Annotated in this window: 53 protein-coding genes and 1 other annotated feature (1 of these 54 only partly in view); of the genes, 47 read left to right on the top strand and 6 right to left on the bottom strand. The window is 38.6% G+C overall.

The window, feature by feature from the left end:
• Positions 1 to 428, top strand: partial view of a pantetheine-phosphate adenylyltransferase gene (gene coaD / locus AMS59_RS09070; protein WP_053483410.1) — the 3' portion only. The gene continues 64 nt to the left of window position 1, outside the view; only the last 428 of its 492 coding nucleotides appear in the window; the start codon falls outside the window, past its left edge; it ends in the stop codon at positions 426 to 428.
• 237 nt (positions 429 to 665) lie between these two features.
• Here the strand turns inward: coaD and AMS59_RS09065 are convergent, their stop codons facing one another.
• Complete coding sequence (locus AMS59_RS09065) at positions 666 to 1,565, bottom strand: hypothetical protein (RefSeq protein WP_234007717.1); 900 nt, start codon at positions 1,563 to 1,565, stop codon at positions 666 to 668.
• A 118-nt stretch (positions 1,566 to 1,683) separates the two neighbouring features.
• Between AMS59_RS09065 and AMS59_RS09060 the strand changes: the two genes are divergently transcribed.
• On the top strand, positions 1,684 to 2,730 hold the full coding sequence (locus AMS59_RS09060; protein ID WP_053483408.1) for a SepM family pheromone-processing serine protease: 1,047 nt from the start codon (positions 1,684 to 1,686) through the stop codon (positions 2,728 to 2,730).
• A gap of 758 nt (positions 2,731 to 3,488) precedes the next feature.
• Here AMS59_RS09060 and AMS59_RS09055 read toward each other — a convergent pair.
• Positions 3,489 to 4,700, bottom strand: coding sequence for a nucleotidyltransferase (locus tag AMS59_RS09055; RefSeq protein ID WP_053483407.1), 1,212 nt, complete (start codon positions 4,698 to 4,700; stop codon positions 3,489 to 3,491).
• A gap of 205 nt (positions 4,701 to 4,905) precedes the next feature.
• Between AMS59_RS09055 and AMS59_RS09050 the strand changes: the two genes are divergently transcribed.
• The 31 genes from AMS59_RS09050 (at position 4,906) to ileS (ending at position 37,502) form a co-directional block, all read left to right on the top strand.
• On the top strand, positions 4,906 to 5,439 hold the full coding sequence (locus tag AMS59_RS09050; protein WP_053483406.1) for a DUF177 domain-containing protein: 534 nt from the start codon (positions 4,906 to 4,908) through the stop codon (positions 5,437 to 5,439).
• Positions 5,440 to 5,463: 24 nt separating this feature from the next.
• Positions 5,464 to 5,637: a 50S ribosomal protein L32 gene (rpmF, locus tag AMS59_RS09045; protein ID WP_010858320.1), complete on the top strand. Its 174-nt coding sequence runs from the start codon at positions 5,464 to 5,466 to the stop codon at positions 5,635 to 5,637.
• 163 nt (positions 5,638 to 5,800) lie between these two features.
• Positions 5,801 to 6,568, top strand: a complete 768-nt coding sequence (locus AMS59_RS09040) for an enoyl-CoA hydratase/isomerase family protein (RefSeq protein ID WP_053483405.1) — start codon at positions 5,801 to 5,803, stop codon at positions 6,566 to 6,568.
• 110 nt (positions 6,569 to 6,678) lie between these two features.
• Entirely contained in the window at positions 6,679 to 7,056 is a 378-nt protein-coding gene (locus AMS59_RS09035; protein ID WP_053483404.1) for a transcriptional regulator, read from the top strand.
• Between the two features lie 426 nt (positions 7,057 to 7,482).
• Complete coding sequence (locus AMS59_RS09030; RefSeq protein WP_053483403.1) at positions 7,483 to 8,385, top strand: ketopantoate reductase family protein; 903 nt, start codon at positions 7,483 to 7,485, stop codon at positions 8,383 to 8,385.
• Positions 8,382 to 8,777: a DUF3397 domain-containing protein gene (locus AMS59_RS09025; protein WP_053483402.1), complete on the top strand. Its 396-nt coding sequence runs from the start codon at positions 8,382 to 8,384 to the stop codon at positions 8,775 to 8,777. The genes AMS59_RS09030 and AMS59_RS09025 overlap by 4 nt, the downstream gene beginning before the upstream one ends.
• A gap of 278 nt (positions 8,778 to 9,055) precedes the next feature.
• Positions 9,056 to 10,672, top strand: a complete 1,617-nt coding sequence (bshC, locus tag AMS59_RS09020) for a bacillithiol biosynthesis cysteine-adding enzyme BshC (protein ID WP_053483401.1) — start codon at positions 9,056 to 9,058, stop codon at positions 10,670 to 10,672.
• A 254-nt stretch (positions 10,673 to 10,926) separates the two neighbouring features.
• On the top strand, positions 10,927 to 11,358 hold the full coding sequence (gene mraZ / locus AMS59_RS09015; RefSeq protein WP_053483400.1) for a division/cell wall cluster transcriptional repressor MraZ: 432 nt from the start codon (positions 10,927 to 10,929) through the stop codon (positions 11,356 to 11,358).
• A 33-nt stretch (positions 11,359 to 11,391) separates the two neighbouring features.
• Complete coding sequence (gene rsmH, locus AMS59_RS09010) at positions 11,392 to 12,342, top strand: 16S rRNA (cytosine(1402)-N(4))-methyltransferase RsmH (RefSeq protein WP_053483399.1); 951 nt, start codon at positions 11,392 to 11,394, stop codon at positions 12,340 to 12,342.
• The gene (locus AMS59_RS09005) at positions 12,343 to 12,711 is read left to right on the top strand and encodes a cell division protein FtsL (RefSeq protein ID WP_053483398.1); all 369 of its coding nucleotides are present in this window, start codon (positions 12,343 to 12,345) and stop codon (positions 12,709 to 12,711) included. It begins immediately after the preceding gene.
• Positions 12,708 to 14,915, top strand: coding sequence for a penicillin-binding protein (locus AMS59_RS09000; protein WP_053483397.1), 2,208 nt, complete (start codon positions 12,708 to 12,710; stop codon positions 14,913 to 14,915). The genes AMS59_RS09005 and AMS59_RS09000 overlap by 4 nt, the downstream gene beginning before the upstream one ends.
• A gap of 57 nt (positions 14,916 to 14,972) precedes the next feature.
• Positions 14,973 to 16,889, top strand: a complete 1,917-nt coding sequence (locus AMS59_RS08995) for a stage V sporulation protein D (RefSeq protein ID WP_053483396.1) — start codon at positions 14,973 to 14,975, stop codon at positions 16,887 to 16,889.
• A 125-nt stretch (positions 16,890 to 17,014) separates the two neighbouring features.
• Positions 17,015 to 17,989 carry a phospho-N-acetylmuramoyl-pentapeptide-transferase gene (mraY, locus tag AMS59_RS08990; RefSeq protein ID WP_053483395.1) on the top strand — a complete coding sequence of 325 codons (975 nt, stop codon included), beginning with the start codon at positions 17,015 to 17,017 and terminating at the stop codon, positions 17,987 to 17,989.
• A complete protein-coding gene (gene murD / locus AMS59_RS08985; protein WP_053483394.1) occupies positions 17,986 to 19,335 on the top strand; it encodes a UDP-N-acetylmuramoyl-L-alanine--D-glutamate ligase in 1,350 nt (449 codons plus the stop codon). Before mraY ends, murD begins: the two co-directional genes overlap by 4 nt.
• A 40-nt stretch (positions 19,336 to 19,375) precedes the next feature.
• Entirely contained in the window at positions 19,376 to 20,455 is a 1,080-nt protein-coding gene (ftsW, locus tag AMS59_RS08980) for a putative lipid II flippase FtsW (RefSeq protein WP_053483393.1), read from the top strand.
• A gap of 21 nt (positions 20,456 to 20,476) precedes the next feature.
• Positions 20,477 to 21,298 carry a cell division protein FtsQ/DivIB gene (locus tag AMS59_RS08975; protein WP_053483392.1) on the top strand — a complete coding sequence of 274 codons (822 nt, stop codon included), beginning with the start codon at positions 20,477 to 20,479 and terminating at the stop codon, positions 21,296 to 21,298.
• Positions 21,276 to 22,007, top strand: coding sequence for a DUF881 domain-containing protein (locus tag AMS59_RS08970; RefSeq protein ID WP_053483391.1), 732 nt, complete (start codon positions 21,276 to 21,278; stop codon positions 22,005 to 22,007). Before AMS59_RS08975 ends, AMS59_RS08970 begins: the two co-directional genes overlap by 23 nt.
• 322 nt (positions 22,008 to 22,329) lie before the next feature.
• Positions 22,330 to 23,049: a DUF881 domain-containing protein gene (locus AMS59_RS08965; protein WP_053483390.1), complete on the top strand. Its 720-nt coding sequence runs from the start codon at positions 22,330 to 22,332 to the stop codon at positions 23,047 to 23,049.
• Between the two features lie 3 nt (positions 23,050 to 23,052).
• Positions 23,053 to 23,424, top strand: coding sequence for a small basic family protein (locus AMS59_RS08960; RefSeq protein WP_053483389.1), 372 nt, complete (start codon positions 23,053 to 23,055; stop codon positions 23,422 to 23,424).
• Positions 23,425 to 23,520: 96 nt separating this feature from the next.
• Positions 23,521 to 24,804 carry a cell division protein FtsA gene (gene ftsA / locus AMS59_RS08955; RefSeq protein WP_053483388.1) on the top strand — a complete coding sequence of 428 codons (1,284 nt, stop codon included), beginning with the start codon at positions 23,521 to 23,523 and terminating at the stop codon, positions 24,802 to 24,804.
• A 246-nt stretch (positions 24,805 to 25,050) separates the two neighbouring features.
• On the top strand, positions 25,051 to 26,208 hold the full coding sequence (gene ftsZ / locus AMS59_RS08950) for a cell division protein FtsZ (RefSeq protein ID WP_053483387.1): 1,158 nt from the start codon (positions 25,051 to 25,053) through the stop codon (positions 26,206 to 26,208).
• Between the two features lie 603 nt (positions 26,209 to 26,811).
• A complete protein-coding gene (locus AMS59_RS08945) occupies positions 26,812 to 27,645 on the top strand; it encodes a sigma-E processing peptidase SpoIIGA (RefSeq protein ID WP_053483386.1) in 834 nt (277 codons plus the stop codon).
• Between the two features lie 13 nt (positions 27,646 to 27,658).
• Entirely contained in the window at positions 27,659 to 28,366 is a 708-nt protein-coding gene (gene sigE, locus AMS59_RS08940) for an RNA polymerase sporulation sigma factor SigE (RefSeq protein WP_049668349.1), read from the top strand.
• A 114-nt stretch (positions 28,367 to 28,480) separates the two neighbouring features.
• Positions 28,481 to 29,254 (top strand): RNA polymerase sporulation sigma factor SigG, encoded by a 774-nt coding sequence (gene sigG, locus AMS59_RS08935; RefSeq protein ID WP_049668350.1) that lies wholly within the window; start codon positions 28,481 to 28,483, stop codon positions 29,252 to 29,254.
• Positions 29,255 to 29,926: 672 nt separating this feature from the next.
• Positions 29,927 to 30,163 (top strand): PRC-barrel domain-containing protein, encoded by a 237-nt coding sequence (locus tag AMS59_RS08925; protein ID WP_049668351.1) that lies wholly within the window; start codon positions 29,927 to 29,929, stop codon positions 30,161 to 30,163.
• Between the two features lie 151 nt (positions 30,164 to 30,314).
• Positions 30,315 to 31,019, top strand: coding sequence for a YggS family pyridoxal phosphate-dependent enzyme (locus tag AMS59_RS08920; RefSeq protein WP_304438249.1), 705 nt, complete (start codon positions 30,315 to 30,317; stop codon positions 31,017 to 31,019).
• On the top strand, positions 31,003 to 31,500 hold the full coding sequence (locus tag AMS59_RS08915; protein WP_053483384.1) for a cell division protein SepF: 498 nt from the start codon (positions 31,003 to 31,005) through the stop codon (positions 31,498 to 31,500). The genes AMS59_RS08920 and AMS59_RS08915 overlap by 17 nt, the downstream gene beginning before the upstream one ends.
• 20 nt (positions 31,501 to 31,520) lie before the next feature.
• On the top strand, positions 31,521 to 31,802 hold the full coding sequence (locus AMS59_RS08910; protein ID WP_053483383.1) for a YggT family protein: 282 nt from the start codon (positions 31,521 to 31,523) through the stop codon (positions 31,800 to 31,802).
• Positions 31,803 to 32,524: 722 nt separating this feature from the next.
• On the top strand, positions 32,525 to 33,313 hold the full coding sequence (locus AMS59_RS08905; RefSeq protein ID WP_053483382.1) for an RNA-binding protein: 789 nt from the start codon (positions 32,525 to 32,527) through the stop codon (positions 33,311 to 33,313).
• Positions 33,314 to 33,408: 95 nt separating this feature from the next.
• The gene (locus tag AMS59_RS08900) at positions 33,409 to 33,933 is read left to right on the top strand and encodes a DivIVA domain-containing protein (protein ID WP_053483381.1); all 525 of its coding nucleotides are present in this window, start codon (positions 33,409 to 33,411) and stop codon (positions 33,931 to 33,933) included.
• Positions 33,934 to 34,030: 97 nt separating this feature from the next.
• Positions 34,031 to 34,250 (top strand) — a binding site (T-box leader).
• A 483-nt stretch (positions 34,251 to 34,733) separates the two neighbouring features.
• Positions 34,734 to 37,502, top strand: a complete 2,769-nt coding sequence (ileS, locus tag AMS59_RS08895; RefSeq protein ID WP_053483380.1) for an isoleucine--tRNA ligase — start codon at positions 34,734 to 34,736, stop codon at positions 37,500 to 37,502.
• 285 nt (positions 37,503 to 37,787) lie between these two features.
• On the opposite strand, the gene AMS59_RS08890 is transcribed toward ileS, so the two are convergent.
• Positions 37,788 to 38,966: an AraC family transcriptional regulator gene (locus AMS59_RS08890; RefSeq protein ID WP_234007716.1), complete on the bottom strand. Its 1,179-nt coding sequence runs from the start codon at positions 38,964 to 38,966 to the stop codon at positions 37,788 to 37,790.
• A gap of 237 nt (positions 38,967 to 39,203) precedes the next feature.
• Between AMS59_RS08890 and AMS59_RS08885 the strand changes: the two genes are divergently transcribed.
• Both AMS59_RS08885 and AMS59_RS08880 read left to right on the top strand, forming a co-directional pair.
• The gene (locus tag AMS59_RS08885) at positions 39,204 to 39,539 is read left to right on the top strand and encodes a hypothetical protein (RefSeq protein WP_053483378.1); all 336 of its coding nucleotides are present in this window, start codon (positions 39,204 to 39,206) and stop codon (positions 39,537 to 39,539) included.
• Positions 39,540 to 39,563: 24 nt separating this feature from the next.
• On the top strand, positions 39,564 to 41,132 hold the full coding sequence (locus AMS59_RS08880) for a cation acetate symporter (protein WP_053483377.1): 1,569 nt from the start codon (positions 39,564 to 39,566) through the stop codon (positions 41,130 to 41,132).
• A gap of 48 nt (positions 41,133 to 41,180) precedes the next feature.
• Here AMS59_RS08880 and AMS59_RS24975 read toward each other — a convergent pair whose 3' ends face one another.
• Together AMS59_RS24975 and AMS59_RS24970 are read right to left on the bottom strand one after the other, a co-directional pair.
• Positions 41,181 to 41,492: a hypothetical protein gene (locus AMS59_RS24975; protein ID WP_156304591.1), complete on the bottom strand. Its 312-nt coding sequence runs from the start codon at positions 41,490 to 41,492 to the stop codon at positions 41,181 to 41,183.
• Positions 41,489 to 42,082, bottom strand: coding sequence for a hypothetical protein (locus AMS59_RS24970; protein WP_156304590.1), 594 nt, complete (start codon positions 42,080 to 42,082; stop codon positions 41,489 to 41,491). The genes AMS59_RS24975 and AMS59_RS24970 overlap by 4 nt, the downstream gene beginning before the upstream one ends.
• A 111-nt stretch (positions 42,083 to 42,193) precedes the next feature.
• Here AMS59_RS24970 and lspA point away from each other — a divergent pair, with 111 nt between their 5' ends.
• The 12 genes from lspA (at position 42,194) to pyrE (ending at position 55,397) form a co-directional block, all read left to right on the top strand.
• Positions 42,194 to 42,673, top strand: coding sequence for a signal peptidase II (gene lspA, locus AMS59_RS08870; protein ID WP_053483375.1), 480 nt, complete (start codon positions 42,194 to 42,196; stop codon positions 42,671 to 42,673).
• Positions 42,670 to 43,581, top strand: a complete 912-nt coding sequence (locus AMS59_RS08865) for an RluA family pseudouridine synthase (protein WP_053483374.1) — start codon at positions 42,670 to 42,672, stop codon at positions 43,579 to 43,581. Before lspA ends, AMS59_RS08865 begins: the two co-directional genes overlap by 4 nt.
• Positions 43,582 to 43,821: 240 nt before the next feature.
• Positions 43,822 to 44,364: a bifunctional pyr operon transcriptional regulator/uracil phosphoribosyltransferase PyrR gene (gene pyrR, locus AMS59_RS08860; protein WP_053483373.1), complete on the top strand. Its 543-nt coding sequence runs from the start codon at positions 43,822 to 43,824 to the stop codon at positions 44,362 to 44,364.
• 24 nt (positions 44,365 to 44,388) lie between these two features.
• Entirely contained in the window at positions 44,389 to 45,717 is a 1,329-nt protein-coding gene (locus AMS59_RS08855) for a solute carrier family 23 protein (RefSeq protein ID WP_053483372.1), read from the top strand.
• 213 nt (positions 45,718 to 45,930) lie between these two features.
• Positions 45,931 to 46,809, top strand: coding sequence for an aspartate carbamoyltransferase catalytic subunit (locus AMS59_RS08850; protein WP_053483371.1), 879 nt, complete (start codon positions 45,931 to 45,933; stop codon positions 46,807 to 46,809).
• Between the two features lies 1 nt (position 46,810).
• Positions 46,811 to 48,088 (top strand): dihydroorotase, encoded by a 1,278-nt coding sequence (locus tag AMS59_RS08845; RefSeq protein WP_053483370.1) that lies wholly within the window; start codon positions 46,811 to 46,813, stop codon positions 48,086 to 48,088.
• Positions 48,088 to 49,188 carry a carbamoyl phosphate synthase small subunit gene (locus tag AMS59_RS08840; RefSeq protein WP_053483369.1) on the top strand — a complete coding sequence of 367 codons (1,101 nt, stop codon included), beginning with the start codon at positions 48,088 to 48,090 and terminating at the stop codon, positions 49,186 to 49,188. The genes AMS59_RS08845 and AMS59_RS08840 overlap by 1 nt, the downstream gene beginning before the upstream one ends.
• Positions 49,181 to 52,378, top strand: coding sequence for a carbamoyl-phosphate synthase large subunit (gene carB, locus AMS59_RS08835; protein WP_053483368.1), 3,198 nt, complete (start codon positions 49,181 to 49,183; stop codon positions 52,376 to 52,378). The genes AMS59_RS08840 and carB overlap by 8 nt, the downstream gene beginning before the upstream one ends.
• Position 52,379: 1 nt before the next feature.
• Positions 52,380 to 53,153 carry a dihydroorotate dehydrogenase electron transfer subunit gene (locus AMS59_RS08830; RefSeq protein WP_053483367.1) on the top strand — a complete coding sequence of 258 codons (774 nt, stop codon included), beginning with the start codon at positions 52,380 to 52,382 and terminating at the stop codon, positions 53,151 to 53,153.
• On the top strand, positions 53,150 to 54,061 hold the full coding sequence (locus AMS59_RS08825) for a dihydroorotate dehydrogenase (protein WP_053483366.1): 912 nt from the start codon (positions 53,150 to 53,152) through the stop codon (positions 54,059 to 54,061). Before AMS59_RS08830 ends, AMS59_RS08825 begins: the two co-directional genes overlap by 4 nt.
• Positions 54,061 to 54,765, top strand: coding sequence for an orotidine-5'-phosphate decarboxylase (gene pyrF / locus AMS59_RS08820; protein ID WP_053483365.1), 705 nt, complete (start codon positions 54,061 to 54,063; stop codon positions 54,763 to 54,765). Before AMS59_RS08825 ends, pyrF begins: the two co-directional genes overlap by 1 nt.
• 2 nt (positions 54,766 to 54,767) lie before the next feature.
• Positions 54,768 to 55,397: an orotate phosphoribosyltransferase gene (gene pyrE / locus AMS59_RS08815; RefSeq protein WP_053483364.1), complete on the top strand. Its 630-nt coding sequence runs from the start codon at positions 54,768 to 54,770 to the stop codon at positions 55,395 to 55,397.
• Between the two features lie 431 nt (positions 55,398 to 55,828).
• On the opposite strand, the gene AMS59_RS08810 is transcribed toward pyrE, so the two are convergent.
• A complete protein-coding gene (locus tag AMS59_RS08810) occupies positions 55,829 to 57,358 on the bottom strand; it encodes a cardiolipin synthase (RefSeq protein WP_053483363.1) in 1,530 nt (509 codons plus the stop codon).
• Between the last annotated feature and the right edge of the window lie 313 nt (positions 57,359 to 57,671).

Here is a 57,671-nt window from a genome sequence, read left to right as displayed (position 1 = left end):
TTATTAAACGGGCGGCAGATGTATTTGACACAGTTTATGTTGCTGTTTTAAATAATTCATCCAAGCAACCGTTATTTTCAGTAGAAGAGCGCATGGCTTTAATGGCAGAAGTTACTAAAACGTTGCCTAATGTACGTATTGAAAGTTCATCGGGGCTATTAATAGACTATGCTAAGGAAAAAAAAGCAAAAGCGATTGTTCGTGGCTTACGTGCTGTTTCGGATTTTGAATACGAAATGCAAATTACTTCGATGAACCGTTTTCTTGATGAAACCATTGAAACGTTTTTCATCATGACAAAAAATCAATATTCATTCTTAAGCTCAAGCATTGTCAAAGAGGTTGCGAAATACGGTAGTGATGTTAACGAGCTTGTTCCTGCTTGTGTTGTAGAAGCTTTGAAAGAAAAGTATGGTTTTAATAAATAAATCAAAACAGGGGGATGTCTTATTTTTAAGACATCTCCTTTTTTTTTGATAAAAAGATGGATTTAGGAACTATCATAATATTTTATGCTGTTATTTACTGTTATAATTGATAAAATTTAGTATAGTAGAAAAATAATTGAATTCCTCTGTTGTCTTGCTCCTAAGTCCAGTCTTTACGCCAATCTAAAAAACACATCATCTCAACTTTACGCTAACAATGAGGAGGCAGATGATTATTTATTTTAAGAAAAAAAGAGCATAAATAGTGGGTACAATGATTATGCTAAGTAGGCGGAATTTTAGATATGGTCGAACGGAAAGCTTGGCTGATTTCGCAATAACAAAAATTTGTAAGTGAATGCTTATGCTTTGCATGGTTAACAACATTACAACTAGCAATGGTAAATAGGTGAGATTTGGAAAAGCTGAGACAGTCATTTTAAGACCATTTGTAACTTCAAGAATTGCAGCTATGGAAAGCTCAGCTGTATAGGGTAGTTTAGGTAGCAGTGAATCTAAGCCTTGCTGGACAATCGTCTGGATGGTAGTGAAAAAAATTATTGTAGTTCCAACTAATAGTATTGTCGGTGCTGTTTCTTTAATGCTTTCAGAAAATGGTGCTGTATGCAAAGGTGTATTGTGGATGGAGATGCTAGGAGGATCCGTTTTACGAAATAAGAAGTAACCAGTTATTAAACAACAAATATTAAAACTATGTAGTAAACATAAAAACTTCCATCCGAACGTATTACTGTGTAATAAATCAAGGCTTACAAAGCCTAGCACGAAAAGAGGACTTGGTGCGTGACATACGGCTAATAAAAAATTTGCTTCTTTAGGATGTAGTTGCCCACTGTTTTTTAAGTAAACAATGGTTGTTGCTCCAGATGGATATCCCCCGAGCGCACTGATAATGTAGGCTTGTACGTATAAAGAAGCTCTTTTTGTTTTCGTTCGCATAGGAGCCGTTAAACGGAGAAGCCATTGCGTTAAAATAAGGTAAGGTAATAAATACGGGAAAAGGGCCTCCATAAAAAGATTTAAACCTAAATCAGTACCGTTATGAGCAGTTTGTGGGAATAACAAGAGTAATAGAATAAGAACTATGCAAATCGCTATTTGAATTATCGCATACATGTTATCATCTCGTTTCAACTTTTTGTCATTCACATAGGCAAATGCTAAAATCAATATATGTAAAAAAGGCAAAAACATGAACGTATGGTTTTGCGAGCGTCCTAGGAGGTTTTTTCTAATGAAGAAAAAAATTAGTATTTATGCAGTGTTATTAGTCGTGATTTGTTTTTTAATGTTATACCGACTAGACGCTTATATCATGAAGCCAGGAAGTGCTTATGATGTCAGTAAATTTGTTAACGTGGACAATAACCACACCGATGATAAAGGTTCCATGAGTTTAATGACGGTGGCTATGCAGCAAGCTACGCCTTTTTCATATCTGTGGGCGAAAACTCAAAAATATCAAAAACTAATGGATATTGCCCAAGTTCGAAATCCATTGGAGGATGAAGAGGAATATAATGTCCGACAGCTTAAATTAATGTCTGATTCTCAATTTAATGCAAAGTATGTAGCTTTTCAGAGAGCTGGTATGCAAACAAAAATTCTTTTTAACGGTGTTTTTGTATTAAATGTCCTTGATGGCGGTGCTTCGGATAATTTATTAAAAGCTGGTGATAAAATTATTGAAGTTGACGGACAAAAAATTACAAACCAACAAATGCTTGTAGATCTTTTAAAGCCAAAGCAACTTGGAGATAAAGTGACAATTAAATTTATACGTAATAAAAAAGAACAAGAGGTAACGATTACATTAAAGGAAATCCCTAAATCAGAAGAGAAAAGAGCTGGTTTAGGTATTACTTATACTGAAAGTAAATCTATTGAAACAAATCCAAATGTGTCTATGAAAACCGAGGATATTGGAGGTCCGTCTGCTGGACTAATGTTTACTTTAGAAATTTTGGACCAACTTCTCGATGAAGATTTAACGAAAGGCTATGCTATTGCGGGGACAGGGGAAATGCTGGTTGATGGCTCTGTTGGAAGAATCGGTGGAATAGACTATAAAGTCATTGCTGCTGATCGTGATGGTATGGAAATCTTTTTTGCACCAGATGATGAAATTACTCCAGAAATGAAAGCTAAATATCCTGACCTGGAATCTAATTATGCTACAGCAGTAAAGACTGCTAAAGATATTGAAACAAAAATGAAAATAGTTCCGGTTAAAACGGTTGACGATGCAATCGCATATTTAAAACAGTTACAGCCGAAATAAAGTTTTTTCTGTAGCGTAGGGTTGATTTCCGTTCCGACTGGGCGCTTTGTTGCTGACGCTACGCTTTCGCACAGAGCAAAGCTTCCTGGGGGCGTCCGATGAGCCGCTTTTACGTTTTAACAAAATGACATCCAACTCTTTAGTTTGAGCGGGACCTTTTCAGGAATTATCGCCCAACTTTTAAATTTTATCTACCAACTTTCACGTTTTATCTACCAACTTTTAAATTTTATCTACCAACTTTCACGTTTTATCACCTAACTTTTAATTTTTATCGACATCCACCTTTAGAAGAACAAAAAGGATTCACACACAAAACTGTGAGTGAATCCTTTTACTTTATTATGTTGCCCAGTCTCGCCTCCAATCAATTTATTAGTAAGTGTCTTTTAGCATTTCACTCTTTAATTTATAGTGATAGTATGCAAAATGTTTGTGCAGCAGATGTACAATAACATTCTCTATTCTATTGATTATGGGTTCATTCTTAATTGTATAAATGAAAAGTACTGCGCTATCATTGATTGGAATGGAAGGCTACTCGACTCCCGTGGGAAAGCAAAGCGGCAGCAACGTAAGCGGCGGAGCGCTCGCTCACAGGAAGCTCTGCTCTGCGCGAAAGCGAAGCGTCAGCGACAAAGCAAGTAGCTTGGAATGGAAATCACCCTCATTTAAAGCGCCACGACATTTCTTGACCATTTTGTTTGTCAACAACATAAAAGGATGCTAGAAGAATTTCTGGCATCCTTTTTCATTACTTAAAACCGAATCGGCGGTGTTTGATAATCTTTAGGAAGACTTTGCTCTTTTGTTCCATGTTCTATACTTAAATTGTATACCTCTGCTGCATGAATATCTACAGCAAGCATTGCATCATCCATAGCTGCAACACGACTGATTAAAGGTAAAGGTATATCTTTTTTATGCATCCCTAAATAGGCTTGTCCCTTCTTACTCATACCTAGTAAGCGTATACTGGATGGGGCTTCAAAGCTTTGCAACTGTTCCTTTGTAAACCCGGTATAAATGTGTGTGAGCATACGTTGAAGTCTTGTCCAAGTATAGCGCTTAGATTTGATTTTCTCCATAAAACTACTGAATGAATGACTTGTTTTCGCTGCTTTAATAAGAGCGTTCTCAATGCCTTCTGTTACTTCAGCATAGCGCGTAAGTTCATTAGGTGTGTGACGAATAAGTGTAAACTGTAAAAACGGCCAAAAAGTTTCCCAACTTGCAAATTTACTATATTTTTCGTGCCAATCAGCTAAATAATCAAACGATGCTTTAGGGAGAAAATCTTCCACACTTTGTAGCGCGTTGGTTGTTGCTAGAGCCTTGCGTATTCCTGTGGCACTAGCAATGGATGCACCTTCTTGTAAAGCGTCATGGTAACCTGCAACAATGCGAGGGATCGTTAAAGGCTTAATGTTACTACCTAGCGCCTTGGCAGCCTCAATATAATGAAAACCAAGTATATTGTTTGGTTGTCCCAAATCAATGTATGTAGCAGGGAACTTTTGAGAAAGCTGTTCATAGGCGTAATGTAGACTTTTAGGATAGCTTGCACCCGTTTTAAGGCTTTCTTTAATAAGAACGTTATATTCAGTGCGATGACTATTAATGAGCTGAAACGTATTCATAAAGGGTTGAATGGAACCATCTTCGCTTCCAAAGGCAAAAGAATCGCAACCGATTGCAGATAGTAAGGAAATCGCTCCTTTTGCGAAATCAGTTGCAGGTGCGGTACTATAAATGTAGGGTAGCTCAATGACTATATCAACACCACCTGCTAGAGCCATTTTTGTACGTGTCCATTTATCGACCATGGCTGGTTCACCACGCTGCAAAAAATCCCCGCTCATGATGGCGATGACAATATCCGCTTGTGCTACTTTTTTTGCCTGTTCCAAATGATAGGCATGTCCGTTGTGAAAAGGATTGTATTCAACAACTATTCCGACTGCTTGCAAATTTAAGCCCCCCTTTATCAATATCATTTGCTTCTCGTTCTTGTAAATTTGGAGCATTTTGCTTATTTATAGAACGATTTGGAGCAAATTCACTTATTATAATATATAATTATAGGTGGGTTTTATTGTGGTGACAAGAAATTATCTTGACATCTATTTTTACACATTATATAATCAACATTGTTGTCTCGAGGTGATTAAACGAATGAAATGGTCAATTCATCAATTATCTAAATACCGCCAAAACGGGATGCCAATCGATGCCTATGTCCAGTTGGACGAGGTGATGGAGCGAAACCAGGATATTCGAGCAATTTCGCCCGTTCATGTAAAAGGGCTATGTACTTTCGGTGCATCGCAAATGACATGTCAGCTAACTGTGACAGCGACGTTAACACTACCATGTGCACGCACGTGGGAAGATGTTGAGTTTCCTATCGAAGTTGAGACAGTTGAAGTTTTCAGCTGGATTGACGAGGATAAACAAGGGGAAGATGACGGAGAAATTCACTATATTGATGGTGAAGTAATCGACATGAAGCCGGTTATCGAGGAGTTAGTGCTTCTTGAAATACCTTTGCAAGTGTTCAAGGAGAATACCGAAGGACAAGTGCAAGGTGGTAAAAACTGGTCTTACGCAACAGATGAAGACGTTGAACTACACAAAAAAGCTGACACACAAAAAGTGGATCCAAGACTAGCTAATTTAGCTAAGTATTTTGATCAAACAGACGAATAGACGATCTGTAAGGAGGTGCCATCAATGGCTGTACCATTTAGAAGAACTTCTAAAACTGCAAAAAGAAAGCGTCGTACGCATTTCAAACTATCTGTACCTGGTATGGTAGCTTGCCCAAACTGTGGGGAAGCAAAATTATCACACCGTGTTTGCAAAGCTTGCGGACAATACAAAGGTAAAGAAGTAGTAAGCAAATAATACAGTGTTTGCTCACTTAAAAGGCTAGTAGAGAGACCATGGCTCTTTACTAGCCTTTTTGTTGGCTTAAAAAGACGGAATCTTTCGCCAATAACAAAAAGATATATAGTACTATAATAATTGTATGATACAATTTATCCATCTGGACAAAGGGGGAATTAGTATGGCTTACATAATTGATAACAAAGAAGGTATTATGACGTTTACGATTAATCGAGAAGAAAAACGGAATGCGGTTAATGATGAGGTTATGAATGGGCTCCAAGAAGTCATTACATATATTCGAAATCATGATGATGTACGTTTTTTAGTCGTGACGGGTGCGGGGGATAAATCATTTTGCTCAGGAGGCGATTTATCTGAGTTTCATTCGCTCGAAACAGAGGATGAGGCGTTCGGGATGTTAGGTAAGATGGGTAAAATATTATATGACCTGGCAACATTGCCTGTACCAACGATTGCGTTGATTAACGGAACAGCGGTTGGGGGAGGCTGTGAAATTGCAACAGCTTGTGATTTTCGTCTAGTGGCAAGTCATGCGAAGTGTGGTTTTATACAGGGGACATTAGCAATTACGAGCGGATGGGGAGGCGGTACATACTTATTCGAACGAGGACTTCGTCATGATCGTGCGATGAAGATGCTAGTCGATGCGAAGCCTTATCCAGCGGAATTACTATATGAAATTGGCTGGGCGATGCGTGTTTTTGAAGGTTCAAAAGAAGCGGCGTTGAATGATTTTATCGAACATATGCGTAAAATTCATCCTTCTGTTCATAAGGCTTATAAAGAAATTGAGCTTCGTAAGTGGCGTGAGCGTAATATGTATGAACGTGTTATGGAGGAAGTTCGTACATGTGCGAAATTGTGGGAAAGTGAAGCTCACCACGAGGCAGTTGCTAATTTCCTAACAAAGAAAAACAATAAATAATGTATAACGGCAGTGATTATAGCAAAACATAATCACTGTCTTTTTGAATTCCATGATTCTATTTTGCTCGCTCATGCATATAGTAGTAAAAAATGCGAGGGTGATAGATTATGGAATTGAAAAAAAGAAAAGATCAATGGACGAAGGAAGACGATGAAAGATTAGCAGAAATTGTGTTGCATAATGTGCAAAATGGCAAAACGCAGTTAGAAGCTTTTGAAATGGCTGCTACTGAATTAGGTCGTACAAAACAAGCCTGTGGTTTCCGTTGGAATAAAACATTACGTAGTCAATATAGTCAGTCACTACTAGCTGTGCGGAATCAGCCACAACAATCTATGCGAAGCCATTTGAAATTGGCGTTAACGAGTTTTGATGAATTAACAGAGGCCTATCAAAGTCTCGAAGTAAGGCACCGTGAATTACAAAATGAGCACGATAAACTAGTGAAATGGTTGCAGCAAGGATATTCTTTAATGAAAGATTAAAATAAGGAAGCTGACGAAAGGTAAAAGTATTGAAGAGTAAGTTACTTAGAAAAAATGTAAACTTGAACGAAAACATAATGCTGCATGCTGCGCTAAGTGTTTCAACAGTTATTAACGGGCAGCCATTTATCTGTACCGAAAGCGAAGCGGCAAGTACAAACCTCACACCTAAACATACAGTAAAAACAAAGGGGGGAGGTGTGAGATTAACTGCCCGTAGAAGCTCGATTATTATCGTAAACGCTTAGTCAATCCTGTATAATAAAATTAACCTGCATAAGAGGTGCCTTAGAACGATTTCTAAGGCACCTCCTTCTGTAGAAAAGGCGTAAAAATGATTGACGGTTGAATTGGCGATAGAACTGTTTAGGAGGGCGTTCTCTTATGTTAGATCGTCCGTTGTGAATGAGGGAGGTGTGATGGATTGTGGATGTAGCGATTATTGGTGCAGGGGCTGTAGGTCAGTTGACGGCAAGTTTTTTGGCTGAGTCTGGTATGTCTGTAACGTTGGTTGCAAGAAGACAGGGACAAGTAGATGAACTTAATAAGAAATATTTAACACGCGTGAATGTTGATGGAACGAAAACTGTACAAAAAATTGCTTCAACTACGAAATTAGTGGAGCTGCCACAGCAAGATTTAGTTGTAATTGCTGTTAAATACGGTCAATTACAAGAACTTTACGAACAATTATCTGCGTTACCTAGTACAGTATCGTTGTTGTTTATGCAAAATGGTTTAGCGCATTTTGACGAAGCACTACGTTTGCCACAAAAAAATATTGCCTTTTGTTCTGTGTCATTCGGTGCTCAAATGATAAATCAGTCAACTGTGCAACATAGAGGTGTAGGAGTTTGCAAAATTGCGATAGAGCGAGGGAATAGTGCTGCGTTTAACGATTTGTTACAAGTAAGAAATTCCCTATACCCAGTTGAATTGGTTGCTAATGCTGAACAAATGTTATTTGAGAAAGCCGTATTCAACTGCTTGATTAATCCATTAACGGCTATATTGCAAGTGAAGAATGGAGAATTAGTAACGACTAAACAAGCGTTTTTGTTAATGCAAACTATCTATCAAGAATTAACGGATGCTTATGAAGGTATAGAACAAGCTATACCTTTTTTCAAGGTGATAGACTTATGTCAAAAAACAGCAAATAATACATCATCTATGCTAGCGGATCGGATACAGGGGAGAAAAAGTGAAATTGACACGATTGTAGGAGTAATACTAGAAAAAGCTCTAGCAAATGGTCATAATTTGCCTACTTTACGTACTTTATATCACCAAGTACTTGCGATAGAGGAGAGCGGTGAAAGACGTTGAAAGATTTTTTACATATTGTTATAAGTATCATTATTTTTTGTCCAATCGTCCTTTTTGTGATTGTCTATTTAATTAGTCGAAAGGTTAAAATTCGAGGCACTCATGCTTTTGGTATGGCATCGGACGTGACAACATTGTGTTTGTTTTTTTCAGTACCACTAGCAATTGGTGTACTATGGAATGTCAATGTTAGTGCACTATTAGTAACGTTGGCGATAATGATGGCAATGATTTTTACATATATTGATTGGCAAACAAAAAAAGAAATTGAAGTGAAATCGCTACTTAGGAAAATTTGGCGCTTTCAATTTTTAGTATTAAGTACGGCGTATATTGTTATTTGTATAGTAGGTGTTATTCAATCTGTTATAGAATATTTACAGGTAGTCTAAGCATTTTCTTTTCATGTTGAAGCCATAAGCGTTAAAATAATAGCATTAAATATTGTTTTTTAGTAATAACTCTATATGTGCAAAAAAATAAATAAAATTCCAATGTACGACAACGTTTGAGTATCTAACAAAAATCGTATTATTGTCTTTCCGAAACTTGTTAGGGAATGTCATTTTGAATATACGTTCTAAGGGTAACAGTAAAGGGATTTATTTTATTTCAAGTTTGCTTATGAAGAGTAAGAAGATGATTTAGTGAGTAGAGGAGTTTGTGTTAAATGAAACTGGAGTCAATCCAATCGCCCATAAAAAATCGTTTGCTAGCAGATTATTGGTCGCCGAATACTGCCATCCATGAGTTTTTTGAATACGAATATAACGATAAATCTTTTGAAAAACGAGCACAATATTTAGATCAGCATATGTATGATCAAAAAGAATTAACAGCTATCATAAGTCAATTTATGAAGCCGCTCGGTATATCAAAGAAAGCGAATGAACATTTGCAACAACTAGAACAAGGTGCTGTTGCAGTTGTCGGTGGACAACAAGCGGGTATCTTAACAGGCCCTCTTTACTCGGTGCATAAGGCGATTTCGGTCATTGCATTAGCGAAAGAGCAAAGTGTAAAACTTCAGCGACCGGTTGTTCCTGTTTTTTGGATAGCTGGTGAAGATCATGATTTAGAGGAAATTAACCATACGTATACAGTACGTGGTGAAGCTATTAAAAAACGAGTTTACGGTGAACGTTCAAGACGTAAAACAATGGCTTCAGAAACAAGTATAAACAAAGAAACAATGACACAATTAATAAATACGATTGCGAAAGATATGGGTGAAACAGAATTCACTGAGACGCTTATGAAACAATTAGTGGATACTCTTAATAAGTGTGACACATTTACGGACTTCTTTGCGCAACTTATGAACCAATTGTTTAAAGATGAAGGTTTATTGATGATTGATGCAGCGGACTTTAAATTCCGTCAATATGAGCGTGAGAATTTTACCCGTATCATTCATAAAAATGAAGAAATTGCTAAAGTGGTAACAGCAAAAGAAGTGGAGCTTGAACGTGCGGGCTATGGCAATCCTATTTTGGCAACAAACGAAGCGGCCAATTTATTCTATGTAGAAGATGGGGAGCGACATCTTTTAGAAAGAAAAAATCAGCAATTTGTCAATCTAGCTGCTAATATCAAGCTATCTCGTGAAGAAGTTTTAAAAATTGCTGAAAAACATCCTGAGCAGTTAAGTAATAACGTTGTGACGCGTCCGTTAATGCAGGAAATGACATTGCCTGTGCTAGCGTTTGTTGGTGGACCAGGAGAGCTTGCGTACTGGGCGACATTGAAGGATGCGTTTGCGGTATTAGGCTTACAAATGCCGATTTTTGCTCCGCGTCTTCATATCACGATTGTCACACGTCACGTAGAACAACTGTTACGTGAATATCGTTTAAATGTTGCTGAAGTTTGGGATGGGAAAGCGTTGCAGCTTAAAGAACAGTTTATTGCTGAAGTACAAGATACTGAGGCGACACGTCAAATTCAGACGATTCAACGTGAGCTTTTAGAAAAATATGATGCACTACAAGTTTATTTAGAGGAGCAACATCTATTACTAGATAAAATTCTTGTAAAAAATAAAGAGAATCATCTAAAGCAATTTGAGTATTTACAGCAAAAGGTTGAACAAACAGTTCTTAACAAGCATGAAACGACAATTCGAAAATTTATGACGCTACAAAATGAGTTATATCCAAATGAAGGATTCCAAGAAAGAACTTATAATCCTTATCAATATTTCAATGAGTTTGGACCTATGTTAATTACTGAAATGCTGAAACAAAATTATAGCATTGGCAATCACCACTATCTAATTTATTTATAATTCCAATGTTTGTAACTTTATACCCAATTAACAATTTAATACAATATTGATTTGATAAACAATGTTCGACTCAAATAGTAAATAGAGAGCTATCCTACTAAGGATAGCTCTTTTCTTATGTCATTTAGCATGGGTTCAATAATTTGTTAAAGGTCTATTCGCACTTTAAATGGTAAATTGTCAAGTTTTTTTTAAAAAAAGTGGAGGAAAGTGGGGGGATGTGGTACATTATTTAATAAAGTGGGGTGAATAGCATGTTCATGGGAGAATATCAACACTCTGTTGATGCAAAAGGACGATTAATCGTGCCCGCAAAATTTCGTGACGCCTTAGGTGAAACATTTGTTGTGACACGCGGACTTGATAATTGTTTATTTGGCTATCCTATGGATGAATGGCGAAAACTCGAAGAAAAATTAAAGGGCTTACCGATGACCAAAAAGGATACACGTGCTTTTGCAAGGTTTTTCTTTTCTGGAGCAACGGAAGTAGAAATAGACAAGCAGGGGCGCATTAATATTCCTTCAACTCTTATGCAATATGCACATCTTGTGAAAGAATGTATCGTATTAGGAGTTTCGAATCGAATTGAAATATGGGCGAAAGATGCTTGGGAGGCTTACTTTAGTGAGTCGGAACAATCCTTTAATGAAATTGCAGAAAATATGATTGGCTTTGATTTTTAATTTTTTAGTTAAGGCCTGGAGGGAGCGAGTGGTATGTTCGATCATACAACCGTGCTATTAAAAGAAACTGTTGATGGGTTGAACATCGATCCTGATGGTGTGTATGTGGACTGTACGTTAGGCGGAGCAGGACACAGTGAATATTTAGTACAACAATTATCTGAAAAAGGGCGTTTAATTTGCTTTGATCAAGATATGACAGCTATTAACAATGCAAAAATTCGATTGGCGCCATATATTGAGCGTGTGACATTTGTTCATTCGAATTTCCGCTATTTAAAAGAAGAGCTATTAGCGCTTGGTATTGAGCAAGTTGATGGTGTTTTATATGATTTAGGCGTATCTTCACCACAGCTAGATACACCAGAACGAGGTTTTAGTTACCACCATGATGCACCGCTAGATATGCGCATGGATCAAACGGCAACACTGACAGCTTTTCATGTCGTAAATGAATGGGCATATGAAGATTTAGTACGTATATTTTTCCGTTATGGAGAAGAGAAGTTTTCAAAGCAAGTTGCTCGTAAAATCGAAGAGGCACGTAAGGTGGCGCCAATCGAAACAACCGGCCAACTTGTAGAACTTATTAAAGAGGGTATTCCAGCAGCGGCTCGCCGTAAAGGTGGACATCCAGCGAAGCGCATATTCCAAGCAATACGAATTGCTGTTAACGATGAGCTAGGCGCGGCAGAGGATTCATTAGTCGATGCGATTGATATGATAAACGTAGGTGGACGCATTAGTGTCATTACGTTCCATTCATTGGAGGACCGCCTATGCAAAACTATTTTTAAGGAAGCGTCATCATTACCGGAATTACCACCGAATTTACCAGTGATTCCTGATGACATGAAGCCAACCTTAAAGCTTATCACGAGAAAGCCGACCGTTCCTTCTGATGAAGAATTGGCAGTAAACAATCGTTCTCGTTCAGCAAAGCTTAGAGTGGTTGAGAAAATTAACGACAAAGGGCGTGAGTAAATGGCAGCAGTTCGTGTAAGGCAGCACCAGCAACAACAAGTGCAACAACCGATAACACCCCCTAGCCCACAACCCACTATCATCCGTCGCAAAAAAACGAACCAGAAGTTTGAAAAGACAATGCTAATTGTTTTAGTTGGCATTATTGCTGTATTATCAGTACTAGCTTTAAATAAGCAAGCAGCAATTCAAACAACAAGCATAGACATTCAAAAAATCGAAAATGAAGCAGAAGAGATTGCTAAAAAGAATGTTGACTTGACAGTTCGTGTAAGTGAACTTTCTACATACGATAACATATGGAAAAAAGCTAAAGAACTCGGTTTAACTCAAAATGAGAAAAATGTAAAGGTAGTGCCGGGAGAATGAAAAAAAAGAGATTTCGATTCCAATGGGGAGCCTTTCTATTATTATTTTTTTATGGAGGGCTCTTTTTTCTATTGTTCTCAAGAATGTTTATGTTACAGGCGACAGGTGAAGTGGAAGGGCAAGAGCTTGCGGCAAAAGCAGCTGCGAAATATAGCAAAGAAAGTGTAATATCAGCAAGCCGTGGGAAAATTTACGATACAAATGGTCAAGTCATCGCTGAGGATACACTTAGTTATCGACTAATCGCAATCGTCAATGAAAAGGCCACGACGGATGCAAAAAACCCTCGACATGTAGTAAATCCAGAAAAAACTGCAAAAATATTAGCAGAATATATGCCTGACATGAGCGAAGAAAAAATCTATAAGCAGCTTACTAGAGTAAATGATAAAGGCGAAAAGCCTTATCAAGTTGAATTTGGAAGTGCGGGTCGTGGATTAAGTCATGAAACTATGAGTAAAATCAAAGCGGAGAAATTACCGGGGATTTTATTTATCAACGATTTAAAACGTTATTACCCAAATGGTATCTTTGCCTCGCACTTAATTGGTTTCGCGCTAAAAGAGGAAAATAAAGATGGTACGTTCACGACAAAAGGGAAAATGGGTCTTGAGCTTACTTATAACAAAGAGCTAACTGGAAAAGACGGTAAGGTTGAATATGAGACAGATGCTTTCCATTATTTATTACCGAATAGTGAAAAAATGGTGACACCTGCGAAAAATGGTGATGACATTTATTTAACACTTGATAAAACAGTTCAAAGCTTTTTAGAGGAAGCGATGACATCGGTTGCAAAGGAATATAATCCTGAAGCGATGACAGCTATTGTGGCAGATCCGAAAACTGGTAAAATCCTAGCGATGTCACAGCGACCGACGTTTAATCCTGATACACGTGAAGGTAATAATATGAAGTGGCTGAACGAGGCTATTGAAGAGACCATAGAACCAGGTTCGACAATGAAAACGTTCACGCTCGCTTCGGCTATTGATACAGGGGCGTGGAAACCTAATGCCAAGTATATGTCAGGTCAATACAGAGTTCTTGATCGTGTAATTAAAGATTACAATAAAGTTGGTTGGGGTCAGATTACTTATTTACAAGGCTTCCAACGATCATCTAATACTGCAATGGCACACTTATTAAAGCTTATTGGTGAGGATGTCTTTTTTGACTATCTAGATCGATTTGGGTTTGGTAAAAAAACAGGCATTGATTTACCGAATGAAGCGTCGGGTACACTTTTATCGAATTATCCAGTAGAACGAGTGACAACAACTTTTGGTCAAGGATCTACGGTAACTCCGATTCAGTTAATTCAAGCATTAACAGCGATTGCGAATAACGGGAAAATGATGCAACCGTATGTGATAGATCATATTGTTGACCCTTCAACAGGAAAAACGATTAAAAAGCATGAGCCGATTGTAAAGGGACAACCAGTTTCAGCCGATACAGCGAAGCAAGTAAAAGAAATTCTTGCATCTACGTTAACAGTTAAAGATGGTACGGCGAAGGACTTTATTCTTGATGAATATGAAGTTGCAGGGAAAACAGGTACTGCCCAAATTCCTTTAGGAAATGGTAGGTATTCATGGGGATCAAATGAATTTCTGTACTCTTTCTTAGGGATGGCTCCTGTGAATGACCCTCAGCTCATTATGTACGTCTCAGTAAAAAGGCCAAAATTAAAGGGTGATGCTGGTTCTATACCAGTTTCAAAAGTATTTAACCCAGTTATGTTGAATAGTTTAAAGTATTTAAATGTGAATCCTGAAGATGTAAAGCATGTTGACGATGCAAAAATACAAGATTACACAGGTAAAAGTGCTGAAGCTATACAAGTAGAGCTTCAAAATGATGGTCTGAAGCCAATTATTGTTGGTGGTGGCGGTAAAATTATTGACCAATATCCAAAAGGTCCTCAAAAACTTGTGAAAGGTAATTTTGTGTTTTTAAAGACAGCAGGCGATGTAACACTGCCAGACTTCACCAATTGGTCGTTACGTAATGTACTTGCCTTTAAGACGATGGCAAATTTAGAAATTGAAGTCGTTGGTGAGGGCTTTGTAGCTAGTCAGAGTGTCTCGGCAGGTACTGTAATCTCAGATCGTTCACCGATTGTCGTGAAGCTGAAAACGCCAGCTGAAAGCTTTAAGCAAGATGTAGAGACACCACCCGAGGGTGAAACAACAGAATAAACCTGAATAGAAGCCCACTTTATTTCATACGTTGTAAAAAACAAGGTGTGATGTCGAATGAAGTGGATTTCTATCCATTCCAAAAAGCGATTGCGTATTTTATACGTATTGTTTATGTTTGTAGCCGTTGCGATTATTGTTAGGCTTGTCTTCTTGCAAGTATTAGATCAAAAAGATCTGACAAAGAAAGCTGAAGAGAATTGGGACCGAGAAATTCCTTTTGCCAATGAGCGAGGGCACATTACTGACCGTAAGGGGAAAAATATTGTCACAAATAAGCTTGCACCAACTTTATATTTCATGCCTTCACAAAGTAAGGATATTGAAGGGGCAGCAGCGAAAATTGCACAAGTTTTGGGAGTAGATGAACAAAAGCTTTTGGAAAAAATGAAGAAAAAAGCATACTTAGTAAAGCTGGCACCTGAAGGAAAAAATATTCCCTATGAAAAAGCAGTGGAGTTGCAAGGTTTGCAGATTGAGGGATTATATAGTGGTGTCGATTATTCAAGGGATTATCCATACGGTACCCTATTATCTCGTTTTTTAGGTTTCACAGGCTATGATGCTCAAGGTTTAGCGGGAATTGAATATGAATACGATAAGTTGTTACAGGCTAATTCTTCGGCAATACGGATCTTTACAGATGCGAAAGGAAATAATTTACCAAACGTAAAGAGCGCCTGGAAGGCTGGTGAAGATGGCGCAACAATCGAGCTATCGATAGATGTAGATGTACAACAGGTCGTCGAGCGTGAATTGTCACAGGCAATGGAGCGTTATGATGCAGACCAAGCAATGGCGATTGCCATGAATCCAAACACTGGCGAGATTTTATCGTTAGCCTCATATCCAACCTTCAATCCAGCGGAATATCAAACGGTAGAGCCTGCTATCTACAATCGGAATTTACCAGTTTGGATGACATATGAGCCCGGGTCAACGTTCAAAATTATAACTCTTAGTGCTGCTTTAGAAGAAAATGTAGTGGATTTAGAGAAGGATACTTTTTATGATCCAGGCTATTCAATGGTTGCTGGAGCAAGATTACGTTGTTGGAAGCGTGAGGGTCATGGCTCTGAAACCTTCCTTGAAGTTGTAGAAAATTCTTGTAACCCAGGCTTTATTGAATTAGGTCAGCGAATAGGGAATGAAAAACTATTACAGTATATTAAAGATTTTGGTTTTGGTAAAAAAACAGGGTCTAATATCGCTGGCGAAGCTTCAGGGATTTTATTTTCCAAGGATTCTTTTGGACCTGTTGAGCAGGCCACAACTTCATTTGGCCAAGGTGTTGCCGTTACACCAATTCAGCAAGTGCAAGCAGTAGCCGCAGCAATAAATGGGGGCAAGCTTTATACGCCATATGTTGTGAAGAAAATTCTTAATCCTAATACTGGAGAAGTTATAGAAGAGACTAAACCGGAAGTTAAAAAACAGGTTATTCGTGAGGAGACGTCTGCAAAGGTTCGAGGTGCATTAGAATCTGTTGTAGCGAAGGGCTCAGGACGTCAAGCTTACCGAGATGGATTACGGATTGGCGGCAAAACAGGTACAGCACAAAAGGTAGAGAATGGCCGTTATAAAGACGGCGAATATATCGTATCGTTTATTGGTTTCGCACCTGCGGATAATCCGCAAATTGTCGTTTATGTAGCAGTAGATAACCCAAAAAAGGGAACACAGTTTGGCGGTGTGATAGCAGCTCCAATCGTTGGTCAAATTATTGAAGATGTTGCGCCTTTTGTTGGCATTGAAAAATCGAAGGAACAGCTTGAAAAGGATTATCGTTGGGGTGACCCAATCACTGTGAAGGTGCCAAGTTTTATTGGTCAAACGAAGGCTGAAATTGCCAAGCAACAATATCCATTCCGTATTGTATGGCATGGAGAAGGAACTAAAATTGGCAATCAACTGCCTGAAGTGGATAGTGTTATCAAACAAGATGGCACCATTCATCTTTATTTAGACAACTAATTTAACTTTACCTTTAAAAAATGAGAAAGAACCACTATTATTATGAAGGGTAGTAATAAATACATGAAAGTTTGTGCTTTTTTCTTTAAGAAGAAAGTGAAACAAGATTTAAAGGAGATTTTTCAATGAAACTCGCAACAACGCTTACCATTTTAGCTCTTGCTTTTATAGTAACAGTTATCCTTGCACCAATTAGTATTCCACTTCTTCGCCGATTAAAGTTCGGTCAAAGTATTCGTGAAGAGGGACCAAAATCCCATATGAAAAAAGCTGGTACACCAACAATGGGCGGCATTATTTTCTTACTTGCCATTATCCTTACTACTGTTGGTGTAGGTAGCTTTTTAGATTTATTTACAACACAAACCGTCGTACTGTTATTAGTATTAGTAGGGTTTGGGTTAATCGGCTTGTTAGATGATAGCTTAAAGGTTGTTTTTAAACGTAATTTAGGACTAACATCACTGCAAAAGCTTATCGGTCAAATTGTCATTGCGGTCTTGGCTTATTTCTTACTACATGTAGGATCTTTTGATACAACGCTTGCTATACCATTTACAGATTGGACGATCGAGCTTGGTAATTTCTATGTAGCCTTTTTAATTTTCTGGTTAGTTGGCTTCTCGAATGCAGTGAATTTAACAGATGGATTAGATGGGCTTGTGGCAGGTACTGCATCCATTGCCTTTGCAGCATTTGGTGTTATTGCTCTATTCCAAGATCAAGCTGATATTGCCTTATTTGCATTTGCGGTGACAGGTGCCTTATTAGGATTTTTACTTTTCAATGCAAACCCTGCAAAGGTATTTATGGGAGATACGGGTTCGTTAGCATTAGGTGGAGCATTAGCCATGGTCTCTGTTTTAGAAAAAGTAGAATTCTTACTGTTATTAATTGGATTGGTGTTTGTTATTGAAACATTATCTGTTATTTTACAGGTAGGTAGCTTCAAACTTCGTAAAAAACGTATTTTTAAAATGAGTCCTATTCATCATCATTTTGAATTATCAGGTTGGTCAGAATGGAAGGTAGTACTTGTCTTTTGGTCAACTGCTTTAGCAGTAGCATTGATTGCAGTTTTATCGGAGGCGTTCTTATGAGAAACTTTACAGATTTACAACATAAAAAAGTCCTTGTTTTAGGTTTAGCAAAAAGTGGTGTGGCTGCAGCTGAGATTTTACATGAGCTTGGCGCCTTTGTGACGGTCAATGATTCAAAACCATTTGACGACAGCCCAGATGCGCAAGGTCTATTGCAAAAGGGAATTACGGTTATTTGTGGACGTCACCCAGAGGATTTACTCGATGAAGGCTTTGAATTAGTGGTAAAAAATCCAGGGATTCCTTATAGCAACAAAATAGTAGCAGATGCAATAAGCCGTGGAATCCCCGTTTGGACAGAAATTGAGCTTGCCTATTTAATTAGTGAAGCGCCGTTTATCGGTATTACAGGGTCTAACGGGAAAACAACTACGACAACCTTAATTTTCGACATGTTGAATAACGGTGGTTTAGAACCGTTAATTGCAGGGAATATAGGAACAGTTGCATGTGGTGTTGCAAGAGAAGCACAAAAGGATAATGTAATTGTTACAGAGTTATCATCTTTCCAATTAATGGGGACTAAAACATTTAAGCCAAAAATTGCTATATTAACAAATCTTTATGATGCGCATCTTGATTATCATGGGACATTTGATAACTATGCAGAGGCGAAATTTGGTGTTACACGTCATCAAGATGAAAGCGATTATTTTATCTATAATGCTGATCAGCCGATTGTTGTTGGCTATGCAACAAAATCAAATGCTAAAAAGGTACCATTTAGTTCTAACGGACGTACGAATGAAGGAATTAGTGCGGATGACACAACAATTTACTGGCAAGGTGAGCCGTATCTAGATCGAGCAAATATCGCTTTGCCTGGTAAGCATAACTTAGAAAATATTTTAGCAGCTGTCGCAGCTTGTATTTTAGTCGGCTGTGACAAAGCTAAAATGGCAGAAGTTTTAGCGAAATTTGGAGGAGTTCGTCACCGTACTCAGTTCGTGCGTGAATGGAACGGACGCAAGATTTACAATGACTCAAAAGCAACAAACTGCTTAGCTACAAAAAGTGCTTTAGATGCATTCCAAGCACCTGTTATTTTACTTGCAGGTGGCTTAGATCGAGGACATTCGTTTGAAGAATTACGTCCATGCATGAGCCATGTAAAGGGTGTTGTTGCCTTTGGAGAAACAGGACTACGCTTTGTAGAATTTGCGAAGTCATGTGGTGTACAACAAACTGTCATTGCCCAAAATGTTGAGGATGCAGTACATTATGCGGCGCCGATGTCAGCAGAAGGCGATGTTATTCTATTATCTCCAGCATGTGCAAGCTGGGATCAATATGACAGCTTTGAAATACGAGGCGATGTTTTTATTGATGCTGTAATGAAGCTGTAATAAGCCTGTAACTATTTTAGAATATACTTGACTTGGAAGGATGGCATTACTGAGAGGGAAAGAAAGCTATTTATTGCTCGTCACAACATTGATGCTTTCTATAATCGGCATTATTTTCGTCTATTCTGCAGGTACCTATTGGAGTGCCGTTCATTATAGTGGGAAAATGCCGTTTTATATGAAGCAAAGTCTATACTTTGCCGTAGCCATTGTAGTGTTTTTAATCACTATTCGATTAAATATTTTGAAAGAGCAGTCCTTTTGGAAAATGGCCTATATATTTTCGTTAATTTTACTAGTCCTTGTACTTATACCAGGAATTGGACTTGTGCGAAATGGTTCTCAAAGTTGGATTGGTGTAGGTCCTTTAACAATTCAGCCAGCAGAGCTAACGAAAATTACAGTCATTGTATACATGAGCCATATTTTAGCGCAGCATAAAACGGGTACTTCGATTATTAATTGGCGGCATGGATTTATCTTATTATTGCCAGTTGTACTTATTATGCTACAGCCTGATTTTGGTTCAGTTTTTATTCTCGTTGTTTCTGTGTTTTTATTGTTTTTTGTGGCAGGGTATCCTTTAAAGCTTTATGCAATATTTATGGTTGCTGGGATTGCTGGGTTAGTTGGCTTGATCGTCACAGCACCATACCGACTAAAGCGGATTCAGGCATTTATTGATCCGTGGGTCGATCCTTTAGGAAGTGGGTTTCAGGCTGTACAATCGTTAATGGCTATAGGTCCTGCTGGGATTTTCGGGCATGGTTTTGGACAAAGTAGGCAAAAGTTTTTATATTTACCTGAACCACAAAATGACTTTATTTACGCAATAATTCTTGAAGAGGTTGGCTTGTTTGGTGGACTTGTTATTTTAGCACTTTTCGTACTGGCGATTTATGCAGGCTATAAATTTGCAGTGCGGGCTAAGACAAGAACATCTTATTACGCGATCATTGGACTTGTAACAATGCTGGCCGTACAAGCATTTCTAAATATAGCAGTAGTAATTGGCTTAGTTCCTGTAACAGGTGTCACATTGCCTTTTATCAGCTATGGAGGAACATCTTTAGTAACAATGTGGCTAATAATAGGTATTATTTATCAATTAGCGAAATAAATATAAAGGAGGAGTACTTTTTTGGAGAAAGTAATTGACATAGAAGATCGCATACCTACGCTAAAAAAGCGACGAAAAAAGCGTACAAATCGGAAATTTATAGTGCTAATATTACTTTTCTTTATCGTGTTAGCAGTACTCCTTTATTTTCAATCTCCTTACAGTAAAATCAACAACATTACAGTCAACGGTGCTCAATTAGTAGAAGAACAATATTATTCGAAGGCAAGTACTCTTGCAATTGGAAAGTCAATGTGGGGATTTAAAGTAGAAGATGTAGAGAAATTATTACTAAAGGATAAATGGGTGAAAGAAGCACATGTTAAACGTAATTGGCTTCAAGGCGTGACAATTGAAATTAAAGAATGGAAAAAGGTTGCGTACTTAGCGGGTGACGGAACTTATTATCCATTGCTTGAAAATGGCAAGCGCTTTGAACAAGCTGGGGATGACATCCCGATTGATGCACCTGTATTTATCGGCATAACTGGCGAAAAAACAATTAAGAAGCTTGTAAAGCAATTAGCACAACTAAATCCAGAAGTATTAGCATTAATTTCTCAAGTCAATACAAACAGTAATGAAACAAATCCTAATGCAATCAGGCTCTTCATGAACGATGGCTACGAAGTTCGTGCTGTTATTCAAACTTTAGCAGAAAAGCTAAATCATTACCCCTCACTTGTAGCACAAATTCCAAATTTGGAAAAGGGAGTTATCGATTTAGAGGTCGGCTCGTATTATCGCCCTTTCAATAATGAGTACAATCAAGCAAACCTTGATATGGATAAAGATGCGGCCAACCAGGAAGTGAAAAAAGATGGACAACAAGAAAAAGAATAGCAAAGAAAATTTCTTTTCAAGAAAACAATTTCAGTTGCTTATTGTTTGTATAACTATGGGGTTTATCATTGGCTATTCCTACAACCAGGCAAAAGAAAATCGAGATGCAGGTTCTTCGACTAATACAAAGCTTTTCGAGCAAGAGGATTCATATCGTGAGGAGTTAATTGTACAGCAAGAGCGCAATAAAGAATTGACAGATGAGGCGAATGCTTTACAAGAAAAAATTCGCAAGTATGAAAAGTCATTTGTCGCTAGCAAAAAGGATTATACAAAGCTTGTTGCAGAAGCGGAGGATTTACGCTTGTTATTAGGCGATTTAAATTCAGAAGGAAAAGGGATACGTATAACTCTGCAAGATGGTGATTACGATCCGAAATCTGCTAATCCTAATGATTATATCGTGCATGAAAGCCATATTTTTAAATTGCTCAATGAGCTTAAAATTTCCGGTGCTCAAGCAATTGCTATTAATGGTCAACGTGTTTTGGCGAATTCTTATATCCGCTGTAATGGACCAGTCATTACTATTGATGGCAAACAGTATCCAGCTCCATTCGTCATCGAGGCTGTAGGAAATTCAGCAACTTTAATAGCTTCCTTAAACTTAAACGGTGGCGTTGTGGATCAATTATTAAATGACAATATTGTTGTATCTTTGGAAGCAGATCAAAAGCTTACAATGCCCAAAGCAAAAGTAGAGAGTTAAACAATTTATAGTCAATATTTACAGATTAAATTTAGTTATAGCCTCCGGCGGATGTCACGAAATCGGAAAGGCGTTAAGAAAGGATGTTAGCCTAAAATCATCGCATCCATGCGATAACGGCTAACTGACCTGCATCGGTAAAAGCGCCACGTCCTGTGGCATTACCGAAATGACCAACATCGTGTTGGCCCTCGTGCAGGCCTAAGCACAAACCGATTCCGGACGCAATTATGTCGAGGCATAATTGATCAAGTATTTTGCATAATTCAAGATCTAAGGCGTAAATCTGAGAGGGGTTACGATACGTCTAGGAGGGGCTATTTTGAAAAAAAATATGTATACCCGAATAACGATCGTGCTATTTATTATCGGTTTGATGATAGCGGTACAATACAATACCATAAAGAAACCAGCTGAGCGAGATACACGAGATATTTGGGCCATAAGAGAGGAATTAGCAGAAGAAAAGCAAAGGCATTCCACATTATTAGCAGAAATTCGTTCACTTAATGAAGTAGTGGGTCGCTATGAGCAATCTGAGAAAGCAAATTTACAGTCAGCATTATATGAAACGCTGCATCATTTAAAGCTACAGGCAGGGCTAACGGAAGTCACGGGGCCAGGAGTTATACTTCGTGTTGAACCAGCACCCGAATTAGTAGAAATGGGGTATGAAATCAAAGAAATTTCACCTGATTTACTAACCCAATTACTAAATGGACTGTTTAAAAACAATGCAGCGAGTGTCTCGATAGATGGAAATCGCGTTGTCCAGAAGACAGCCATTCGAGACATAAATGGAAAGACTACAGTGAACAGTGTACCACTGTCCTCACCACTCTTTGAAATTTATGTTGGGACAAGCTCTTTTAAGGAAGCTCAAAAAATGTACAATTCGTTACAAGCTTCAACATTTATCGATTCTTTTTATTTGGACAACTTTAATTTAATAATTGAGGAACCAACTGAGCATTTAACAATCCCAGCATTTGATCAGCCATTGACAAATGATTATTTAACAGAGGTGAAAAAAGGAGAATAATATATGTGGCTACCATTTTTAGGTTTGATATTTGGACTTGCCCTTGGCTTGTTAACAAATATACAAATACCCTCTATATATGAAAATTATCTGTCAATAGCTGTTTTAGCAGCTTTAGATACATTATTTGGCGGTATTCGTGCTCAATTACAGCAAGTGTATGACGATAAAGTATTTGTCTCAGGATTCTTTTTTAATATAATTCTGGCAGCGGGATTAGCCTTTTTAGGTGTGTATTTAGGAATAGATTTATATTTAGCTGCTATATTCGCTTTCGGAGTGCGTTTATTCCAGAATATAGCAATAATTAGGCGTATTTTACTAACTCGGTTTGATGAGAAACGTCATAAAAGGAACAAAAATTCCATAGAATGAGAGAAAAATTGAGCAAAATACTCGATTTGCTTAGACATTATGCCGAATTTACAATAGAATGAAGATAAGAGCATTTTTTCAAGGAGGTGCAGTGAATTGAATCAGCAAGATTTATATATTTCTCTTGATATTGGATCATCCTCTATCAAGGTATTAATAGGTGAAATGAGCGACGGTCAATTACATGTAATTGGAGTCGGAAATGTAAAATCGAATGGAGTTCGAAAAGGTGCAATTGTTGATATTGATGCAACAGTTCAATCGATTCGAAAAGCGATAGATCAAGCTGAACGAATGACAGGATATCAAATAAATGAAGTCGTTTTAGGGGTTCCGGCTAACCAGACGATGTTACAGCTAGTTAAAGGTGTTGTCGCTGTAAATAGTGAAAATAGAGAAATTACAGATGATGATTTAGATAGAGTGGTAGAATCTGCACAAGTCATGTCAATACCTCCTGAACGTGAATTAGTAAATATTATTCCTAGACAATTTATTGTGGATAATTTAGATGAGATTAAAGATCCACGAGGTATGATTGGTATTCGTTTAGAAATGGATGCCACAATGATTACAACTTCCAAAACACTTTTACACAATGTTCTACGCTGTGTAGAACGTGCAGGTCTAAGTATTCGAGAAATATATTTGCAACCATTAGCAGCAGGTTTTTTTGCATTAACGGAGGATGAAAAAAACCAAGGTACCGCTTTCGTTGATTTAGGAGGCGGTTCAACTACTATCACAGTATTCGAAGAGGGACTGTTAACACATACTGGTGTCATTCCTGTTGGTGGCGATCATATCACGAAAGATATATCGATTGTCTTAAAAACACCAACAGAACAGGCAGAACAAATTAAACATCAATTTGGACATGCCTATTATGATGACGCATCAGATGATGAACTCTTCGAAGTACCAGTTGTAGGGACAGATTCAACAGATCAGTACAGCCAGCGCTTTATATCAGAAATTATTGGCGCTCGTTTGGAAGAATTATTTGAGTTAGTCATCGACGAGTTAGCCCGTCTAGGTGTCAGGGATTTACCAGGCGGTGTTGTTTTGACAGGTGGCGTTGCAAAGCTTGAAGGTATTGCTCAACTGGCACGCCAGATTCTGCAAACGCGTGTTAGAATATATACACCTGACTATATTGGCGTTAGAGAGCCTTCATTTACGACGGCAGTTGGACTTATTCGTTACGCCTATTTAGAAGATGATTTTTATGGAAAAAGTATTAATACGCATCCTATTGAATATGCAGTTGTAGGATCTCCTGCAGCCACACCTAAAAAGCAAGAATATGCTGCACCTTCAGAATCAAAAGGAAGCGTAATCGGAAGAGCAAAAAAATTATTTGATAAGTTTTTTGATTAACTTCTTTCAGCAGAAGTCTCCCACCTCTATAGGTGGTGAGAGATGAATGCGGATTTAAGCTACTTTTCAGCAGATGTCCAAACACCTGCTGAAAGAAGTTAATGCCTCCGGCGGATGTCACGGAATCGGAAAGGAGTTCTTTGTGCCAGCACAAAGCCGATTCCGGACGCAATTATACCGAGGCATAATTAATCTTGAATGCGTAATGAATGATACAGAGTCGAGTTACCGTGGGAGGAAAAAGAAATGTTAGAATTTGATACAAGTGTTGATCAACTTGCAGTAATAAAAGTCATTGGTGTTGGTGGCGGCGGTAACAACGCTGTCAATCGAATGATAGAACATGGTGTACAAGGTGTTGACTTTATCGCAGTAAACACAGATGCACAGGCGTTAAATTTATCGAAAGCAGAAATAAAGCTACAAATTGGTACAAAACTTACACGTGGATTAGGTGCAGGTGCAAATCCTGAAGTAGGGAAAAAAGCTGCAGAAGAGAGCCGCGAACAATTAGAAGAAGTTCTACGTGGTGCAGATATGGTATTCGTTACAGCTGGAATGGGCGGAGGAACTGGTACTGGTGCCGCGCCAGTTATCGCGCAAATTGCTCGCGATTTAGGAGCTCTTACAGTCGGTGTTGTAACGCGTCCATTTACGTTTGAGGGTCGCAAACGACAAACACAAGCTATCGGTGGTATTGGTGGCATGAAGGAGTCTGTTGATACTTTAATCGTCATTCCAAACGACAAGCTATTACAAATTGTCGATAAATCTACGCCAATGCTAGAGGCATTCCGTGAAGCAGATAATGTTTTACGACAAGGTGTACAAGGTATTTCAGATTTAATTGCAACGCCAGGTCTTATAAACTTAGACTTTGCAGATGTAAAAACAATTATGTCTAACAAAGGTTCAGCGTTAATGGGTATTGGTATTGCTACAGGCGAAAACCGTGCTGCAGAAGCTGCTAAGAAAGCTATTTCAAGTCCTTTACTTGAATCATCAATTGATGGTGCTAAAGGTGTCCTTATGAATATTACAGGAGGCTCGAATCTTAGCTTGTTTGAAGTACAAGAGGCTGCAGATATCGTAGCTTCAGCATCAGATGAAGAAGTAAATATGATTTTCGGTTCTGTTATTAACGAAAATCTAAAGGATGAAATAATTGTGACAGTAATTGCGACTGGTTTCTCAGAGGAAGCTCTACAGCAACAGCGTAATACTACACGACCGACGTTAAATACAAATAGACAAGCTGTACAGCAACAGCAAGCTCCGATTCGTGAGCAACGTCAAGATGTGCACGTACAGCAAGAGCAACCACGTCAAAATCAACAAAATTATGCGCAGGATGACATGCTTGAGGTACCAGCATTTTTACGTAACCGTAAAAATCGCGGATAAATCAGCATCCGAACTTCTATAAAGCTCGTATTTTACATTATGTGAAATACGAGCTTTTTCTATTGGTGATATGTCAGACTGTCCTATTAAATAAAGTATGGCTTTTCTGCAAAACGAGGGGTTGATTTCCGTTCCGACTGAGCGCTTTCCTGGGGGCGTCCGATGAGCCGCTTCGCTTCGCTGCAGGGTCTCATCTGTGACGCTGATCCCCAAGGAGTCGCTCAGTCTCCACTCCAATCAACCAATTCACATGACATACCTTTTAACAAAATGACATCCAACTTTTTAGTTTTATCGAAACATTTTCAGGAATTATCACCCAACTTTTTAAATTTATCGATAAACTTTCACGTTTTATCTCCCAACTTTTAATTTTTATCAACACTCACCTTCAAAAGAGCAAAAAAGGATTCACATCCCCATTTAAAGCGCTACAACATTCATAAAAATTTCCTTGACTATTTTCAGAGTCTAAAAAATTAATTATGTTCAAATGTGTAAGGAAAGGATGTATTTTGTCAAAACATTTTAATGAATTGATGCGATTGTTTGACAATATTTGTGGGTGTAACATGCTAACTTTGTAAGTAGGAGGCGGCTGTTATGTATGGAGAATGGCTGGTGCTCATTAATACACTTTTTAATCTAGCGATACTCAAGTTTACGGCAAAAGTAACAGGGGTTTTTGTAAAGAACACGAAATTATTAATGAGTTCTATTTGTAGTAGTTTTGTAGCTGTAATCGGTGGTCAAATGCTGTTGACGACGGTACTGAGCTTTATCTTACTAATCGGGATAGCTTTTCGCTTCAAGACTCGAAGCTTTCAAAAACAAGGACCGATCGTTTTAACAGCAACAATCATTATTGGTGGATTATTAACAGCATTACAACCGTATTTAAAGAATCTATCTGTTGTCCATTTTATCATCATTTGCCTACTATTAGCTGTTGGTAATCTTGTTGCTTTTTATAAGCAATGGGGGTTTGTAAAGCTTGAGCGGTTGAGTGGTCAGTTTGTGTTTGCTACGACGTTAAAAGTCTTTGATGTCAAGATACCACTCTCTGCATTTGTAGATACGGGGAATCAAGCGATTGAGCCACTATCAGGAAAACCTGTTCACTTTGTCTCTTATGCAGCATTACGCCCACATTTACCTGCAGCATTTTGCAAATCTTTGTTAGAATGGCAAGAAACTGATCCGTATAACGTATCCATGTTTTCAGAAGATTATCAGCGTTATATTCGATTTATTCATGTCAATACAGTGCAACAGCAATCGGTTGTACTAGGTTTCCGCTTTGATGAGTGGCATATACAGCGGGAGCACTCACAAGTGAAAACGAATGAATATATCGTGTTAACAAAAAAGGCTAAAAATTTTCCACATAGCACAGCAGCAATTTTACATTTTTCAGCGCTTTCAAATAACTCATAGAGGGGGAGAACTATTGCTTCTTAGGCTACTTGCTAGCTTGAAAAAATTTTGGAGTAAGTTTCGGAGTCGTGAAACGTACTATATAGGGGGAAATGATTCATTGCCAGTGCCACTAAGTCGAGAAGAAGAAGTTACAGTCATTGCATCCTTTATGAATGGTGATTTACGAGCTAGAGATACACTAATTGAACGTAATTTACGTCTTGTTGTTTATATTGCTAGACGTTTTGATAATACGGGAACGCCGATTGAGGATTTAATAAGTATTGGCTCTATCGGTTTAATTAAGGCGATCGAAACGTTCAATACTGATAAAAATATTAAACTTGCCACATACGCATCACGTTGTATTGAAAATGAGATTTTGATGCATTTACGTAAAACAAGTCGCATGAAGGGTGAAGTTTCATTAGATGAACCATTAAACTCCGATGCTGATGGAAACGAGTTGTTATTGTCTGATATTTTAGGAACAGAAGAGCATATTATTTTAGACAATGTAGAGAAGAAAATTGAGCGTCAACATATGTTTCATGCCATTAATTTACTAGGTGCGCGTGAACGATATATTATGGAATGTCGTTTTGGTCTCAATGGGAAAATTGAAATGACTCAAAAAGAAGTTGCTGATCATTTAGGTATTTCCCAATCATATATTTCCCGATTAGAGAAGAAAATTATTCAAGATTTACGTGAAAATCTGAATCAGCCAATATCTTAGAGAGGGAAATTTACCCTACCTAAAATTGGTCGTATCTTTTGTGCATATTCTCGTTTCTCTCGGACAAACTGATGTAACGGTTTAGTCAGAGAATAACATCCGGAGGAATCGAATATGCGAACTAAAGTAGATCTTTGCGGCTTAGATACATCGACTTTGCCAATTTTAAAGCACGAGGAAATGAAGGAATTATTCATTCGTTTACAAGCTGGAGAAACTGAGATTAGAGAAGAGCTTGTTATGTGCAATTTAAGGTTAGTGCTTAGTATTGTCGGTAGATTTGCCTACAGGGGTGAGCAGGCAGATGATTTATTTCAGGTAGGCTGTATTGGCCTCATGAAAGCCATTGATCATTTTGATTTGAAGCATAATGTACGATTTTCAACATACGCTGTACCGATGATCATTGGTGAAATTCGTCGCCATCTGCGTGATCATCATGCATTACGTGTTTCTCGTTCTCTAAGAGATATTGCGTATAAGGCGATGCAGGCAAAAGAGCAATGGATAACCGATAATTTACGAGAACCAACGATTGAAGAAATTGCTGAAATGATTGACATGAAAAAGGAAGATGTTTTATTTGCTTTAGATGCCATTCAAGACCCAGTTTCCTTACAAGAGCCCATTTATTCAGATGGTGGAGACGCTGTTTATATGATGGACCAATTACGTGATGATGATGTATCAGAAGATCAATGGGTTGCCTACGTGTCAGTAAAGGAAAGTTTGCAAAAGTTAGATGATCGTCAACAAATGATTGTTGCAAAGCGTTTTTATTACGGTGAGACACAAACAGAAATTGCAAAAGAGTTGGGGATTTCTCAAGCGCAAATTTCTCGTCTAGAAAAAAATGCAATAGAAACAATGCAGAAAGATTATAAGTAAAAAACAATGCGCATCCGAATGCTGGGTGCGCATTTTATTTATTTCAATGAAATTAAAATGTCATATAAGATTAAGGTTGCTCTTCGGCAAAACGAGGGGTGATTTCCGTTCCGACTGGGCGCTTTGTTGCTGCCGCTACGTTAGCACTACGCTTTCGCACAGAAAACATTCGCTTCGCTGCAGGGTCTCGGGCCAATACGAAATTGGTCACGAAGGCGTTATCACAGGACGTGATGGTTTTAGCCTTCGTTCCTCTATCGCTAATCCCCAAGGAGTCGCCCAGTCTCCACTCCAATCAACCAATTCATATAGCATGTATGTTCTTCCAATCGCTATAATTTAAGTGATAAAACGTCTTTAGCAAAAGGGTTTTGTCTATGCGACAGCAACAAATTTTTCTGTGCGAAGGCGAAGTGTTAACTTAAGGTTTGTTGTAATATCGTCCACTATTGGAATTCTACGCCATTGCTGATTGGAGTGGAAGGCTACTCGACGCTCGCCCACAGGAAAGCGAGTAGCCTGGAACGGAAATCACCCCTTCGTTTTGCCAAAGAGAGATTCCTTAATCATTTCATTTTCATTTAAACAACAATAAACACATAAATATAAAGAGAAAACATAGTTTGTTGAGATAAAACGATGTTGAGAGTAATTGATTTAGGGAGGGATAAAATGCGTTTCTCAATGTTACAACAAAAAGAAGTTATTGAAGCAGGCAATGGACGCTTTTTAGGATTTGTGGTAGATGCAGAGGTATCCAAAGAAACAGGCTATGTAACGGCTTTTATGATTGCAGAGCCCCGTAAATATCTTGGCTTTTTTCGCGGGGAAGAATCTGTTAGGAAAGTGTATATGAAAGATGTACTTGTAGTTGGCAAAGATGTCATTTTAGTGAAAGCATTATCCTAAAGAGCAAAATTTCTATGCGTATTAGAAATTAAGCACCTTTAAAGCGTTGGTAAAGTAAAATGTACTTTCACATAGGTCAGGCTATTCATTGATAATTCAAGCATTGCTTGTTACAATAAAAGAAACTATTGTTGTAAAGTTGGGAAAAAAAGTGATAAAAATCTTAACAAATTTGAAGAAAATTAATGAACTTATACAAGCAGCAAAAAAACGTACAAATCGTGAAGCAGAGAAAGTCCAAATTATTGCAGTGACAAAAGAAGTTTCAGTAGAAAGAACACAAGAAGCAATTGATGCGGGGCTAATTCATTTAGGAGAGAACCGTCCTGAAGGCTTAAATCGTAAAATTGAGGCGATTCAAGCTGATGTACATTGGCATTATATCGGATCTTTACAAACACGGAAGGTCAAACAAGTTATTAACAGTATTGATTATTTACATGCATTAGATCGTTTGAGTTTAGCGCAAGAAATTGAAAAAAGAGCAGACAAACCTGTCAAATGTTTTGTACAAGTTAATGTATCAGGTGAAGAAGCAAAACATGGTTTATCGATTGAAGAAGTTCTGCCTTTTATTGAATCATTAAAGGATTTTACAAAAATTCAAGTTGTTGGTTTAATGACAATGGCACCAAACACAGATGAGGATACAATTATTCGCTCTGTTTTTAAGCAATTAAAACAATGTCAACAGCAAATAGCCGAGCAAGGATTCGCACACGCACCTTGTACCGAGTTATCAATGGGCATGTCTAATGACTTTGAAATTGCGGTAGAAGAAGGGGCTACATTTGTTCGAGTTGGAACGGCTCTTGTTGGAAATGAAAGAAGGGAACAGGATGAGCATGAAAAATAAAATTAAAAATTTCTTTTATCTAGAGGAAGAACTAGAAGAAGAAATTACGCAAGCTCCTATTCAGCAGCAACAACCCGTTCAACAACAGCAACAGATTCAATCAGTGAAGCCTAAAAAAGTCATGAAGGAGCGTAAGGCACCGGTTCAGGAAATTTTTCCGCAGAGTTCAACACCTACAAACAACATTGTAAGTTTACAGGCAGCAATGAATTCTAAAGGCGCAAAAGTTGTATTAGTTGAACCTAGAGTTTATGCCGAAGCTCAGGACATTGCTGAACACTTAAAAAATAAGCGTGCAACGATCGTCAATTTACAACGTATTGAGCGAGAGCAAGGTGTACGGATTATTGATTTTTTAAGTGGCACAGTTTATGCACTTGGCGGTGATATTCAAAGAATCGGTAAAGACATTTTCCTATGCACACCTGATAATGTAGAAGTGTCTGGCGAAATTTCAAATTTTATTTTAGACGATAATTAATAGCGAGGATTGTAGTTTATATGACTTTTTATTTAATCTTGAAGTATGTGTCAATAGCATTTTATGTCTATTCACTAATGTTAGTCGCATATGTTTTAATGTCTTGGGTGCCAGCTATTCAAAACTCATCAATTGGACGTTTATTAGCAAAAGTATGCGAACCTTATCTTGCCATCTTTAGAAAATTCATTCCGCCAATTGGCATGATTGATATTTCACCTATCGTAGCAATATTTCTTCTTAATTATATTCAAAAAGGGCTTTTTATTGTTATTTTAAAAATATACGATATGTTTGCTTAAAAGAAATCCTCACGAACGGTGGGGATTTTTTATTTATGGGGAATAATAAATTTAACAAGAACCGTTGCAATTTAGTGATGATTCCCTAGAATTCATAAGTGTGAGTAGGAAACGGTGTTTTGGCAATCTAAAGCAAATTCAACTGAAATTAAGGATCGATACTAAAATCTGTTCTTGAATAAAAATGAAGGTATCTCGAAGTATGAGCGATGAGGACGCTTTGACCTCACCCGCGAGCGTCTTCCGGAGTATAATGTGTAATCATGTACATATTTTAGTGAAGATTTAAAAGTTGGGATGACAACATTTGTTAAAACATATGTGAAATGCATATATGTTGATTGGAGTGGAGGCTGGGCGACTCCTCGGGGATCAACGAATAGAGGAACGAAGGCTAAAATCATCACATCCTGTGATAACGCCTTCGTGACCAACATCGGTGCTGCTGACGCTGCGTTAGCACTACGCTTTCGCGCAAAAAACATCTGTTGGCCCGAGACCCTGCAGCGAAGCGGCTCATCGAACGCCCCCAGGAAGCTCTGCTCTGCGCGAAAGCGAAGCGTCAGCGGCAAATGTTTTCTGTAGCGAAAGCAAAGCGGCAGCTACAAAGCGCCCAGCCGGAACGGAAATCAACCCCACGTTATGATTATGAGTATTTTTTGAATCCTTAAAATACCAATGAAATTGAACCAGTAAAAGAGAGATAATAGAGGTGAAGTTATATGGAGCATTTAATACAGCATTTTAGGAAAGATGAACAGCCTTTTATTGAACAGGTTGTGGGCTGGCAGCATGAGGTAGAGGATCGTTATGCTCCAAAGCTTACTGATTTTCTAGACCCTCGACAGCGCTTTATTGTTGCATCGATAATTGGACAGTATGACATTTTAAAAATAGCTAGTGCTGGGCTCTTTGAGGATGCAGAAAGACAACGCATGCTTATTTATCCTACTTATTATGAGCCTATGGAGGAAGATTTTCAGCTTACAGTATTTACAATTCAATATCCTGTGAAATTTGTCCAACTACGACATCCAGATGTTCTTGGAGCTTTATTATCTTTAGGATTGGATCGTGGTAAATTCGGTGATATTCGTGTAAATGACCATCTAGTACAATTTGTAGTAGCGAATGAGGTAGCGGAATATGTACGCTTACATTTAACAGGCATCGGCAAAGTAAAGGTACATGTAGAATCGATTAAAGAGACGGAGCAATTGCTTCAAAACGAGGAAGAGTGGCTAGAAGAGTCTCATACTGTTTCTTCTATGCGTTTAGATGTTATTATCTCCACTGTTTTAAAAATTTCTCGCCAGAAGGCACAAGCATTAATTACAGGTAAAAAGGTACGTATCAATTGGACTGAACGGGATACAGTTGCTTTTGAATTACAAGAAGGAGATATTTTATCTGTGCGCGGTAGCGGTCGAATAAAAATTATGATGACTGAAGGCCGTACAAAAAAAGATAAAATTCGTTTACAAATCGGTCGATTGACTCAAAAAAGCTGAAAATCAAGTGAATTTCATTAATTTTTACTGCTAAGTTGTTGGAACAATTGTATAATAGAAAGTACGAATGTACATGTAAAGGAGAGAAGGATCGTATGCCGTTATCACCTATTGATATACATAATAAGGAATTTACTAAATCCTTCAGAGGTTATGCTGAAGATGAAGTAAATGAATTTTTAGATCAAATTATTAAAGACTATGAAATTTTGTTACGTGAAAAAAAGGAAGTAGACAGACAATTAGAAATTTCTTTAGAACAAGCAAGACATTTTAACTCATTAGAGGAAACGTTACAAAAATCAATTGTTGTTGCACAAGAGGCAGCTGACGAAGTGCGAAGAAATTCTCAAAAAGAGGCTAAACTCATTGTAAAGGAAGCAGAAAAAAATGCTGATCGTATTATCAATGAGGCTTTAACAAAAGCTCGAAAAGTAACAATTGAAATTGATGAGCTGAAAAAGCAATCAAAGGTATTCCGTAATCGTTTTAAAATGCTTGTAGAGGCACAGCTGGATTTACTAAATGCAGATGATTGGGACCATTTGCTACAATATGATATTGACCTTACTGAAATTCAAACATCTGTTGAAGAAGCACAGGAAGCCGATCAAGTTTAATCGCTATTATTAGCATTTGAACGCAATAAGTGAAGCTTGACGTGATTGTTTGATTTTCATATACTATGGTAATAGTAATTATTTTGAACACATATGCAAACAGGCAGAGACGAAGACAGTATTTGTTAGGCGTAGTTAAGCGATTTGGGGATAGTGTGAGCCCAAACAAGCAAATAACAATGAACATCACTTCGGAGCTAAATAACTGAATGAAGTAAGTTATTTCGTGAGGCACAACGTTAACGTGCTTTAAGTGGTAGTACAATATTGTGCTACAATTAGGGTGGTACCGCGAGTATAAGCTTCTCGTCCCTTTGTGGGATTGAGAGGCTTTTTGTATGTTCAAATGGCGGAAGGCTTCCATTTTTATTGGTGGAAAAATGCTATGTTTGAACTTATACTTACGTTGTTAAAATGTGGGTTCATCATCAAAAGTTATGGATGACTTTTGTTAAAACGTCTACTATGTAAATAAGTTGATTGGAGTGGAGGCTGGGCGACTCCTTGGGGATTAGCGATATAGCTGAACGAAGGCTAAAACCATCACGTCCTGTGATAACGCCTTCGTGACCAACATCCTGTTGGCCCGAGACCCTGGAGCGAGCATCGCGAGTGAAGCGGCTCATCGGACGCCCCCAGGAAGCTCTGCTCTGCGCGAAAGCGAAGCGTTAGCGGCAAAGCGCCCAGCCGGAACGGAAATCAACCACACGTTATAATGATGAGCCTAATAACTGTCGTATGTGAATGAGCGCCTATTTGCATATGTTCTTTGTTTGTAAAATAAAGGAGGAATTGAAAAAATGGTTGAGTACAAAGATACATTATTAATGCCAAAAACAGATTTCCCAATGCGTGGAAACTTACCGGCAAATGAACCGAAAATGCAAGAAAAATGGGATGAAATGGACATTAATAAATTACAAATGGAGCGTACAGAAGGACGCCCTGAGTATGTGTTACACGATGGACCTCCATATGCAAATGGTGATATCCATATCGGACATGCTTTAAATAAAGTGCTGAAAGATATGATTACGCGTCATCGCTCAATGACTGGCTACCATGTAAACTATATTCCAGGCTGGGATACACATGGTTTACCAATTGAGCAAGCACTTACAAACAAAGGTGTAAAGCGCAAAGAAATGTCTGTTGCTGAATTCCGTAAATTATGTGAAGAGTATGCTTACGAGCAAATCGACAACCAACGTACACAATTCCGCCGTTTAGGTGTTCGTGGTGATTGGGAAAATCCATATATTACATTAAAGCCTGAATTTGAAGCTCGTCAAATTGAAGTTTTCGGAAAGATGGCTGAAAAAGGCTATATTTATAAAGGTTTAAAACCAGTTTACTGGTCTCCATCATCTGAATCTGCACTTGCAGAAGCAGAAATTGAATATAAAGACGTTAAATCGGCTTCTATTTATGTAAGCTTTGCGATTAAAGATTCTAAAGGCGTTGTACCAACTGATGCTAAATTTATCATTTGGACAACAACACCTTGGACAATTCCAGCGAACTTAGGGATTTCTGTAAACCCTGAATTTATCTATGTAGTTGTTGCGGTTGCAGATAAAAAATTCATCGTTGCAAAAGAATTATTAGAAACAGTTGCTAACGAACTTGAGTGGGAATCGTATGAAGTAGTTCAAGAAGTTAAAGGTGAAGCTTTAGATCGAATTGTTGCACAGCATCCATTCTATGATCGTGAATCTCTTGTGATGGTTGGAGAGCACGTAACTGCTGAAGCGGGTACTGGTTGTGTTCATACAGCACCGGGACACGGGGAAGATGACTATCATATTAGTAAGCAATATGGTCTACCAATTCTTAGCCCTGTTGATAATAGCGGTTGCTATACAGATGAAGCACCTGGTTTTGAAGGTGTATTCTACAATGATGCAAACAAATTAATCACAGAAAAATTAAAAGAAGTCGGTGCGTTAGAAAAGCTTAACTTCTTTACACACTCCTATCCACATGACTGGCGTACGAAAAAACCAGTTATTTATCGTGCAACACCACAATGGTTTGCGTCAATAGATGCATTCCGTGATGAGTTACTAGACGCAGTAAAATCAACGACATTTACACCTGCTTGGGGTGAAACTCGTCTTTATAATATGATTCGTGACCGTGGAGACTGGGTAATTTCACGTCAGCGCGCATGGGGTGTTCCAATTCCAATTTTCTATGCTGAAAATGGTGAGCCAATTATTACACCAGAAACAATTGCCCATATCTCAGCATTATTCCGTGAGCATGGATCAAATATTTGGTTCCAAAAAACAGCAAAAGAATTATTACCTGAAGGCTTCACACATGCGGGTAGCCCGAACGGTGAATTTACAAAAGAAAACGATATTATGGACGTTTGGTTTGACTCAGGTTCTTCTCACCAAGGTGTGCTAGTAGAACGTGGTATGAAATATCCAGCTGATTTATATTTAGAGGGTTCTGACCAACACCGTGGATGGTTTAACTCATCATTAATTACTTCTGTAGCTATTAATGGCTATGCACCATATAAGGGACTATTAACACATGGTTTCGTGCTAGATGGTGAAGGTCGTAAGATGAGTAAATCTTTAGGGAATGTAATTATCCCGAAAAAGGTTATGGATCAATACGGAGCAGATATTCTTCGTCTATGGGTTGCTTCTGTAGATTATACAGCCGACGTTCGTATCTCAATGGATATGTTAAAACAAGTATCTGAGGTTTATCGAAAAATCCGTAACACATTCCGTTTCTTACACGGAAATGTAGCTGATTTCGATGCAACGAAAGATCGAGTAGCATATGAAGATCTTCGTGAAATGGATCAGTACGTTTATATGCGTCTACAAGATGTTTTAAAAACTGTAAGTGCTGCATATGATCGCTATGATTTCGCAGCTGTTTATCATGCAGTGAATAACTTTGTTGCAGTAGAATTATCTTCATTCTATTTAGATATTGCAAAAGATGTTGTGTACATCGAAGGCCATGACAACAAAAATCGCCGTGCGATGCAAACAGTTATTTATGACACATTAATGACATTAGTAAAAGTAATGTCACCTATTATCCCTCATACAAGTGACGAGATGTGGTCTTACTTACATGCTCAAGGTGTTGTAGAAGAGGTATCTGTCCAATTAACAGACTTCCCAGAGGTATTTGAACATGAAAACTTCGAAAGTCTACGTGCAAAATGGGTGAATATTATTGATGTTCGTGACGATATTTTAAAAGCATTAGAGGAAGCTCGTAATGCAAAAACAATTGGTAAATCACTTGAAGCGAAAGTAACAGTTTATGCGAAAGAAGATGTGGCAGCATTATTAAATGATGCAAACATTGATTTTGCACAGCTTTCAATCGTTTCTGCCTTTGAAGTAGCATCAATTGAAGCTGCACCTGCAGATGCATTAGCTCTAGAACATGCATCGATTGTTGTAGAAAAGGCGACAGGTGAAAAATGTGAACGTTGCTGGTCTATTTCTGAAACAGTCGGCTCAAATGAAGCACAACCAACAGTGTGTGCGCGTTGTGCAGAAGTTGTAGAAAAGTATTACGTTTAAGTTCTTTTAGCGGGTGTCCAAACATCCGCTGAAATAGCGGAACTCAGTCTACGATCGCCACGTCCTGTGGCAACGACTGAGTGACCAACATCGTGTTGGCCCAAAGCCTCCGGTGGATAAAAACAAACAGTAATGCAAACTAAAAATAAGAATCTGCATTCTATGTAATTAATAACGCAAGTCTCCTTAATGATGGGGGGCTTGCGTTGTTTACTTTGTCATTGAGGTCTAGCAGATTCTTTTTTGTAATGGAGTGACTTGAATGCTTCATTTACGTGTTATGAACTATTTAAATAATATTTCTTGTGTATTGCGGTAGTCTGTTGGAGAAATACCGACATATTTTTTAAACGTAAGGCTGAAATAATTAGGTGTGTTAAAGCCACAGATGAAGGAGATTTTATCAATGGTGTAATCGTATTTTCGTAAATACGGCAGTGATTTGATGATACGTGTAAAGGCTACATAATCCACAAAATTGCGACCAGTCTCTTTTTTAAACAATCTGCTAAAATGAGTAGCACTAAAGTTGATATATTTGGCAACATCACTGATCGTAAGTTGTTCATCATAGTGTTCCTCGATATATTGGATCGCCTTTTGGAGCTGTTCTTGCTTTGTTAAATCTTCATAAAATCGTATATGAATACTATGAACGGGCGGTTTCCTCCGTGCCTTTCGAGCTTGACTATAGGATTCCTTGACTTGCATGGCGTCCTGAAAAACTCCACCAATTCCCATAAAAAGATGGATGCAATAATCCTTTTTTAACACTTCAATAACCTCAAGTAAACAAGCTAGCCCCTCAGACCAATGCTTAAATGATGTGTATTCATTAGGCATGCGCATAAGCAACAGTAAATAACGTTCAAAATGTAAAAAGGATAGAGGTGCTTTATTAGCAAAGTTTTGGTGAAACACATTTGTGATAACACTACTTGCATCATAAGGGATAGGTCGACCTTCATTCACATCTACATAGCCCTGGATTAAAAACACGATATTTGGGATACAATGCCTCGATAAAAAAGAGGATGACTGGATTATTTCCTGCTCACTTTCAACCTCTCCTCGTAGAAGTCGTTTTAAAAAAGCTTCGCGGAAAGGTGAAGTATGGTCTTGCGGAATTTGCTGTGATAGCTCAAGCATTGTAAGAGTACTTGCCTGTTTTTCTTTGTAGGACGTATAAAGCTTTTTAACAACTCGTAGAAATTTTGCTTTCTGTAATGGTTTTATAAGAAGTGCGGGCAAACTTAGTTCAATTGCTATCCCAGTTGAGTAGGTAAGGTGTTCTGCAACAATAGGGATAATTATATTATTGGGATAATTTCTTTTTAACCGATTTATCTTTACCCAGTCAAATAAACGGTTGATTTCATAGACAATGATGGCGGAAATTTCTGTTTTGGGTTCTTCACAGTTAATAAAGGTATTAGGTAGAAATTCTTCTAGCCAGTAGTCCATTTGTTGTTTTTCATTTGGATTTTCAATGTACCAAACAAAATTTAAAATGCTAACATCTCCCTTCTATTGTAAATGAAAAACAATAAAAACATTTTAACTTAAAATAGCAATTTTTTGTACTAATACAGCAATATTTTGTAACTATATTATAGATTAAATAGAATAGAATAATTGTAGTGAATAATAATTTGAAATTTCAGACAATTATTCACTTATATAGAAAGGGGGAGCTGAAATATGGCAGAAGTAGGAAGTCATGAATATGAATACGTGGAAGCTGGAACTGTAGATGTGAAGGACCTTCCACCACTAGATGCAATTACTAACAAAATTATGAAAGATGAGTTTACTACAGGTTTTAGCTTAACGGTATTTTATTTCATTTTAATTTTTAGCATTCCAGTTATGAACTGGTTCGCTCCAGAGCTTGCTTTTAAGAAAATTTTTGGTGGTATGACAGTTACATGGTTTGTGACAACCGTCGTTATGATGGTAATGGCCTTTATCATTGCGTATGTGCATACAGCATTGTACGAAAAACGCCTGAAGAAATACGAAATATTTAATAAGTAGTTTTAGCTAAGGGGGGTATGTGGAATGATAAAAACTCTATTAGAACCGAAGATGTTAATGACTATTGCTTTAATGGGAACAATTGTATACATTACGTATTTAACGAAAAGAAATGCAACGGCATCCGATTTCTTTGTTGGGGGACGAAGTTTTGGATGGTTTACAAATGGTTCTGCAATTGGAGGAGACTATTTAAGTGCAGCTACATTTCTTGGGATAGCTGGTTTAACTTTTCAATTAGGTTACGACGGTGCTTATTATGCATTTTGCTTCTCCATTGGATTAACGTTATTAGCTATTTTTGTGGCTGGTCCATTAAGACGTTTTGGAGCATTTACCGTTGCCGATTTTTTAGCCTATCGTTTTCATAGTAGACGAGCTCGGCTAGTAGCAGTAGCCGTGGTTTTAGCGATTTCTGGTTTTTATGCAGCGCCACAATTATTAGGGGCAGCACAAATTTTAAGTATGTTTTTTGGGACTTCATATGAATTCGGCATCATCTTTACTTGTATTGTAATGATTTTTTATGTAGGAATAGGCGGTATGAAAGGAACAACAATCAACCAAGCTTTAGAGCTGTGGATTCGCCTTGGAGCGTTTATTGTTATGTTGATTACTGCAATCTATGGTGGTTTGCATTACGATAAGATTTTAGCTGCCATTAATTCATTCAGTGGTCCGATTGCAGGAACTTCACCATATGCCTTAGATGGAAGTGATGTTAATTTTGATGGTGCTGCTTGGACAGGAACAGGCTTTTATTTCCCAACATTTTGGCAAACCATCAGTATGACAATAGGTTTAGCATTAGGTACAATTGGTCTGCCGCATATATTACTAAGATTTTATACGAATCCAAGTGCGAAGGCAGCTCGTAAATCAGCATTAATGGCGATTGGGATTGCCAGTACGTTTTTCTTATTAGCTGTATATTTAGGTGTTGTAGGTCGTTCTATTTTTATCTCGGGTACAGCAAGTGAGGAAGTAATGCGTGATCTAGTGCTTGGCGGAAACAATATGGTTATTCCTACAACAGCACTAGCACTAGGAGGTAAATGGCTACTTGGGCTAGTCATAGCAGGTGCATTTGCAGCCATATTCTCAAATTTATCAGGGTTATTTATTACAAGCTCGGGTGCATTAGCCCATGATTTATATGCAAGCATTATGAAAAAAGATATTACCGAAAAACAACGAGTGATTGCAGGAAAAGTAGCAATTGTTATATTAGGTATTTTATATGGAGTATTGGGCTTACTAGTAAAGGATGCATCCATTGGACATTTAGTCGCACTAGCCTTTACTGTTGCGGCGAGTACATTTACACCAATATTTATTTTAGGCATTTGGTGGAGAGGGATGACAGAAAAAGGAGCCATTGCAGGTTTACTCATTGGTCTTGGCGTATCTATGTGGATGATTTTCCTACCAGGAACACTACCAAGTTTCTTACAATTTAAAATCCCTGGCATAGTAACAGTACCAATAGGCTTCTTATCAGTTGTTATTGTGTCATTATTAGATCGAAAAGTACCAGCTGATGTCAATGATTTCATGAAGCGTGTACATTCGAAAGAGTCTGAAACAGCCTAAATTTATTCATCGGTATAACATTTAATAAAAATTGATAAGCTATTGCCATTACTTATGACGTGATGGTAATAGCTTTTTTTGTAGAGATGACAGCGATGGATGGGAGAGTCGAAGTGACGGATGAAAACTAGAGCGACGGATAGAAGAGTCAGAGCGACGGAAAGAAGAGTCAGAGCGACGGAAAGAAGAGTCGATGCGACGGAAAGAAAGGCCAAAGCGACGGAAAGAATGGCCGAAGTGACGGATAGAACCGTCAAAGTCGTGGATAGAGCAGCCAAAATCGCGGATAGTCCCGACAGAGCGACGGAAGGAAGAGCCGAAGCGACGGAAGGAAGAGCAAAGGTGACGGATAGAAGTCAAAGCGAGGGATAGGAAGGCCAGAGCGACAGAAAAAAAGCCGAGCGACGGGAAGAAGAGCCGAAACGACGGAAAGAAAGGCCAAAGCGACGGAAAGAATGGCCGAAGTGACGGAAAGAAAACCAGAGCGACGGAAAGAAAGGCCAAAGCGACAGAAAGAAGAGTCGAAGCGACGGAAAGAAAGCCGAGAGCGACGGAAAGAAGAGCCGAAGTGACGGAAAGAATGGCCGAAGCGACGGAAAGAAAGGCCAAAACGACGGACGAAAATCAGAGCGACGGAAGGAAGAGTCGAAGCGACGGAAAGAAGAGTCGAAGTGACGGAAAGAAAGGTTAAAGCGACGGATGAAAATCATAGCGACGGAAAGAAGAGTCGAAGCGACGGAAAGAAAGGTCAAAGTGACGGAAAGAAAGCTGAGAGCGACGGAATGAAGGGCCAAAGCGACGGATAAAAGAGTCAAAATCCTGGATAGAACAGCCAAAATCGTGGATAGCCCCGTCAAAATCGTGGATAGAACCACCAAAATCGTGAATAGAACCGCCAAAACGACGGATAGCTCAACAAACATCCGCAAGAAAGGGCCGAATCGGAGCAAAAATCACCCCTACATAATGGTGTTGCGCCATATTTTCATGCTATATTAGTTATTCTGATATGGGCTGTTATGGTAGAATAGGTTAGATGTTGAGCGAACGGAGGAGTGTCTGTGTATAAATATTATGGATTAGCCGCATTCGTGGTTATTTTAGATCAATGGACTAAATGGCTAATTGTGAAAAATATGGAGTTTGGTGAACGAATTTCAGTATGGGATCCGTGGTTTGGGATATTGTCTCATCGAAATAGGGGAGCAGCATGGGGAATGTTAGAAGGGCAAATGTGGTTATTTAGCCTTGTCACGATAGGCGTTATTTGTGCCATCCTATACTTTTATCATAAAGAGGCTAAGGGTAAACCTATTTTTCAAGTTGGCTTAATGCTTTTATTAGGTGGAGCTGTAGGTAATTTTATTGACCGTATATTTAGAGGTGAAGTGGTCGATTTTGTACATGTCTTAATTCCAGTGATTAATTATGATTTCCCAATCTTCAATATTGCGGATGCAGCTTTAACATTTGCGGTAGTAATATTAATGATTGGCTTAATCGTTGAAGATAAAAAAGAAAAGAAACAGGTGAAACAATGAAGCAAGTATCATATACAATGGAAGAACAACAACAGGGAGAGCGCATTGATAAGGCAGTTTCAAGTGTGCAATCAGAATGGTCGCGTACACAAATTGGTAATTGGATTACTGAGGGAATTGTCAAAGTAAACGGAGAGACTGTCAAGGCGAAGTATAAGGTAAAAGTAGGGGATATTGTAGAAATTGATGTACCCGAAGCAGAGCCATTAGATGTTATTGCTGAAAACTTAGATCTTGATATTGTTTATGAAGATGCAGATGTCCTTGTTGTGAATAAACCAAAGGGCATGGTTGTCCATCCAGCGCCTGGACATATGACGGGTACTCTTGTAAACGGCTTAATGTATCATTGTCAGGATTTATCAGGTATTAATGGCGTTATGCGTCCGGGGATTGTCCATCGTATTGATAAGGATACATCAGGCTTATTGATGGTTGCTAAAAATGATGCAGCTCATGAATCGTTAGTGAATCAGCTAGTCAATAAAACAGTAACTCGTAAATATACTGCGCTAGTACACGGGCATATTGCACATGATAAAGGAACGATTGATGCACCGATTGGACGCGATCAAAAAGATCGTCAAAAACAAGCAGTTGTTGATAAAGGGAAGCATGCAGTAACTCACTTCCAAGTAATCGAACGCTTTGGCGACTACACGCTTGTAGAATGTCGTTTAGAAACAGGACGCACACATCAAATTCGTGTGCATATGAATTATATTGGCTTCCCACTTGTTGGTGATCCAAAATATGGACCAAAAAAGACATTAGACTTTGGTGGACAAGTATTACACGCGGGTGTATTAGGGTTCGATCATCCTACTTCAGGTGAATATATGCAGTTTGAAGCACCAATTCCTGCTGATTATGAACAATTATTAAATGATTTAAGAAATATGCATTGACGTATAGTAAAAGAAGGTCTATACTAACGAAAGTGAATGAACAACTTAACTAAATATTCACCTTTAATGGCAGTCCAGAGAGGCTGAGAAGGTACATGTGAATGTGTTGTAAAAAATTTGTGCTGCAAATTTTTCAACATACTATTTAAACACGTATATAACCCTCTCAGGCCATTCGCCTTGAGAGGTTTTTTTATGGACATATGACCAACAATAGATAGAAGAGAGGAGGAAATTTATATGGCACAAAATGAGCTGTTAGATGGCCAGTCTATGGCAAGAGCATTAACACGTATTGCGCATGAAATTATTGAACGTAATAAAGGAATTGATGAATGTATTTTAGTAGGCATTAAAACGCGAGGTGCTTTTCTCGCAAAACGCCTTGCAGAAAGAATTGAAAAAATTGAAGGTAAACCAATTCGTACTGGGGAGCTTGATATTACACTTTATCGAGATGATCTATCAACAAAGCATGAAAACGAGCAGGCGCATGTTGAGCAAGTTGATATTGATTACGTTGTAGGTAATCAAAAGATAATTCTAATTGATGATGTCTTATATACTGGACGTACAGTACGAGCAGCACTAGATGCAGTGATGGATTTAGGACGACCTGCACAAATTCAACTGGCAGTCCTTATCGACAGAGGTCACAGAGAGCTTCCAATACGAGCAGATTATGTTGGCAAAAACGTTCCAACATCTGGATCTGAACGTATTGTCGTAAATTTACAAGAAGTAGACGGAGAAGATTGCGTCATCATTTTTAAAGAAGACTAACTATAAATAAAGTGAGGAAACATTATGTCAAATGCAGTATTAGATATACAGGATAAACCGACTCCAGTCCAACTAGTGACATTAAGTTTCCAACACATGTTTGCCATGTTTGGGTCAACGATCTTAGTCCCTCAACTGGTAGGTCTTAGTCCGGCAATCGCCCTTTTAACGAGTGGGATTGCAACACTTGTTTTCTTATTAGTAACACAGTTTAAAGTACCAGCATATCTAGGTTCATCATTTGCTTTCATCTCACCAATTCTAATCGCAGCGAATGGATTAGATGCAAATAAAGCTAGTGTGAATCCGGGGAATGCTATGATTGGGGCACTAGCAGTCGGTCTAGTTTACGGAATTGTGTCTTTAATCATTTGGAAAACAGGCTATAAATGGTTAATGCGTTTGCTACCACCAATTGTTGTGGCACCCGTTATTATCGTAATTGGTTTAGGACTGTCAAGTACAGCAGTAAATATGGCAATGAATATAAATGTAGAACAGGTGAATGAGACAACAGGAGTTGTTGAAACAGTATCTCAATACAGTGGATTACATTTTTCAGCAGCTTTAGTCACGTTATTAGCAGCGATTATATTTACGGTATACTTTAAAAATATTTTAAGTGCTATGCCTATTCTGATGGGTCTAATTGTTGGATATATCTACTCAGTGTTTATTGGAATCGTTGATTTCACGCCAGTAAAAGAAGCATCATTTTTCGCTGCACCGGACTTCTTGATTCCAGGTGTGGACTACGAATTCAATATTACAGCTAAAATTTTACTTGCGATGGTACCAATCGTCATCGTAACGATTTCAGAACATATTGGCCACCAATTAGTTTTAGGGAAAGTAGTAAATCGAAATTATGTGAAAGATCCAGGCCTTCACCGCTCAATTTTAGGGGATGGTTTAGGGACATTACTGAGTGCTTTAATCGGCGGACCACCGAAAACAACATACGGTGAAAATATAGGTGTTTTAGCAATCACACGTGTCTATTCCGTGTATGTTATCATGGGAGCAGCAGTCATTGCGATTGTCGTGTCGTTCTTTGGGAAAGCCATGGCATTAATTTCAACAATCCCAACTGCAGTTCTTGGTGGTATTTCAATCTTATTATTTGGTATTATCGCGTCTAGTGGTTTACGTATGCTAGTTGAAAACAAAGTAGACTTTGGGAATAATCGAAACATGGTTATTGCATCTGTAATCTTAGTAGTAGGAATAGGCGGAGCTGCACTTAGATTCTCTGAGTCATTTGCCCTTGAAGGTATGGCATTAGCAGCAATTATAGGTGTAATTTTAAACTTAGTATTACCAGGTAGAGAGAAAGAAGTTTTAGAAGATTAATTAAATAAGCAGTACCTTTTAATGAATTGTCCAGAGAGGCAAAAAAAGGGAAGTTGTAGACAAGCTAAACGTAGGAATATGTTCTGCTCTAGTTTGTCACGCCTCCTTATGCCTCGTTGATGACATCAGCGGGGCTTTTACTATATTCAGCTTACTGAATACGGAACGTTTATACATAGACGTTCATGAAACACAATCTAATGGAGGCACATGATGAAGAACTTATTATCAATGGAACATTTAACAATTGAAGAAATTAACCACATTCTAGATCGTGCGCAAGCGTTTGAGAATGGTGAAGCATCATCATTATCTCGCCCATACAACGTTGCAAATTTATTTTTCGAACCAAGTACGCGCACGAAAACAAGCTTTGAAATGGCAGAGCGTAAAGTTGGCTGTATCGTGATCCCATTTGATGCTAGCTTTTCAAGCGTCACTAAAGGAGAGACATTGTACGATACGGTAAAGACGTTAGAAATGATTGGTATGGACGCAGTAGTCATTCGCGCAAAGGAAGATGCATATTACAATGAACTACTTGAAGGCATCAATGTGTCAATTATTAACGGAGGTGACGGCACTGGTCAGCATCCGTCTCAATCATTATTAGATCTTTATACAATTAGAAAAGAGTTTGGTTCTTTTGAAGGGTTGAATGTGACAATCGCTGGAGATATAAGCCATAGCCGTGTAGCGAAATCGAATGCCTTAGCGTTACAGCGCTTAGGGGCAAATGTTCATTTCCTTTGTCCAGAAGAGTGGGCAGGCAATTTCGAAGCGCATCATTCTTGGGATGATTTAATCGAAATAAGCGATGTGATTATGTTACTTCGTGTGCAGCATGAACGTCATAAGGTTAATAAAAGCTTCTCAAAAGAGAGCTATCATAATGAGTACGGTTTAACAATTGAACGTGAGAAACAAATGAAGGAAAAGGCAATTATTATGCATCCAGCACCGGTCAATCGTGATGTAGAAATTGCTTCAGAGCTAGTAGAATGCGAGCGTTCTCGAATTTTCGAGCAGGTTCGAAATGGTGTTTATACACGAATGGCTATTGTTGAAACAATTTTAAAGGGGAGAGAATAACATGACAAAGGTTCTTCAAAATGTACAAATGCTTAATGAACAAGGCGAGCTACAAACAGTCAATATCGCTATGGCAGACGGTAAAATTACTGCAATAGGTCAAAACGTAAATATTACAGACGCAGAAATTATTGAAGGAAATGGTTTAGTTGTTGCACCAGGCTTTGTCGATGTACACACGCATTTACGTGAGCCGGGCTTTGAACATAAAGAAACAATTGCTACAGGTTCAGCATCAGCAGCAAAAGGCGGCTTCACAACAATTTGTGCGATGCCAAATACAAAACCAGTGCCAGATTCAGTAGAAAATATGCAGTTGATTAACGGTCTTATTAAAGAAAGTGCAGTTATTCGAGTACTTCCATACGGCTCATTAACAAAGGACATCTCAGGTGAGGTTCGCACAAGTATTGAAGAATTAAAAGCACATGGAGCTGTTGCATTTTCAGATGATGGTGTTGGGATCCAGCTTGCATCAACAATGTATGAGCAAATGAAGGATGCAGCACAACACGATATGGTAGTTGTCGCACACTGTGAAGACAACTCATTAATTTACGACGGTGTGATGCATGAAGGGAAGCGTAATAAAGAGCTTGGCTTACCGGGAATTCCATCCATTTGCGAATCTGTTCAAATTGCACGTGATGTTCTATTAGCAGAAGCTGCTGGCGCACGCTACCACGTTTGTCACGTATCAACGAAGGAATCTGTACGTGCAGTACGAGACGCTAAAGCAGCAGGCATTCGTGTCACTGCAGAAGTTTGTCCGCATCATTTATTACTTGAAGAAATGGATATTCCATCAGATGATGCAAACTGGAAAATGAACCCACCATTACGCGCTATAGATGATAAAGATTCACTTCACGCAGCTATGATGGATGGCACAATCGATTGTATCGCTACAGATCACGCTCCACATACAGTAGAAGAAAAATGCTGTGGCATGGTAGGCGCACCGTTTGGCATTGTAGGCTTTGAAACAGCCTTCCCACTACTTTACACACAGTTTGTAGAAACAGGGAAATGGACGTTAAAACAGTTGATTGATTGGATGTCTGTAAAGGCAGCTCAAATTTTTGATTTACCATATGGCACATTAGAAGTTGGCGCTTCAGCAGATATGATTTTAATTGATTTAAATAAAGAACAAACAATTGATGCAGAAGGTTTTGTATCAAAAGGACGCAATACACCATTCAATGGTTGGGCTGCAAAAGGATGGCCAGTCCTTACAATTTTTGAAGGCAATATCGTATACCAGGAGGCAGAGTAATGAAAAAACGTTTACTTATTTTAGAAGATGGCACAGTATTTACAGGTACAGCGTTCGGTAGTGAGCGAGCTTCACAAGGTGAGGTTGTATTCACAACAGGGATGACAGGTTATCAGGAAACTATTTCAGATCCTTCATTCTACGGACAAATCGTAACGTTAACTTACCCTTTAATCGGTAATTACGGTATTAACCGTGATGATTTTGAATCGATCACACCTGCAATTCGTGGATTTGTAGTTCGTGAATTAGCAAAAACACCTTCAAACTTCCGTTGTGATTTAACGGTAGATGAGTACTTAACTTCAAAGGATATCCCAGGTATTGAAGGGATCGATACACGAAAATTAACACGTATTATTCGTAGCAAAGGGTCTGTAAAAGCTATGTTAACAGCGGCTGATGAAGAAGTGAATGTGGATGAAATCGTGGCAAAATTACAGGCAACACCAGCAATTACAAACCATGTACATGAAGTATCACCGAAAGCAGCTTATCCATCACCAGGTCGTGGCAAACGCGTAGTATTAATAGACTTCGGTATGAAACATGGTATTCTTCGTGAGTTAAACAAACGTGATTGTGATGTACTAGTTGTACCTTACAATACTTCAGCAGCAGAAATTTTAGCTTGGCATCCAGATGGCATCATGCTTTCGAATGGCCCGGGTAACCCTGAAGATGTGCAAGAGGGTATTGAAACAGTACGCAATTTAATCGGAAAAGTGCCGATGTTCGGTATTTGCTTAGGCCACCAAATCTTCTCACTAGCATGCGGTGCGCGAAGCTTCAAATTACCATTCGGTCACCGTGGTGGTAACCATCCAGTAAAAGATTTACGTACTGGCCGTACTGATTTAACATCTCAAAATCATGGTTACGCAGTCGACATCGATTCATTAAAAGATACAGATTTAGAATTAACACATATCGCATTAAATGACGGTACTTGTGAAGGTGTACGCCATAAGAAATATCCAATCTTCACAGTGCAATATCACCCAGAAGCATCACCAGGTCCAGAGGATTCAAATCACCTATTTGATGAATTTATCGAAATGATGGAAGTAGAAGCAGGGAAGGGGAAACAACATGCCTAAACGTACAGATATTGAAACTATTTTAGTAATCGGATCAGGTCCAATCGTAATCGGACAAGCAGCAGAATTTGACTACGCAGGAACACAAGCTTGTCTTTCACTAAAAGAAGAAGGCTATCGCGTTATTTTAATAAACTCAAACCCTGCGACAATTATGACAGATACAGAAATTGCCGACAAAGTATATATTGAGCCAATTACACTTGAGTTTGTATCACGAATTCTACGTAAAGAACGTCCAGATGCCATCCTACCAACACTTGGTGGTCAAACTGGTTTAAATATGGCCATTGAATTAGATAAATCAGGCATTCTAGATGAGCTTGATATTGAAATTCTTGGTACAAAATTAGAAGCGATCCATAAAGCGGAAGACCGCGATCTATTCCGTAACTTAATGTATGAGCTAGGTGCTCCAGTACCTGAATCAGATATTATTCATAACTTAGACGAAGCGAAAAACTTTGTAGCGAAAATTGGCTACCCAGTAATCGTTCGTCCTGCCTTCACACTTGGCGGTACAGGCGGCGGTATTTGCTACAACGATCAAGATCTAGAGGAAATTGTGACATCTGGTCTAAAATATTCACCAGTAACACAATGTTTACTAGAAAAATCAATCGCTGGTTATAAAGAAATTGAATATGAAGTAATGCGCGATGCTGCTGACAACGCGATCGTTGTATGTAACATGGAAAACGTTGACCCAGTTGGGATTCATACAGGTGACTCTATCGTAGTGGCACCTACACAAACACTATCAGACCGTGAAAACCAAATGCTACGTAATATCTCTCTAGATATTATCCGTGCACTGAAAATCGAAGGTGGCTGTAACGTACAATTAGCCCTTGATCCATATAGCTTCAATTATTATGTGATCGAAGTAAACCCTCGTGTATCACGTTCATCAGCGTTAGCGTCAAAAGCAACAGGCTATCCAATTGCAAAGCTAGCAGCAAAAATCGCAGTTGGTTTAACATTAGATGAAATCAAAAACCCTGTAACAGGTTCAACATATGCTTGCTTCGAGCCAGCTCTAGACTACATTGTGGCGAAAATTCCACGCTGGCCATTCGATAAATTCGAATCAGCAAAGCGTAATCTTGGTACACAAATGAAAGCGACTGGTGAAGTAATGGCACTTGGGCGTACATTTGAAGAAGCTATGCTAAAAGCAGTACGCTCTCTTGAAACAGGCCAAGTTCACTTAGAGCTGAAACATGCCGAAGAAAACACTGATTCTTGGATTGAAAAACGTATTCGCAAAGCAGGTGACGAGCGTCTATTCTTCATCGGTGAAGCACTTCGTCGCGGTGTAACAATTGAGCAAATCCATGAATGGTCTGCAATTGACTTATTCTTCTTAAATAAATTTAAAAACATCGTAGATATGGAGCAAACACTTGCTGACAATAAAAACAATAAAGATGTATTACGTACAGCAAAACGTCTAGGCTTTGCAGATAAGAAAGTTGCCGAGCTTTGGGAAACAACACCAGAAGAAGTATATGCATACCGTAAAGAAAATGGCATTATCCCGGTATATAAAATGGTTGATACATGTGCAGCTGAGTTTGAATCTGAAACACCATACTTCTATGGCACATATGAAGATGAAAACGAATCAATTAAATCAGATAAGCCGTCAGTAGTTGTACTTGGTTCTGGTCCAATCCGCATTGGTCAAGGGGTTGAATTCGACTATGCAACAGTACACTCAGTATGGGCAATTCAAGAAGCGGGCTACGAAGCGATTATTATTAACTCGAATCCAGAAACAGTATCCACTGACTTCTCGATTTCAGATAAATTATACTTCGAGCCATTAACAATCGAAGACGTTATGCATATTATCGACCTGGAGCAACCAATTGGAGTAGTTGTACAATTCGGTGGTCAAACAGCTATTAATCTAGCTGATAAATTAGCTGCCAATGGCGTGAAAATTCTAGGTACAACACTTGAAGATATCGACCGTGCAGAAAACCGAGATAAATTCGAGCAAGCATTACGCGACTTGAACATTCCACAGCCACTAGGTCAAACAGCTGTATCGACGGAGGAAGCACTTGCTATTAGTGAACGTCTAGGCTTCCCTGTACTAGTTCGTCCTTCATACGTACTAGGTGGACGTGCGATGGAAATCGTCTACAATCAAGATGAACTAAAACACTATATGGAAAATGCAGTAGAAGCATCTCCTGATCACCCAGTATTAGTAGACCGCTACTTAACTGGTCAAGAAATTGAAGTAGATGCCATTTGTGACGGTGAAAATGTATTAATCCCAGGTATTATGGAGCATATCGAACGTGCAGGGGTTCACTCTGGTGACTCGATCTCTGTATACCCTCCACAAAAATTAACGCAAACGCAAAAAGATACGTTAGTGGATTATACAACTCGCCTTGCAAAAGGTCTTGGCATCGTAGGCTTAATGAACATTCAGTATGTAATTTCACAAGGCGAAGTATACGTGATCGAGGTTAACCCACGTTCATCTCGTACAGTACCATTCTTAAGTAAAATTACAAACATTCCGATGGCGAATATTGCAACGAAAGCGATTCTTGGTAAATCAATCGTAGAACAAGGCTATCCAACAGGCTTAGCAGCTGAGCAAAAAGGTGTCTTCGTAAAAGTGCCAGTATTCTCATTTGCTAAATTACGTCGTGTGGACATTACTTTAGGACCTGAAATGAAATCAACAGGTGAAGTAATGGGGAAAGATGCAACATTAGAAAAAGCACTTTACAAAGGCTTAGTTGCAGCAGGTATGGAAATTCGTACAGAAGGCACAGTATTGTTCACAGTATCCGATAAAGATAAAGAGGAAGCAATTGCACTAGCAAAACGCTTCTCAACAGTAGGCTATCGTATTGTTGCTACTGAAGGTACAGCTAAAGCATTTGAAGAAGCAGGTGTACGCACAGATGTAGTTGGCAAAATCGGTGCAAAAGGTCAAACATTAATCGATTTAATTCAAAACGGTGAGGCACAGCTTGTTGTCAACACATTAACAAAAGGCAAGCAACCGGCACGTGATGGCTTCCGAATCCGTCGTGAGTCAGTTGAAAACGGCGTACCTTGCTTAACTTCATTAGACACAGCAGAAGCGATGGTCCGAGTTATTGAATCAATGACATTTACAGCAGAACAAATGCCAAAAGCGGAGGTAGTACACTAATATGATTCGTCAAGAGAAAATGACGGTCGTCTCTCAAAAGCAAATAGCGACAAACATTTTCGAATTGACACTTCGTGGAGAGCTGGTTCAGGATATGACTCCTGGCCAGTTTGTCCATGTAAAGGTGTCAGATTCAATGGAGCCGCTTTTACGTCGACCAATCAGTATTGCAAACATAGATAAAGACAACAACGAATTTACAATGATTTATCGTGCGGAAGGTCGTGGAACAAAAGTGTTAGCGACAAATCGCGAGGGTGAGCTCGTTAATGTTCTTGGACCAATCGGTAATGGGTTCCCTGTAGAAGCAGTAAAAGAGGGAGGCACAGCCCTACTAGTTGGTGGAGGAATCGGTGTACCACCATTACATGAGCTTTCTAAACAATTAAATGCTCGTGGTGTTAAAACAATCCATGTACTTGGCTTCCAAACAGAGGATGTATGCTTCTATGAGGAACAATTCAGTGCGCTTGGAGAGACACATTATGTAACGGTTGACGGCTCTAAAGGGACAAAGGGCTTTGTCACAAATGTTTTAGAGTCACGAGCACCTGAATTCGATGTCTTTTATTCTTGCGGTCCGCTACCAATGTTAAAAGCACTTGAAGGCTTTTATCCAGAAAAAGAAGGTTATTTATCATTTGAAGAGCGTATGGGCTGCGGTATCGGTGCTTGTTTCGCATGCGTATGTAAAACAACAGATCAAGTAGCAAAGGATTATGTCAAAGTATGCTCTGACGGTCCAGTTTTCCCGAAAGGTACGGTGGCATTATGAGTCGTTTAACTATCCAATTACCAGGCTTAGATTTAAAAAATCCAATAATGCCAGCATCCGGTTGCTTTGGTTTTGGACGTGAATATGCACAGCTTTATGATTTATCAAAGCTTGGCGCTATTATGATTAAAGCTACGACTGTGGAAACACGTCCCGGCAATCCAACTCCACGTGTAGCAGAAACAGCAGCAGGGATGTTGAATGCCATTGGCTTACAAAACCCTGGCATTGAAAAAGTAATGAATGAAGAATTAAAGTTTCTAGAAGATTATGATGTGCCAATCATTGCGAATGTTGCTGGTACGGAAACAGAAGATTACGTGGAAGTAGCACGACGCATTTCTGCTGCACCAAATGTAAAAGCATTAGAGCTTAACATTTCTTGTCCAAACGTTAAATGTGGTGGTATTCAATTTGGTACAGACCCTGCTACAGCACGTGAGCTAGTTGCAACTGTCAAAGCTGTTTCAGAAGTGCCTGTATACGTGAAATTATCTCCTAATGTAACGAATATCGTTGAAATTGCACAAGCTGTTGAAGCAGGTGGTGCAGATGGCATTACAATGATAAATACACTTATCGGTATGCGTTTAGACGAGCGTACAGGTAAGCCAGTGATTGCCAATGGTACAGGTGGCTTATCTGGTCCTGCTGTAAAGCCAGTTGCGATTCGTATGGTTTATGAGGTGTATAAGGCTGTCAATATTCCGATTATTGGGATGGGTGGCGTGACAGAAGCGCAGGATGTTATTGACTTTATGTCGGCTGGCGCATCTGCAGTTGCTGTTGGGACAGCAAACTTTGTTGATCACTTCGTTTGTCCTAATATTATTGATGAATTACCAGCAAAGCTCGATCAATTAGGAGTAGAGCATATTTCAGAAATTATCGGAAGGAGCCATCGTTAATGAATACAAAACCAATACTTGCACTAGATTTTCCTGGTGAAGCAGAAGTATTTAAATTTCTAAAGCATTTTAATGAGCCTCTTTTCGTGAAAATTGGTATGGAATTATATATGCAAGAAGGGCCGGATATTGTACGCAAGGTTAAAGATCTAGGCCATGATATTTTCCTTGATTTAAAGTTACACGATATTCCTAATACAGTTGGCTCTGCAATGAAAGGTCTAGCGAAACTAGGAGTAGATTTAGTCAACGTTCATGCGGCAGGTGGTCGTCCAATGATGGAGGCTGCACTTGAGGGACTTGAAGCGGGTACTCCTGCAGGGCGTGAACGTGCGGCATTAATTGCCGTAACACAATTGACTTCAACAACAGAAGAGCAAATGCAGGCAGAGCAAAAAATTGCTTTATCTTTACAAGAATCTGTCTTACATTACGCAAGCTTAACAAAACAAGCTGGTTTAAATGGAGTTGTCTGCTCCGTACATGAGGCAAAAGCAATTGCTGAAGTATGTGGAGAAGATTTCTTACGCGTGACACCTGGTATCCGATTAGCAGGTGGCGACGCACACGACCAAAAACGCATTGCAACACCAGATGGCGCAAAACGTGACGGTTCTTCGTTAATCGTCGTTGGACGTGCCGTTACAGGTGCACAAGATCCAGTAGCAGCATATAAAATCGTAAGTGAATTATGGGAGGCATAACAATGACATTACAAAATGAAATCGCACACGCTATGTTAAAAGTAGGCGCAGTAGAATTAAATCCAACAGAACTATTCACATGGGCATCAGGCATTAAATCCCCAATCTACTGTGATACACGTCTGACAATTTCTGACCCTGTAATTCGTAAGCAATTAGCAAACGGTTTATCATCTCTTATTAAAGAAAACTTTGCTACAACTGAAATCGTAGCAGGTACAGCAACAGCGGGCATTCCACATGCAGCTTGGGTAAGTGATATTTTAGAATTACCGATGGTGTATGTACGCTCTAAAGCAAAAGAACATGGTCGTGGCAACCAAATCGAAGGAAAATACGCAGCAGGTCAAAAAGTCGTAGTAGTAGAAGACATCGTATCTACAGGCGGCTCATCAATCACAGCTGTAGAAGCCTTACGCGCTGCTGGCTGTGAGGTACTAGGCGTAGTTTGCGTCTACACATACAACCTTCCACGCGCTGAACAAGCATTTGAAGAGGCAGGCATTAAATATGTATCTCTAACAAATTTCGATTATTTAATTGAAGCAGCTAATGAATCAGGCGCTATTCAAGAGGGAGACATTCCGTTCTTAAAAGACTGGCATGGAAAATTAAAAGCAGGAGAGCTTTAATTAAACGAAGGGTTGTATGAATTTTTTCATACAACCCTTTCATTTGTTGAAAAACTATTGCGTCATAAAAAAGACCGTCTACAGACTCAATATTTTTTCGAGTTTGTTTACAGTCTGGAAGGTCAGAAGAATTTTTGCTAATGTTGAAGTGCTTGAGATAGGGTGATTTCTTAAAAAAGTAGAATATCACGCAATAAGAGATACACGATATGTGAAGTGGTTGATTGGAGTGGAGGCTGGGCGACTCCTTGGGGATTAGCGGCTCATCGGACGCCCCCAGGAAGCTTTGCTCTGTGCGAAAGCGTAGTGCTAACGTAGCGGCAGCAAATGTTTTATCTGTGCGAAAGCGAAGCGACAGCAACAACAAAGCGCCCAGCCGGAACGGAAATCAACCCCTCGCTTTGACCAAGAACTATACTTTATTTAATCATTTACAGTAGAGGAGAAATGAGTCGCATAAGAGATTCAAGCATGCGTTTTGGAATACCGCGCTGTTGAAATGACTCCCATGTAATTTCTACGGATTCTTTAAAATCTTGTTCAAAATCATTTTTTATATCTAGAACCGTTGTAGAGTCATATAGGACTGCAATAATTTCATAATTAAGCTCAAAACTACGAATATCCATATTTGCTGTACCAATTGATGCAACTTCATCATCAACAAGTACAATCTTAGCGTGCATAAAAGCATCTTTATAAGAGTAAATAGAGACTCCCGCTTTTAGAAGCGGTGTAAAGTATGATTGGGATGCTTGATCACTAATGATACTATCCCCTTTTCCAGGATATAAAATGCGGACATCTACTCCGGAAAGTGCACTCAAACGTAATAATGTTAATGTTTCTTGATCAGGAATGAAGTATGGAGTGGCAATCCAAATGGACTTTTTTGCAGAGCCCATAATTTTCAATAAAGCATTCCGAATACTTGTATCATCTGAGCTAGGCCCACTTGCAACGATTTGTACGGCACCTTCTGCTTGATCAATTCCTTGACCTGGAAAGTATGTTTTATCCATAAATTGATTCCAAGAATGAGCATTTAAACTGTTAGTGGCATAGAGAAAATCTTCTAGGAAAATGGCCTGCAGTTTATATAATGCTTTTCCTTCTATCTTTAAATGACTATCTCGCCAAATAGGAAATTTCTTCGAACGACCGAGATATTCATCCCCGACATTGAGTCCACCTGTAAAACCAATTGTCCCATCAACAATAACAATCTTTCGGTGGTTACGATAATTTACAGTTTCTAATAGCCAAGGTGAAAGAATAGAATCAAATTCGACAACTTCAATCCCTGCGTCCTTCATTGGTTGTAAGAAACTACTTCGTAAATTATTACTGCCGAGTCCATCGTAAAGAAAGCGTACAAGAACGCCAGATTTGGCCTTCCTGATTAAGGCATCTCGAATTTTTGTACCGATTTCATCTGATCGATAAATATAGTATTGAATATGAATATGATGTGTAGCATTTTCAATTGCTTGTATGATTTCAGTAAATGTTTCATCACCGTTTGTTAAGAGTTTTGTTGTTGTCTCATTCGCAACAGGACCTCCACCAAATTTTTGGATAACTTGAGTCAAATAGGTGGATCGTTCATTTAAAGGGGTAGAGGTTTCTAAATTAAAACTTTTCCCTGCTAAAATCTCTCGGAATAACATCCTTTGTTCTTCAGAACGGCGTAAATGTTTCTTTCTTCTCCAGCGACTTCTTCCGAAAAGTAAATACAGAAGTACACCAATAATAGGGAGAATGGCTAGTACTAAAAACCAAGCCAATGTACTTTGCGGGGAACGATTTTCAATAAAAATAACAAAGGCAATCCCTATAAGTGTGATAGGCCATATTATACCGATTAAAGTATATAAGGAAATGATGGACTTATTGAAGACGATGAGCATAATTGCTGCAATTGTAAATACAAAAAGTAATTGGACTACGCGATTTTTCATATGTAACATTTCACCTATTCTTTTTTAATTTTTTATCAGAGGAAGTTGTACTTATGATAAATTGTTTTCTTTTTTTTTACAATATAGACATTTCCACGCTAACGAATATTATTAGAAGGAGCAAATCAATATCGCTAATTGCAAATGCTTCCGTATAAATTCCTTCTATAGTAAATTAAGATTCTTTAACACCTCTGAGATGAACTATTAATCTAATAAAGTCTTTAATTTAAAACTGGCTCTTCACCAAAACATGTGCTTGACTAAGAGCCATACTGAATCCATTCAGCATTGCACTCTAGTAAAATTGTCT

Source organism: Lysinibacillus sp. FJAT-14745, assembly GCF_001275675.1.
GTDB lineage: Bacteria > Bacillota > Bacilli > Bacillales_A > Planococcaceae > Lysinibacillus.
This window is presented reverse-complemented; position numbering and strand designations above follow the sequence as displayed.

Coding starts and splice junctions, on each gene's coding strand:
- AMS59_RS08900 (WP_053483381.1), top strand. CDS start 33,409: ATGCCGTTATCACCTATTGATATACATAATAAGGAATTTACTAAATCC.
- pyrR (WP_053483373.1), top strand. CDS start 43,822: ATGGCACAAAATGAGCTGTTAGATGGCCAGTCTATGGCAAGAGCATTA.
- AMS59_RS08945 (WP_053483386.1), top strand. CDS start 26,812: ATGTATGGAGAATGGCTGGTGCTCATTAATACACTTTTTAATCTAGCG.
- pyrE (WP_053483364.1), top strand. CDS start 54,768: ATGACATTACAAAATGAAATCGCACACGCTATGTTAAAAGTAGGCGCA.
- AMS59_RS08850 (WP_053483371.1), top strand. CDS start 45,931: ATGAAGAACTTATTATCAATGGAACATTTAACAATTGAAGAAATTAAC.
- AMS59_RS09060 (WP_053483408.1), top strand. CDS start 1,684: ATGAAGAAAAAAATTAGTATTTATGCAGTGTTATTAGTCGTGATTTGT.
- AMS59_RS08855 (WP_053483372.1), top strand. CDS start 44,389: ATGTCAAATGCAGTATTAGATATACAGGATAAACCGACTCCAGTCCAA.
- mraZ (WP_053483400.1), top strand. CDS start 10,927: ATGTTCATGGGAGAATATCAACACTCTGTTGATGCAAAAGGACGATTA.
- AMS59_RS08905 (WP_053483382.1), top strand. CDS start 32,525: ATGGAGCATTTAATACAGCATTTTAGGAAAGATGAACAGCCTTTTATT.
- rpmF (WP_010858320.1), top strand. CDS start 5,464: ATGGCTGTACCATTTAGAAGAACTTCTAAAACTGCAAAAAGAAAGCGT.
- AMS59_RS08840 (WP_053483369.1), top strand. CDS start 48,088: ATGAAAAAACGTTTACTTATTTTAGAAGATGGCACAGTATTTACAGGT.
- ftsZ (WP_053483387.1), top strand. CDS start 25,051: ATGTTAGAATTTGATACAAGTGTTGATCAACTTGCAGTAATAAAAGTC.
- AMS59_RS09065 (WP_234007717.1), bottom strand. CDS start 1,565: ATGTATGCGATAATTCAAATAGCGATTTGCATAGTTCTTATTCTATTA.
- AMS59_RS08910 (WP_053483383.1), top strand. CDS start 31,521: ATGACTTTTTATTTAATCTTGAAGTATGTGTCAATAGCATTTTATGTC.
- AMS59_RS09035 (WP_053483404.1), top strand. CDS start 6,679: ATGGAATTGAAAAAAAGAAAAGATCAATGGACGAAGGAAGACGATGAA.
- AMS59_RS08995 (WP_053483396.1), top strand. CDS start 14,973: ATGAAGTGGATTTCTATCCATTCCAAAAAGCGATTGCGTATTTTATAC.
- AMS59_RS09000 (WP_053483397.1), top strand. CDS start 12,708: ATGAAAAAAAAGAGATTTCGATTCCAATGGGGAGCCTTTCTATTATTA.
- AMS59_RS09040 (WP_053483405.1), top strand. CDS start 5,801: ATGGCTTACATAATTGATAACAAAGAAGGTATTATGACGTTTACGATT.
- carB (WP_053483368.1), top strand. CDS start 49,181: ATGCCTAAACGTACAGATATTGAAACTATTTTAGTAATCGGATCAGGT.
- pyrF (WP_053483365.1), top strand. CDS start 54,061: ATGAATACAAAACCAATACTTGCACTAGATTTTCCTGGTGAAGCAGAA.
- AMS59_RS08960 (WP_053483389.1), top strand. CDS start 23,053: ATGTGGCTACCATTTTTAGGTTTGATATTTGGACTTGCCCTTGGCTTG.
- murD (WP_053483394.1), top strand. CDS start 17,986: ATGAGAAACTTTACAGATTTACAACATAAAAAAGTCCTTGTTTTAGGT.
- AMS59_RS09005 (WP_053483398.1), top strand. CDS start 12,343: ATGGCAGCAGTTCGTGTAAGGCAGCACCAGCAACAACAAGTGCAACAA.
- AMS59_RS08810 (WP_053483363.1), bottom strand. CDS start 57,358: ATGAAAAATCGCGTAGTCCAATTACTTTTTGTATTTACAATTGCAGCA.
- AMS59_RS08880 (WP_053483377.1), top strand. CDS start 39,564: ATGATAAAAACTCTATTAGAACCGAAGATGTTAATGACTATTGCTTTA.
- AMS59_RS08970 (WP_053483391.1), top strand. CDS start 21,276: ATGGACAACAAGAAAAAGAATAGCAAAGAAAATTTCTTTTCAAGAAAA.
- AMS59_RS08830 (WP_053483367.1), top strand. CDS start 52,380: ATGATTCGTCAAGAGAAAATGACGGTCGTCTCTCAAAAGCAAATAGCG.
- AMS59_RS08925 (WP_049668351.1), top strand. CDS start 29,927: ATGCGTTTCTCAATGTTACAACAAAAAGAAGTTATTGAAGCAGGCAAT.
- bshC (WP_053483401.1), top strand. CDS start 9,056: ATGAAACTGGAGTCAATCCAATCGCCCATAAAAAATCGTTTGCTAGCA.
- AMS59_RS08885 (WP_053483378.1), top strand. CDS start 39,204: ATGGCAGAAGTAGGAAGTCATGAATATGAATACGTGGAAGCTGGAACT.
- rsmH (WP_053483399.1), top strand. CDS start 11,392: ATGTTCGATCATACAACCGTGCTATTAAAAGAAACTGTTGATGGGTTG.
- sigG (WP_049668350.1), top strand. CDS start 28,481: ATGCGAACTAAAGTAGATCTTTGCGGCTTAGATACATCGACTTTGCCA.
- AMS59_RS08915 (WP_053483384.1), top strand. CDS start 31,003: ATGAGCATGAAAAATAAAATTAAAAATTTCTTTTATCTAGAGGAAGAA.
- ftsW (WP_053483393.1), top strand. CDS start 19,376: ATGGCATTACTGAGAGGGAAAGAAAGCTATTTATTGCTCGTCACAACA.
- AMS59_RS08865 (WP_053483374.1), top strand. CDS start 42,670: ATGAAGCAAGTATCATATACAATGGAAGAACAACAACAGGGAGAGCGC.
- mraY (WP_053483395.1), top strand. CDS start 17,015: ATGAAACTCGCAACAACGCTTACCATTTTAGCTCTTGCTTTTATAGTA.
- ileS (WP_053483380.1), top strand. CDS start 34,734: ATGGTTGAGTACAAAGATACATTATTAATGCCAAAAACAGATTTCCCA.
- AMS59_RS09050 (WP_053483406.1), top strand. CDS start 4,906: ATGAAATGGTCAATTCATCAATTATCTAAATACCGCCAAAACGGGATG.
- AMS59_RS08845 (WP_053483370.1), top strand. CDS start 46,811: ATGACAAAGGTTCTTCAAAATGTACAAATGCTTAATGAACAAGGCGAG.
- AMS59_RS08825 (WP_053483366.1), top strand. CDS start 53,150: ATGAGTCGTTTAACTATCCAATTACCAGGCTTAGATTTAAAAAATCCA.
- AMS59_RS08890 (WP_234007716.1), bottom strand. CDS start 38,966: ATGGACTACTGGCTAGAAGAATTTCTACCTAATACCTTTATTAACTGT.